This is a genomic window from Ruegeria sp. K5 (assembly GCF_056531805.1).
On record NZ_JBQFML010000002.1, the window covers coordinates 112,771 to 169,095 of the forward strand.

The window sequence follows — 56,325 nt, forward strand, 5'->3', positions numbered from 1 at the left end:
CTGCCGCAGCGCCCCGGCGCGTTGAAAGAGTTCCTGAACATCCTCGGCCCCGAGGATGACATCGCCCGATTCGAATACATGAAGAAATCGGCCCGCAACTTCGGCTCGGTCCTGATCGGCATCGAAACCCGCAAGCCCGAGAATTTCATGCGCCTGTTTGCGCATCTTGATGAGGCCGGGTTCACCTATACCGACATCACCGAGGATGAGACCCTGGCGCAGTTTGTGATCTAGGTCAGGTTCCGGGCCAGATCCGCCTGAAACACCGATTTGGATGCGTCATAGACGGACAGGATTTCGGACAGATCCACCTCGGCCGCATGACCGGCTGCGGCGCGCCGCTCACCATCCTGACAGAGTCTTGAGAACTGGTCGAACCCAAGGCTCAGCGCGCTGCCTTTCAGGAAATGCAGGTTCTGTTCCAGCTCAAGCCGCTGGGTATCGGCGTGCAGGCGGGCGATGACCTCTTGCACCTCATCCAGAAAGATCTGGATAACCTCGTCAAACTCATCCGCGCCGACCTCGTCCCGCAACTGTCTGACTCGGGGCCAGTGGATCATTGTCATCCTCCTGCATCGGATTGGGCTGACCCTTGGTAACTCGGTACGGGTAAATGTCGGGTTAAACTCCGAGGGGCCCGAGGGCCTTCACCTGATGTTAAACCCCCGGGCGATACGGTCACCCTGTCCCGGTCAGAGGAACAGCATGGGGTTGCAGAGTGCCAGCGGCAAATCTTGAGGAAACCAGATCGGATCTGGATTTCGGCGCGATCCGAAAGGTGCTGGTTGTGGATGACAGCCGCCTGCAACGTCGGATTCTGGTTGCCTCGCTCAAGAAATGGGGCTTCGAGGTGCTTGAGGCCGACACTGGCGAAGCCGCTATCGAGTTATGCGCCCGGTCCGTGCCCGATCTTGTGCTCAGCGATTGGGTCATGCCGGGGATGAGCGGGCTGGAGTTCTGCCGCGCCTTCCGCGCGCTTGAGGCCGAGCATTACAGCTATTTCATCCTGTTGACCTCAAAAAGCGAAAAGCAGGAGGTCGCGCGCGGCCTTGATGCCGGGGCCGATGATTTCCTGATCAAACCGCTTGAGGCCGATGAACTGCGCGCCCGTATATCGGCAGGGGCGCGAATTCTGGATATGCAGCGCGAATTGTCCGAAAAGAACCGGCTGATCGAATCCGCCTTGGACGAGTTGAAGCTGGCACATGACGCTATCGACAAGGACCTGATGCAGGCCCGCAAGATTCAGGAATCGCTGGTGCCTGAACTGACGCAGACATTCGGCAAATCCCGCGTCAGTCTGTTGTTGAAACCCTGCGGTCATATTGGTGGTGATCTGGTGGGCATGTTCTCACCCGGTCCAAACCGGCTGGGTTTCTACAGCATTGACGTGTCGGGCCATGGCATCACCTCGGCCATGATGACGGCGCGGCTGGGTGGCTATCTGTCCAGCAAGCATTTCGATCAGAACGTGGCGATGGAGCGTCGTTTCGATAAATTCTACGCCCTGTTGCCGCCGGATGAGGTGGCCGGGATGCTGAATATGCGGTTGATGGCGGATGCCGGTATCGAGGAGTACTTCACGATGGTTTACGCCATCGTCGATCTGCGCAACGGGAATATGAAGCTGGTACAGGCCGGGCACCCTCACCCGTTGGTTTTGCGCAAGGATGGCAGCACCGAGTTTCTGGGCGAAGGGGGGCTGCCAATCGGGTTGATCTCGGACGTGTCGTTTCAACAGATCGAAACCCAACTGCATCCGGGGGATCGGCTATTGCTGTATTCCGATGGGTTCACCGAATGCCATCTGGCAGAGGGCGGATTGCTGGAAGAGGAGGGTTTGCGCGACATGGCCCTCGACTGCGCCACCGGGCGCGGTGGGTCCGAATTTCTGGACGATATGTTCTGGCGCCTGACACAGCTCATGTCGCCCGAGGACGGTATGGGTGATGACGTGTCGGCGGTGTATTTCGAATATAACGGCCCCTAAAGGCGGCCAAGATGCAGGTTGGCAAAGTGGCGATCACCGTCATTGCCCAGCAGTTCCACCGCATCCGCGGTGTCCATCCAAAGCGCCTCGTGAATATCTTCGGTCGGCGGACCCATGCGGCGGACCGGGCGGGCACGATAGATCAGGCAGACCTTCTCGGCCCACAGGTCATATTCCGGCATATAGGTGAACCGGCGAAACGCCCCCACGCGTTCCGGTTTGGCGATGCGCCAACCTGTTTCCTCATAAACCTCGCGGTGCAGCGCGGTAACAGGCGATTCGCCTGGGTCGATCCCGCCGCCGGGCAGTTGCAGATCCGGGCCCGGTTCGGTCTGGCAGGTCAGCAGCAGGCTTCTGCCGCGCGGCAGCAAAGCGTAAACACCAACCCTTTGGGTGTATCTGCGCCCGGGTTCGGGGGTTTCGCCAAACCGTCTGATCATGTATGGCCCCTTACAACCCAATCTCTGCGACCTATATGGTGCCGGTATGCCAACCCTTGGCGTGTAAGGAAACCCCATGTCTCTTGGAACAAAAATCGCGTGGGACGATACCGTCCTGCCCTTTCAACTCGATGTATCGGATATGCGCGGGCGCGTGGCCCGTCTGGATGGCGTGCTGGACGGCATCCTGAAGCAGCATGACTACCCCGAACAGGTTGAGGCTTTGGTGGCCGAGATGGCCCTGCTGACCGCGTTGATCGGCCAGACCGTTTCGTTGCGCTGGAAACTGTCCTTGCAGGTGCAATCCAAGGGCGCGGTGCGGATGATCGCCACGGACTACTACGCGCCGAAGGTCGAGGGCGAACCGGCCCGCATCCGGGCCTATGCCAGTTTCGACCGGGATCGCCTGACAGATTCCGCCCCCTTCGATCAGGTGGGCGAGGGGTATTTTGCGATCATGATCGATCAGGGCGAAGGCACCCAGCCCTATCAGGGCATCACCCCGCTGGCCGGAGGCTCGATAAGTGCCTGCGCTGAGGCGTATTTTGCCCAGTCGGAACAGTTGCCGACGCGTTTCTCGCTCAGCTTCGGCAAATCGACCGAGCCGGGTGTGGGCGAACACTGGCGCGCGGGCGGTATCATGTTGCAGCACATGCCCAAAGCCTCGCCCTTTGCAGCCTCGGGCGAGGGTACCGGCGAGATCCTGACCGCAAATGATCTGGTTGATGGCGAAGAGGGCGAAAACTGGGGCCGTGTCATCATCCTGCTGGATACGGTCAAAGATCTTGAGATGATCGGCCCTTCGGTCGCGCCCACCGACCTTTTGGTCCGCCTGTTCCACGAGGAAGGCCCCCGCGTCTATGACGCGCAGGCGGTGCAGTTTGGCTGTACCTGCTCCGAGGAACGTGTGCGCCAAAGCCTGTCGATCTATTCGGCCAAGGACATCGAAAAGATGACCACGCCCGAAGGGCAGGTGACAGCCGATTGTCAGTTCTGCGGGGCCCATTATGTGCTGGATCCCGCAACGGTTGGGTTTGATGCAGAAGACGCCAGCGGTGCATGACCTTACCGCCCGCATCGCTGCGGCCTTGTGTCGTCCGGGTTACGGGTCCAGCGATTTTGACCTGAACCCGGAAACCGTGCTTCCGCCCGGGCGCAAATTGCGTCCGGCGGGGGTGTTGGTGCCGATCCTGCTGACGGGCGATGAGCCACATCTGATCCTGACGAAACGATCATCCGCCCTGAAACACCATCCCGGTCAGATCGCCTTTCCGGGGGGCAAGCAGGATGAAGGGGATGTGGACATCACCGCCGCAGCCTTGCGCGAGGCGCGCGAGGAAATCGGCCTGCCGCCCGATCTGCCCGAAGTGATCGGTTTTTTGCCGGAACATGAAACCGTAACCTCGTTTTCGATGACCCCGGTGGTTGCCATCGTCCGGCAGGGGTTTGACCCCGTGCCCGAACCCGGCGAAGTCGATGAGGTTTTCTCGGTTCCGCTTGCACATGTGCTGGACCCTGCGAATTATGTGATCGAGTCGCGCAGATGGCGGGGTCAGCGGCGCAGGTATTACGCCGTGCCCTATGGCCCCTATTACATCTGGGGCGCGACCGCCCGCATTTTGCGCGGGTTGGCGGCACGGGTGAGTGAATGAAGCAGATCAGCGCGGCCTGGGTTTCGGACCCAGCAACTCAGAGGGTTTGCACGGCCCTGACCGACGGCGGGGCGCAGGCCCTGTTTGTCGGGGGCTGCGTGCGCAATGCCCTGCTGGGCGCGCCGGTCTCGGATATCGACATTGCGACCGATGCGCTGCCGAACCGGGTGGTTGAGCTGGCACAGGCCGCAGGCCTCAAGGCGATTCCGACCGGGATTGACCATGGCACAGTCACCGTGGTCTGCGATCACATCCCGCATGAGATCACCACCTTTCGCCGCGACGTGGAAACCGACGGTCGCCGGGCCGTTGTCGCCTTTTCCGACAAGGTCGAGGAAGACGCAGCGCGGCGCGATTTCACCATGAACGCGATCTATGCCCGACCCGATGGCACCGTGTTAGACCCGCTTTTGGGCCTGCCGGATCTTGAGGCACGCCGGGTTCGCTTCATCGGAACCGCCCAAAACCGTATCCGCGAGGATTACCTGCGTTCACTGCGGTATTTCCGGTTTCACGCCTGGTATGGCGATGCCGAGGCCGGGTTCGATGCGGATGCTTTGGCGGCGATTGCGGACAATCTGGACGGCCTGTCCACCCTGTCCCGCGAACGCGTCGGGGCCGAGTTGCTGAAACTGCTGGCGGCGCCCGATCCGGCCCCGTCAGTTGCAGCGATGCGCAGCACCGGCGTTCTGGCGCGTCTGTTGCCCGGCGCGAATGACCGCGCGCTTGCGCCCTTGGTGGCGATTGAACAGGCCGCAGGGGCCGAACCCGATCCGGTGCGCCGCCTTGCCGCCATCGCCACGCCCGAAGACGCCGCCACCCTGCGCCTCAGCCGGTCTCAATTGCAACGGTTGACCCGAATGCGGGACGAAGCACAGGCACCGACCAGCGTGGCTGAACTGGGCTATCGCTATGGCGATGAGGGCGGCCTGCACGAAACCCTGTTGCGCTGCGCGTTTCTGGAACAACCATGGTCCGACGACCTGAGGACCCAGTTGCACAGCGGCGCAGCCGCGCGCTTTCCGATCAAGGCGGCCGATCTGATCCCCGATTTCACCGGCCCCGCGCTGGGCCAAAAACTGGCCGAGCTTGAGGCGCGCTGGATTGCCTCCGGCTTCACCCTGACCCGCGAGGATTTGCTGACCGGCTGACGGGAAGTCTCAAAAGGGGATGACAAACCAACGGGTTTGTGGTTACGTGCGCCTGTCACATGGATGGAGGAATGCGAATGTATTACGGGATCTGGTTCGGCTAAAGCCGGGACACTTGCCCCGTAAAGGGTGGTGTTCAGGCGCCATTCTTCTTCGCACGTCTTTTGTTTTGCTCAATCGGAGCACGCTTCCATGTTTCGCTATTTCGAAAACCTTGTTGACCCTTTTGTCGCCTATCATGAGACCGACACGCCGCCGACGCGGCTGTGGCCCTTCATGCTGGAATACTCGCGGCCATTCTTCCGCGTGTTCGTATGGGCAACGCTGCTGTCCATTGTTGTCGCTGGGGTCGAGGTCGGCCTGATCTACTACATGGGACGCGTTGTGGACCTGCTTGGCGGGTCTCCGGCCAATGTATGGAAGGAACACGGGACAGAACTGCTGTTGATGGCTGCGTTTATCCTTTTGTTGCGGCCAATTTTGCACATTCTGGACGTGCTTGTGATCAACAACGCGATCCTGCCTCAGTATGGCACGCTGTTTCGCTGGCGGGCCCACAAGCACGTTTTGCGCCAGTCGGTTAGCTGGTTTGAAAACGACTTTGCCGGACGCATCGCCAACCGGATCATGCAGACCCCGCCCGCCGCTGGCGAGGTGGTGTTTCAGGTTTTTGACGCGATTTCCTTCTCGCTGGCCTATCTGGTCGGGGCTGCAATCCTGCTGATGGCGGCAGACACGCGGCTGTTGTTGCCGCTTTTGATCTGGTTTGCGCTTTATGTCGTGTTGGTCAACTGGGCGGTTCGGCGCGTCGGTCCGGCGTCACAGGCCGCATCGGATGCGCGCTCAACCGTGACGGGCCGCGTGGTGGACAGCTATACAAACATCCACTCGGTCAAGATGTTTGCGCATGCCGATCAAGAGATGGACTACGCGAAAGAGGCAATCTCCGAAACGCGTCGCACCGTTCAGGTCGAGATGCGGATTTTCACCATCATGGACGCCATTCTGGTCGTGCTGAATGGGTTCTTGATCGTGGGCGTAGTCGGCTGGGCCATCGTTCTGTGGATGCAAGGCCAAGCCTCAGTTGGCGTAGTGGCGGCGGCAACCGCCCTGACCCTGCGCCTGAATGCAATGACCGGATGGATCATGTGGGCCCTGACCAGCCTGTTCCGCCAGCTTGGCGTTGTGGCCGAGGGGTTGGAGACAATTGCGCAACCGATCCAATTGCTGGATGCACCTGATGCCAAGCCATTGCAGTTGGGCACAGGTGAGATCGAAATCCGCGACCTGTCGCACCATTATGGCCGTGAAACCGGTGGTCTGGACCATATCAACCTGACCATTCAACCCGGCGAAAAGATCGGCTTGATCGGGCGGTCTGGTGCCGGGAAATCGACCCTAGTTAAGCTGCTTTTGCGGTTTTACGACGTTGAACGCGGTGCGATTTTGATCGACGGCCAGAACATCGCGGGTGTCACACAGGACAGCTTGCGCAGTCATATCGGGATGGTCCAGCAGGACAGCGCATTGCTGCATCGATCGGTGCGCGACAACATCCTCTATGGTCGTCCCGACGCGACCGAAGAACAGATGGTTGCCGCAGCAAAACAGGCCGAAGCGCATGAGTTCATTCTGGACCTGCAAGACCCGCAGGGCCGCACCGGCTATGACGCCCATGTGGGCGAGCGGGGCGTTAAGCTGTCCGGCGGTCAACGGCAACGGGTAACTCTGGCACGGGTGATTCTGAAGGACGCGCCAATCCTGTTGTTGGACGAGGCGACATCTGCCCTAGATTCCGAGGTCGAAGCGTCGATTCAGGAAACCCTCTACGGAATGATGCAAGGTAAAACCGTGATCGCCATTGCCCACAGGCTCAGCACCATCGCGCAGATGGACCGGATTCTGGTGATGGATGCCGGTCGCATCGTCGAAGAGGGCGCGCATTCCGACCTTTTGGCGCAGGGTGGCCTTTACGCGCAGTTCTGGGCGCGGCAATCTGGCGGCTTCATGAACCCGGAGGCCGCGGAATGAGGGTTGCTGACCTCATAAACCCGTTCAAGAACATCGAAACGCCCCCACCGCAGACGTTGGGGGCGTTCATTCGCTGGAGCCTGTCCGGCGCCTGGCCCATGCTGTTTGTCGCGGCCTTCTTCTCGGCCACTGCTGGCGCGATGGAGGCGGTCACGGCCTGGATTCTGGGCGAGGTGATCGATGTCGCAACCTCCAGCGGCCCCGAAAACTTTCTGACCGCCGAGAACATGTGGATGATCTTCGCAGCGGTGGTCTTTTTCATGCTGCTGCGTCCGATCCTGTTTGGCCTGTCGTCGGTGTCGAACAATTACATCGTCATGCCCAATATCCCACCTTTGGTTCTGGCCAAGCTGAACCGCTGGACGCTGGGCCAGTCGGTGACCTATTTCGACGATGATTTCGCCGGGCGGATCGCCCAGAAGCAGATGCAAACGTCCAACGCCATGGCCTCGGTCGTTTCGGAAACGATCAGCGCGATTGTGTTTGCGTTGGCTTCATTGGTCGGTTCTTTGCTTTTGTTAGGGTCTATTCATCCGCTGGTGATGCTGCCCTTTGCCGGCTGGTTGGCGGTCTATTTTCTGCTGGTTCGCTGGTACCTGCCGCGCATCCGCAAGCTGTCGGGGGCTCGGGCCGGGGCACGGGCGATGGTGTCGGGGCAGGTCGTTGACACGATCACCAACATTAAAACGGTCAAGCTGTTCGCGCATTCCGCGTTCGAGGATCAGGCCGCGCGTGACTCGATGGTGGAACTGCGCGAGCGGTCGCTGGATTTCGGCAAACTCAGTGCCAGTTTCCGTTTCATCCTGATGACATTGGCTGGCGTTTTGCCCGTGCTACTGCTGGGCGCGACCCTGTGGCTGTGGCAGTTCGGCATGGCAACCGCTGGCGATATCGTGGCCGCAGGTGCTGTTTCGATCCGGATCGCGCAGATGACCGGTTGGGTCAGTTTTACGCTGATGGGCCTTTACGCCAATGTCGGTGAGATCGAGAACGGGATGAAGACACTGGCCAAGCGCGACCGGGTCGAGGATGCTGCGCAGGCCACGGACTTGGTGGTGACCGAAGGTGGCATCGCCTTTGACGCGGTCAGCTTTGCCTATGGCCGCGATATCGGCGGTGTGGCCGACCTGAATCTGACCGTCAAACCGGGTGAGAAACTGGGCATCGTCGGCGCGTCCGGGGCAGGGAAATCGACGCTCGTGTCGCTTCTGCTCAGGCTCTATGACGGGGAAAACGGCGCTATTCGCATCGACGGGCAGGACGTGTCGCAGGTGACGCAGGACAGTCTGCGCCGTCAGATCGGCATGGTCACGCAGGAAACCGCGATGTTCAACCGTTCGGCCCGTGAGAATATCCTCTATGGTCGCCCGGATGCGTCCGAGGCGGACATGATCGAAGCCGCCGAAAAGGCCGAGGCGCATGAGTTCATTCTGAGCCTTGAAGATGCGCAGGGTCGCAAAGGATACGATGCGCATCTGGGCGAGCGTGGTGTGAAGCTATCCGGTGGTCAGCGGCAGCGGATCGCCTTAGCCCGCGCCATCCTGAAAGACGCGCCAATTCTGGTGCTGGACGAGGCGACATCGGCACTGGATTCCGAAGTTGAGGCTTCGATCCAAACCGCGTTGCATCGGGTCATGCAGGGCAAAACCGTTCTGGCGATCGCGCACCGCCTGTCAACTCTCAGCGAGATGGACCGGATCGTTGTTCTGGATCACGGGCGGATCGTTGAAACCGGCACGCATGAGGCGCTTTTGGATCAGGGCGGGCTGTATGCGCGGTTCTGGCATCGCCAGTCGGGCGGGTTCATTCAGGCTGAAGCTGCGGAATAGGGGCCTTTGCGGTTCTTGAACCAAACAGCATCGAAATGCGCGTTCGACCGAAGGGAGAGGCAGCGTATTGCGATCCAAAGTAAACGCAAAGTGCCCTAGGGGGTTTTGTTGCGGGCAAACCGCCGTTATCAGCCACGTCATGACGCAGACCTTCACCATAATCCGCCTGGGGCATCAGGGCGACGGTATCGCCGATGGCCCCGTCTATGCGCCGCGAACCTTACCCGGTGAGGTGGTGAGCGGTACTCTGCACGGTCAGGTTCTGACCGATATCCGGGTGGACAGCCCATCCGATCAGCGCGTGAAGGCCCCATGTCGGCATTACAAGGCCTGCGGTGGGTGCCAATTGCAGCATGCCTCAGACGCGTTCGTGGCCGACTGGAAGGTTGCGGTGGTGCGCAACGCGCTGGCCGCGCAGGGGCTCGATGCCCCGATGCGGCCCATTCACACGTCGCCCGATCGGTCCCGTCGTCGGGCGACGATTGCCGTACGGCGGACGAAAAAGGGCGCGCTGGCCGGATTTCACGGACGGGCGTCGGACACGATCACCGATATCCCGGATTGTCACCTGCTGGACCCCGCATTGATCGCCGCCATTCCGGTGGCCGAGGCTTTGGCCCTGTTGGGTGGCAGCCGCAAGGGTGTGCTGGCTGTGACGCTGACCCTGTCCGAGGGCGGGCTGGATGCGGCGGTCAAAGGCGGTAAACCGCTGGACGGCCCGCTGGAGCTGGCTCTGGCGCAAGAAACCGAGAAACACGGGCTGGCAAGGCTCAGCTGGGATGGCGAGGTGATCGCGATGCGGCAGGCCCCGTCGCAGCGGTTCGGACCGGCCGCAGTCACGCCCCCGCCCGGGGCGTTTTTGCAGGCGACAAAGGACGGAGAACAGGCTCTAACACAGGCTGTTTTGGAGGCAACTCAAGGGGCAAAGCGGGTCGTCGACCTGTTTGCAGGCAGCGGCACATTCTCACTGCCACTGGCGCAGATGGCCGAGGTTCATGCGGTCGAGGGCGAGGCCGAGATGACGCAAGCCTTGGATCAGGGCTGGCGCAGCACGACCGGTCTGAAACGCATCACGGTCGAGGCGCGCGACCTGTTTCGCCGCCCCTTGATGCCGGATGAACTAAAGCCGTTCGACGCCGTTGTTCTTGACCCACCCCGCGCCGGGGCCGAGGCACAGGTGGCAGAACTGGCGCAGGCACGCCCAGCGGTCATTGCCTATGTCTCATGCAATCCGGTCACCTTTGCGCGCGATGCCAAAGCGCTTGTCGATGCGGGCTATACCCTTGAATGGGTGCAGGTCGTTGACCAATTTCGGTGGTCGTCACATACGGAACTGGCCGCGCGGTTCGTGCTGAACCCCGCATCCTAAGGAGACAGGCAAGGCATGGGGTCCAAACAGCGTTTGCTGAACATTATCGAGGCACCGGCTTTTGGTCGGTTCATCACCGGCGTCATCATCTTCAATGCGATTCTGCTGGGGATGGAAACCTCGCCCGTGCTGATGGAAGCTGCAGGCCCGCTGATCGTGACGCTCGATAAGTTGTGCCTAGCGATCTTTGTCGCCGAAATTGCGATGAAACTGATCGCCACCGGGCGTAACTTCTTCAAAAGCGGCTGGAACCTTTTTGATTTTCTGATCGTGGGCGTTGCCCTTGTCCCCAGTGCGGGTGGCCTGTCCGTGTTGCGGGCGCTGCGAATCCTGAGGGTTCTGCGCGTGATCTCGGTTGCGCCGCGCCTGCGCCGGGTGGTCGAAGGGTTCATCTCGGCCCTGCCGGGCATGGCCAGCGTCTTCCTGCTAATGGCGATCCTGTTTTATATCGGTGCGGTGATCTCGACCAAGCTGTTCTCGTATTCCTTCCCGGACTGGTTCGGCGATCTGGGCCTGTCGGCCTATACGCTGTTCCAGATCATGACACTGGAAAGCTGGTCCATGGGCATCGTGCGTCCGGTGATGGAGGTTTATCCCTACGCCTGGCTGTTCTTTGTGCCCTTCATCATGGTCACCACTTTTGCTGTGGTGAACCTGCTGGTCGGTCTGATCGTGAATTCGATGCAGGATGCGCACCATGCCGAGGATGAGGTGAAAACCGATGCCTACCGGGATGAGGTGCTGGAACGGCTGGAAGCCATTGAACAACGGCTTATTCAGCAATCAAACATCAAAAAGTGATTTCAGTTTTTTGATTTTTTGGCATAATACGCAAAAAAAGAGCAGCAGGCAGTGAAACATGGATCGTCGAGCATTTGGATTGGGGGCGATGGCAACGCTGAGCCTTTCGGCTTGTGCCTCAGCCAGCCCCAGATTTCTGACCTATAACGGACCCGAGGTGACGTCTCTTGTGGTGAACAAGGGCGCGCGCAAGCTTTATCTTTTGCATAACGAGCAGGTCTTGCGTGACTATGACGTTGATCTGGGTTTTGCGCCCCGGGGCACCAAGACCAAGCGTGGCGATGGTCGCACGCCCGAAGGCACCTATCTGATCGACCGCCGCAACCCGCGTAGCCGGTATCACCTGTCTTTGGGGATTTCCTATCCCAACTCGGAAGACATCGCGCAGGCCAAGGCCGCAGGTGTCGATCCGGGCGGCGACATTTTCATTCACGGCCAGCCCAACCTGCGGTCAGAACTGCGGCGCGCGAAAAAGACGCCGGATTGGACAGCGGGCTGTATCGCGGTCAAGAATGACGAGATGGAAGAGATCTACGCGATGGTTGGCCGGGGTACGCTGATCACTCTGCGCCCCTGATCGGTCGCCAATCGCCGAATCCGAATTGCACGAAGTCGCGCTGATAGGTTTCTGCTGCCAGCACCTGCATTTTGGCATCGCAGATTTCGTCCAGGCGATAGGGTTCTTCCGGAGTACCATTTTTGGGCATCGGCGGGTTTGCGTGGCCCAATCCGCGCGCCAGATCAGGCAGGGCTGGGTTCAGGTCGTCTTCGCGCAGGATCAGGTCGGGCAGGGCGAATTTCGAAACCCCTGCCAGCGCTTCTGATTGGGTGCACCAAGCTGCATCCACTCGGATCGGCGTCTGCCCGGCAAGGTTATGGCGCAGGAAGGTCAGGAAGGCGGAAAACGCCTCATAATGCTGGTCCATTGAATAGTTGTGCGCGCGGATTTGACCGGGGATTGGCAGTTTGAAGCGGTTGCGCAACTGTTTGCGGATGTCCTCGTAACACTCTGGTCCGGTGTTCAGGATATGTCGACAAAAGGCCGTATGCGCGCGCGCCAGCGGGTGGCGCAGCACGGTGAATTTACGGTGTCCGGGCGTGGCGCGCATCCAGTCTTGCACCTCCTGCCGCGAGGGGCTTGTTATCAGGCCATCTGTGCCAACATTGTCCAGCGTGGCCATCCACTGATGAATGACCGGATCGATTCCGCCGTGCACCGGAATATAAAGCAGCCGAGATTTTGGCGCGATCACATACCCTTCAACCGCCGGTCCGCGTTTTGGTTCGAAATACGGGCTGCGGTGCATGGACAGCAGGTCAAGCCCGGACAGGTCGCTCTGCATCTGGTCCGGATTTGTGACCTTGGACAGCGCCGGGATCGGGTTTTGCGGTTTCAGCAGGTCGTCCAACTGGCTTAGGCGCGCCGGAATGCCCAGCCAGTCGGCCAGCCCGTTCAGAAGGTCCAACCGGGTCAGATCGTCATAATCGATGTAAAATGCGCTTTGGCCGGTGCGTTGCAGGTGGGTGTGGACCTGACGCAGGAAGCCTTGGCACTGATCCAGATAGTCCGAGAACTCTGGCCCATCAAACTCGACCTGTGCCTCAAGCCGCCGTTTGATGTTCTTCAATTGCCATTGCTTGGTTTTGCGCACGATCTTCAGCGACAGGTAACTGTCCAGAGGGTTACGCGTCAGAATGATCTTGGCGCAGCGCGGGTCGTTCAGGACCGGGTCCAGCACCCTTGGGTCGTGTTCCTGAAAATAGCGAAAACCGTTCAGATCGCCTGTATCTGCGCGCATGGCCTCGATAAGCCGCGTCGGATTTTCGTCGCGCTCTTCCAGCGAGATGCCCAGCACGTCCTGCGCTTTGACGCGGCCAATGAAATGGGGATTGAACGCCTCGCCATGGCAGGTGATTCCGTTCAGTGCGTTCAGGTTCGACTCCAGCAGGTTCGAACCGGTTCGCATCGCAGCCAATACGATGAAATAGTCAAACTTACGCGTCATCGGCGATCACTGCACCAGATAGGGTTTGCGATATGGCTTGGTCTGCGTGCCGAAAACGTCGTCGGCAGGGAAATCCCCCATCAATTGCGGGTGCATGCCCTGGTTCTTCAGGTTTTGCAGGAATTGACCAAAGCCGGACAGATCGACCATGGTCGGCGCTTCCGTCAGGTGACTGGCACCTTGGGTGCCGATCTCATCAATGATTGTCTGCAAAGGCTCCATCGGGGCCTCGATGAAATCCGCCAGGGTCCAGCTGCGGACGTTCGCCTTGGTCCAGACCGAGGTCAGAACCTCAAGCTGTTTGCTTTCGATCCGTTGCAGGCGCGCAGCCTCGCATCGGATATCCGCGAAGTTCATGTTCGAGCGGAACAGCGGAATGGCCCATGCCCCGGTAATGACCGAGACCTGGGCGTTCTTGTCGCGGGCCATGAACCAGTTGATGGCCTGCGTGTCATTTGGGCCGAACTGAAAACACTGACGCTCACCCCGCGTGTTCCAGATCAGGTTCGACAGAAAGGCGGTCGGGTTGTAGTCCCGAAGGGTGGCGCAATCGCTCAGCGCGCCGTTGGTGATTGTCTGGCCTTGGGCGAACTCGGCCCGATCGGGTCCGAACAACCGCCCGTGCACCCGTGCCCCGGTGACCGAGGTCAGCCAGGTTTCAAAATCCTCGAACAATTCGCCAAAGCCCTGAAACATGGAATAAGGCGATGAGGTCAGGCCGTTTTCACTGCCATGCCTGGGGAAGCGGCCCTGCATGTAAAGACCGTCGCGGCCATGGGTGCGCCGCTCGACCGCTTTGGAAAACACCCGGTCGATCTTGCCGGGGTTCGGCTCGGCCGGTTTCATCGCGCCGGTCTGATCGGTCAGAAAGGCCTGATACAACCGATCCGCCCGCCACCAGATTTTGCGCGCAACAAAGCAATCCGACCGGCGCAGCAACTGTAGGTGATCGTCGTAGAAGATATGCGGCCGGCCTTGATAGTCGAACTTGGACAAGGTTAGCGAGCGGCTTTCGATATGTGTCGAATACAGCCGCGCCAGCGTCTGGAAATAGCTTTCATCGGGTATCCAGACCTGCCGGAAATAGCGGTCATAGGTCTTGCGTTTCGGGTCCTGCAAGATCGCGGACAGGGTTTGGCGGGTCAGACACCACCATTGGCTGCCCATATGGGGAACCAGTCCCTCGGGGATACTGCGGCGCAGGCCCAAGCGGCGTTGCAGCTTGACATAGGCATCAAACAGTTTGCGCTGCTTACGCCATGAAAACGGAAAGCGCAGCGTGAACCGTTCATGATCCAGCCCGCCAATGGTCCAGCTGACATCGGCGGTGGTTGCGCTTTCGATGAAGTCGACACGGGGCCGGTCGGACAGGTAGTCAACCAGCTCCTGCACCGGGCGCAGCGGCAGGCAGGCCCCCGAGGACAGGAATACGTGCCGCACGTCCGGGAAGCGTTCCAGCATCAGTTCGGATGCGGCCTGCGATCCGGCAACGATGCCCCAACCGCCCCAATCGCATTTGTGACGCTCGGAAAACACGATCAGCGGATCATCCGCGCAAGAGGCGACGAATTTCGAGAACACATCGCCCGGCACCTTACGATCCACATGGATCACCACCGGGCATCCCGCTGCCGTCCAATGCCGGGCGACCTGTTCGGCGCGGTCCAATGCGGTATGCACCAGCATGACGATGCCCAAAGAACTCATGCCCAGTTTCCTTTTGACATGAGGCCCAGAATCTCAAGCTGTCGCCAGTTGATATAGGTTTCGGACCAGTCGCACCAGAAGACGGGCTTTTCGTCCAGACCATCGACATAGGCTTTGTATTCGCCCGACCCGCGATAATGCTGACCGCGCTGCAACTCCTCACGCGCCTTGTCGCCCAGCGTGTCGATCAGTTTGGCATGTAGCAACGCGCCACTGGCTTTTTCACCGCCCCATTCGTCATAGACCTGGTTCAAGCCGCGCGGCAGCAGCGAATGGGTCGAGCTGACATAGACATAGCGCCGGTCCCATTTCACCAGAGGGATCTTGTTCAGCGCAGGCGCCTTTGACGGGTTGTCGCGAAAGAACACGCGCGCGCGGGGGCCGCCTTGAATCCACAGGTTCTTATACTCGGGGTTCTTGGTGATCATGTAATTGCCGGCATCAAACCAGCGCGCGATTTCGAACGGGTCCTGCCCTTCGTGATAAGGCTCTGCGTCCACCGGCCCCTGCGGATACATATCGATCAGCATGGTCCCGAAACTGCGCACCGCGCATCCATCCAGCCAATCGGTCAGCGCCCGGATGGGCCGTGTGTCGCAGAAGGGATAGATGAAGAACTCATCGGGATCGACGGTCAGTACCCAGTGTTTATGGGCGTATTTGCGCAGCAAGTAATTCGACCAGTCCAGCCCGAACCCCGCGCGTTTATAGCTGGTCTTTGTTCGCCAGACCGAGACATCGGGTTGTGATTTCAGGAACTCGCAAGTGCCGTCATCGCTGTCATTGTCCACAAACAAAAAATGGTCGATACCCAGTTTGCGGTAGTAGTCCAGAAAAAAGGGCAGGCGTATCTTTTCGTTGCGCACCACGCTCATCAGCAGAATATCTTCGCGGCGAATGGCGGCGGTGTTGTTGCTGACGGGCCCAAGCTCGCGCCGTCGTCTGACGCCGCGCAGGATACGGCGTTTGCGCCGCAACCTCATCCGATACGAGTCCCACAGGCTCACGTGATTATCCAACCTTTGTTTTGCCGCGAGCGTCCTCCGCCCCCCTCAACGTGCAAAAAGGGTCGGGTTAATGCCGATTTATGCCACCTATGCATCTTGCAGGGCAATGGATTTAGAACCGGTTAGCGGTGAACATGGTTTTTATGCACATGTTTTCACCCATTACGTCCATCCTCCGGCATTCATTAACCCAAGTTGCTGCAATTGTTCCCACCCTGCATAGCGCGTCGATTGAGCGGTCCAAAGGGTCGGGCGATTGATAATCCCATCATAATATGGCCCGAATTGGTCAGGGTCATGAAAATGCTGGCGGCGCTGCTTCTCGATCCGCGACTTCTCGACGATCTCGGGCAGGAATTTTGTGTGGAGCAAGATACCGGAAGGTGCCGAGCCTCCGGGTCCGTCATAGGCTGCGTTCAAGTGCCGGGGCAGGGCCGAGTGGCAGGAATTCACATAGGCGTAGCGGCGGCACCAGCGTATCAGCGGGATCTTGTTCAGGGTCGGAGATCGCTGTCGCGTCGTGGCAAAGAACATGCGTTCACGCGCACCACCCTGAACCCACAGATTGCCCGCCGGGCTTTGACGCTGGGCCCGATATGGCCCGGCATCGAACCAATTCAGTACTGCCGTCGGATCACTTTCGGGGACATAGCTTTGATCCCCCAACGGGCCGTCGGGATACAGGTCCAGCATCAGCGCGCCAAACGCCCCGCGCCCCGTCTGGTCCAGCCATTTTGTCAGATCGTGCAGCGAGCGTGTGTCGTGATGGGCATAGATCAACAACTCATCCGCATCCACCATCAGACACCAATGGCGATGGCCATGGCGCATTTGCAGCAATGTCAGCCAGTCCAACCCATAGCGCGAAGCCCGATAACTTGCATGGGTTTGCCATAGCGAGACATCGGGCTGATCCAGCAGCAATTCAGCCGAGCCATCGTCGCTGCCATTGTCCACGATCAGAAAGTGATCGACCCCGAGGCTGCGATAATGGTGCAGAAACCAGGGCAGGCGCGTGATTTCGTTGCGCAGCGTGGTGAAGGCCAGAATGCTGCCGCGCGTGATCTTGTCGGTCTGATCGTTCACGCTGTTCAGTTGATGTCGGCTGCGCCAAGCACGCATCAGCAGACGGCGGCGTTTCCAGCGCAGACGGTACATCTGGGCCCATCCGATTTGGGGCAGGGTCTGTACCGATGCGCTGGTCAACCGGGCCTCATTGCTCGTAATGGCCGTTCTGATGCCAGCGCCATGCGTCGGCAATCATCGTCTCTAACGTTGATCTTTTGGGCTTCCACCCCAACTCGGCCTCGGCCCTGACAGACCCCGAGACCAGTTTGGTGCAATCGCCTTCGCGGCGCGCCCCGACCGTATAGGGCACCGCGCGGTTGGTGACGGCCTTGGAATGCTCGATCACTTCCAAAACCGAAAAGCCCGAGCCGGTGCCAAGGTTGAAGACCCGGCTGCCTTTGCCCTCTTCCAGCCAGTTCAAACCCAGCACATGCGCGTCAACCAGATCGCAGACATGGACATAGTCGCGGATACAGGTGCCGTCCGGCGTGTCGTAATCGGTACCGAAAACGGTCAGCCCGTCCCGTTTGCCGTCAATTGCGTCCAGCATCAGCGGAACCAGATGGGTTTCAGGGCGGTGAAACTCACCCACTTCGCCATCCGGGTCCGCGCCCGCGACGTTGAAATAGCGGAAGATTACGTGGCGCAGCCCATGCGCGGCCTCGAAATCGTGCAGAATATCCTCGATCGCCCGCTTGGACGCGCCATAAGCGTTCAGCGGGTGCTGCGAGGTTGTCTCGTCCAGAACGACATTGTCATGCTCACCATAGGTGGCACAGGTCGATGAGAACACGAAATCCAGACACCCTGCCGCAACCGCGGCCTCGATCAGCGTCAGGGAACCGGTCACGTTGTTGGACCAGTATTTTCCGGGCTCTTTCATCGCCTCACCCACCTGGCTGAGCGCGGCGAAATGCATCACCGCCACCGGCTGGTGTTTGGCAAACACCTCATCCAGCCGGGCGCGATCCAGAAGGTCGCCCTGTTCGAACGGGCCGAATTTGACCGCATCCTGCCAGCCGGTGATCAGATTGTCATAGGTGACGGGCACATACCCGGCCTGTGACAACGCCTTGCAGGCATGGGATCCGATATAGCCAGCGCCACCGGTTACAAGAACAGTTTTCATATGCGATCCGTAAGGTCAGAGTTGGAGGTTCCTACGCCATGGCAGGTGCAAAGGTCATGGGGAAAAGAGGTCACTCCAGACCCATAGCGGCCATCATCTCTTCGATCTTTGGTACGTCCTGCGGGTTGTTCAGCTCCCAGAACTGGCGGCCTTTGGCTTCGACCTCGACGCACAGAACCTTGCGCCCGTTTTCCATGAAGCGCAGCTGTTCCAGACCTTCAAGTTGTTCCAGCGGTCCGGTCGGCCAGCCGGGATAGGCGGCCAGCGCATCGGGGCGATAGGCATAGACGCCGACGTGATGAAAGACCGGGGTGGATGCGCCGCCTTCGAAGGTTTCGGCTGTGAACGGCACGACCTCTTTCGAGAAATACAGCGCGCTGTTGTCGCGCGCGAAAACGGCTGTAGTGCCGCCGACGCGCCCATGTTTGCGGTCGTTCAGCAAACTGTTCAGCGCATCGCCATCACAGCGCAGAACCGGGGTGGCCACACCCGCATCAGGCGCCGCGCGCAGGCCCGAGATCAGATCCTCGACAAACCAATGCGGCGTCAAAGGTGCATCGCCTTGCAGGTTTACGGCGATCTCATAGCCGCCGCCCAGTGCGGCATGTGCTTCGGCGCAGCGTTCGGTGCCGTTCTGGCATGCCTCGGATGTCATGACGACTTCGGCCCCGAAGGCCTCGGCGGCCTCGCGGATACGGTCGTCATCGGTGGCAACAACCACCTTGTCGACGCCCGAGACGGAACAGGCCGCACGCCAGGACCGTTCGATCAGTGTCATCGCCTTACCGGTCGCACCGGTCAACGGAACCAGAGGCTTGCCGGGATACCGGGTCGAGGCATAGCGGGCGGGAATGGCGATCAGAACAGACATCAGGCTTCCTTCAACTCAACACCCGGAGCGTAGGCGATAAAGAACGGATTTGCATAGCCGTCCTTGCCGTAGGTCAGCGGGGAATGGTCGTCAAAGCGAACCACCTGACCGCCCGCGCCCGCCAGCACCGCGTGACCGGCGGCGGTATCCCACTCCATCGTGCGCCCGACACGGGGGTAAAGGTCCGCCTCACCCGTTGCCACCAGACAGAATTTGAGCGACGAGCCGGCGCTTTTGCTGTCCTGCACCTGATACTTGTTGATGTAATCCTCGGTCGCCTGATCCCGGTGCGACTTGGAGGCGACGATCAAAAGCGCCGAATTGTCCGGTTCAGAGACTGATATGGCCGTCAAAGCGCCGGGCTGATCCTTGTCCAGCGCACCGGTTTCCTCGACCGATTGACCATCGGCCTGCGTGTAGAACATGCGCCCCTTGGCTGGCGCGTAAACAACGCCCCGCGTCGGAACCCCGTTTTCGACCAAAGCAATATTGACCGTGAAATCCCCACGCCGGTTGATGAATTCCTTGGTGCCATCCAGCGGATCGACGATCAGGAAAGTGTCACCTTTCTCGGAATGCGAGGCGGCCTGTTCCTCGGTTACCAGCAGAATATCGGGAAACGCTGCGCGCAGCCCGGCCGAGATCAGGGCATCTGCGGCCTCATCCGCTTCGGTCACGGGGCTGGCGTCAGATTTGACCTTTACGTCGAAATCATCCGAGTTGTAGATCTCCATGATCTTGTCGCCTGCTTCCAGGGCCAGACGTCGGATGACGGGGATAAGCGCGTCGTAGGTCACAAAAAAGCTCCGTTTACGTGGTTTGTTGATCCAAATCTCTGACGGACTTATGATGTGCCGGTTACCGAACGGCAAGGTATTCGTGCCAGATTGACGGCAGCAAAACGGGAAAGACCCTTCGAGTGTTTTATTTCAGTCGTAACCAAACGCTGCTGGGTGGTGCGTTCACCACAGCCGAACTGGTGTTCCACGCCGTGGTACGCAGCGTGCGCGCGCGGCATTCCAACGCGGTTATTGCGATCCTGATCAACATTTTGCAGGTCGTTCTGATGGCTTCGGTGTTTTACCTGATCATGTCCTTCATGGGTACACGCGTCGCCAAAATCCGGGGCGAATTTGTCCTGTATGTTTTGTCAGGTGTTTTCCTGTTCATGACGCATATTCAATCGGTTGGCAGCATTTCGAAACTTGGCGGCAAGAACAGTCCGATGATGCTGCACTCGCCCATGAACCCGATGGTCATGATCCTGGCCGCCGCGTTCGGCACGCTTTACAAGCAATTGATGTCAGTTCTGGTGATCCTGTTCGTCTACAGCCTGGCGGTCGCGCCGCTTGAGGTTCAGGATCCCGGCGGCGCGTTTGGGATGTTCATTCTGTCCTGGTTCACCGGCTGTTCGGTTGGTTTGGTGTTTATGGCCTTAACCCCATGGTTTCCGACGGCCGCCGGGATGCTCAGCAACATTTACCGCCGTCTGAACATGGTGTTTTCCGGTAAGATGTTCATTGCCAACGCATTGGGCGGAAGCGTTCTGTTGATGTTTGCGTGGAACCCTCTGTTTCACCTGATCGATCAGTGTCGGGGCTTCGTGTTTCGCAACTATTTCCCCCGCAACACCAGTTGGGAATACGCGTTGTGGGTTGGAATAGCGCTGCTGATGATCGGTTTGCTGGGCGAGTTTTTTTCCCGCAAGCACATGTCCCAAAGCTGGAACGCCCGCCGTTAGGTTGCCATGCGCATCGTCAGGTTGATCCGTCCGCCTTTGGGCAACAACCGCGATGATCCGGGCCGGATGCGATCAACGCCGTGATAGGTCAGCCGGGCCGGGCCGCCCATGATGACGACGTCGCCCGAACTCAGCCAGATCGATTCCGTCTTGCCGCCGCGTGTCGTATTGCCGATCCGGAACAGCGCGTCGTCGCCCAGTGACACGGACAGAACGGGCCAGGAAAAATCAGCCTCATCTTTGTCCTGATGCAGCCCCATCTTTGCGTCCTCGTCATAGTAATTGATCAGGCAACAATCGGGCGCGCGATCCGGGCTGACCAGATCGCGCCAGATGGTCAGAACCGCCTCGGGTATGGCAGGCCATTTGGCGCCTTTGGGGTGGCGATCCTGATAGCGATAGCCCGATCTGTCGGTGACCCAACCCAGATCCCCGGCCGAGGTCATGCGCACGGACATCTCTTTCCCCGACGGCGTCACGGGCCGGAACAGCGGCGCGGCTTTCAGAATCGGGCGCAGCGCTTCGATCACCCGGGTCTGCGCGGCGCTGTCCAGATACCCTTTCCTGATGTCGAACCCCCGCAAAAGCAGCCGCGCCATCCCAGATTCCCCATTCCTTACTTAATCCTTGCCCAAAAAGGCCGCAGATTCGCGAAAAGCTGCGATTCAGAGTGCTTGCAGGCCTCTGGTCCGGCCCTTATATACGCCGGGACGCGCGTTGGTGTAGTGCTGTCGCGCACATCAGATCGGGGACAGGATGCCATAACGGGTCCGGCCCTCGGGACATCGCCTTGAAGAGAAAGGGATTGCAAAAATGGGAAAAGTCATCGGGATTGACCTCGGTACCACAAACTCGTGCGTGGCCATCATGGACGGCTCGCAGCCGAAGGTCATCGAAAACGCCGAAGGGGCGCGGACCACGCCCTCGATCGTCGCCTTCACCGAAGAAGAGCGTCTGGTCGGTCAGCCTGCGAAACGTCAGGCGGTCACCAACCCCGACAACACGATCTTTGGCGTCAAGCGTCTGATCGGTCGTCGTGTGGATGATGCAGAAGTCGAAAAAGATAAGAAAATGGTGCCTTACGCCATCGTTGATGGCGGCAATGGCGACGCGTGGGTGGAAGCCCGCGGTGAAAAATACTCCCCAAGCCAGATCTCGGCCTTCACTCTGGGCAAGATGAAGGAAACGGCTGAAAGCTATCTGGGTGAGGAAGTCACGCAGGCGGTCATCACCGTTCCGGCCTATTTCAACGACGCCCAGCGTCAGGCCACCAAAGACGCCGGCAAAATCGCCGGTCTGGAAGTGCTGCGGATCATCAACGAACCGACAGCTGCTGCTCTGGCCTATGGTCTGGACAAAGAAGAAACCCAAACCATCGCGGTCTATGACCTTGGTGGTGGTACGTTCGACGTGACCATTCTGGAAATCGACGACGGCCTGTTCGAAGTGAAGTCGACCAATGGTGACACCTTCCTGGGTGGTGAAGACTTTGACATGCGCATCGTCAACTACCTGGCGGATGAGTTCAAAAAGGAACACGGTGTCGATCTGTCTGCCGACAAGATGGCCCTGCAGCGCCTGAAAGAAGCTGCCGAGAAAGCCAAGATCGAACTGTCCTCGACCTCGCAGACCGAAATCAACCAGCCGTTCATCTCGATGGGTTCGAACGGTCAGCCGCTGCACATGGTCATGAAACTGACCCGTGCCAAGCTGGAATCGCTGGTGGGCGATCTGATCAAGAAATCGATGAAGCCCTGCGCCGCCGCGCTGAAAGACGCCGGCTTGTCGGCGGGCGACGTCGATGAGGTTGTTCTGGTCGGTGGTATGACCCGGATGCCGAAAGTGATCGAAGAGGTCACCAAATTCTTCGGCAAAGAGCCGCACAAGGGGGTGAACCCGGACGAAGTGGTCGCCATGGGCGCCGCCATTCAGGCCGGTGTTCTGCAGGGCGACGTCAAGGATGTTGTTCTGCTGGACGTGACCCCGCTGTCGCTGGGGATTGAAACTCTGGGCGGCGTGTTCACCCGTCTGATCGACCGCAACACGACCATCCCGACGAAAAAGTCTCAGGTCTTCTCGACCGCCGAAGACAACCAGAACGCCGTGACCATCCGCGTGTTCCAGGGTGAGCGTGAAATGGCCTCGGACAACAAGATCCTGGGTCAGTTCAACCTTGAAGACATCCCGCCCGCACCGCGCGGTATGCCGCAGATCGAGGTGACGTTTGACATCGACGCCAACGGCATTGTCTCGGTTTCGGCCAAGGACAAAGGCACCGGCAAAGAGCAGAAGATCACCATCCAGGCATCTGGCGGCCTGTCCGACGAGGACATCGAAAAGATGGTCAAGGACGCCGAAGAGAACGCGGAAGCCGACAAGGAACGCCGCGAGCTGGTCGATGCCAAGAACCAGGCGGAAAGCCTCATCCACTCGACCGAAAAGTCGATGGAAGAGCATGCCGACAAGGTTGACCCGACCACCATCGAAGCCATCGAGTTGGCAATTGCCGCGCTGAAGGACGAGCTGGAGACCGAAAATGCCGACAAGATCAAGTCGGGCATTCAGAACGTGACCGAAGCCGCCATGAAGCTGGGCGAAGCCATCTACAAGGCGCAAGCCGAAGAGGGCGAAGAAGAACCGGCAGCAGCAGATGCCGCGCCGGGCGATGATGACATTGTCGACGCCGAGTTCGAAGATCTGGACGACGACAAGCGTAACTAACGAGCAACCGGGCCAATGCGGGCCGGTCCGGTTGCCGGGCCGGCCCGATTACGTTGAGGCAGAAGGAAACACTGATGTCAAAACGCGACTACTACGATGTGCTCGGCGTGACCAAGGGCGCATCGGCGGACGAGATCAAAAAGGGTTTTCGCAAGAAAGCCAAAGAGTTGCATCCCGACCGCAACAAGGACAACCCGGATGCCGAGGCGCAGTTCAAGGAAGCCAACGAGGCTTATGACGTGCTGCGCGACGCCGACAAGAAAGCGGCCTATGACCGGTTTGGTCATGCCGCATTCGAAAACGGTATGGGCGGCGGTGGCCGTCCCGGCGGCGGCTTTGGTCAGGGCGATTTTTCCAGCGCGTTCTCGGACGTTTTCGACGATCTGTTCGGCGATTTCATGGGTGGGCAGCGCGGCGGTGGCGGACGTCGCGCGGCGCGTGGTTCGGACCTGCGCTATAATCTGCGCGTATCGTTGGAAGAGGCTTACGCGGGGCTGCAGAAAACCATCAACGTGCCCGCCGCAGTGGCGTGTTCGTCCTGTGAAGGCACGGGTGCCGAAGGCGGCGCAGAGCCCACCACCTGTCCGACCTGTTCCGGCATGGGCAAGGTTCGCGCGCAGCAGGGGTTCTTTACCGTTGAACGCACCTGCCCGACCTGTTCGGGATTGGGCCAGATCATCAAGAACCCATGCAAATCCTGCAATGGCGCGGGCCGTGTCGAAAAAGAACGCGCCCTGTCGGTGAACATCCCTGCCGGTGTTGAAACCGGTACCCGTATCCGCTTGGCCGGTGAAGGCGAAGCCGGAATGCGCGGTGGCCCTCCGGGTGATCTCTATATTTTTGTAGAGGTTTCGGATCACAAGCTGTTCGAACGCGACAGCGTGAACCTTTACTGCCGCGTGCCGGTCAGCATGGCCAAGGCCGCGCTGGGTGGATCGATCGAAGTTCCAACCATCGACGGTGGCCGCGGTCGGGTGCAAATCCCGGCAGGCAGCCAGTCGGGTCGTCAGATGCGTCTGCGCGGCAAGGGCATGCCCGCCCTTCGCGGTGGCGGTGTTGGCGACATGTTCATCGAACTGGCCGTGGAAACTCCAGTCAACCTGACCACCCGTCAGAAAGAGCTCTTGCGTGAGTTTGATGATCTGGGGGAAGATAACCACCCGGAATCCAAAAGCTTTTTCTCGTCCGTCAAGTCTTTTTGGGACGGGATGAAGGGTTAAGGCGGACTGCCTCTATTGGGGCGGTCGTCCGCTATTGGGGGCTCTGCCCCCGCCGCCCGTACCGGGCGTCTCCCCCGAGATATTTGTGGCCAGATGAAGCAAGGGATCCTTTATTCATCTGGCCCAAAATACCTCGGAGCGCGAGGCAGAGCCTCGCATTTTCCCCCGCAATTCAAACGCCGCTTTGGTCTTAACCTCTTGCCCAAAGTGGCCTTATGACCTGTGGATTGGCGCTTGATTTCCAGCGCCTGCCCTGAGATTGTCCGCATCAACCGTTGGGGTGCCCTGATCAAAGGGCTGAGAGGCGTGAATGCGCTAACCCATCGAACCTGATCCGGGCAATACCGGCGTAGGGAACGGTCTAACGCATACAGACGTTTTCCATGCCCGCGTTGCCCCCAAAATGATGGAGCGACGAAGTGGCAGCAATTGCCCTGACCATAGCAGGATCCGACAGCGGCGGCGGCGCGGGGATTCAGGCCGATCTGAAGGCGATGTCGGCTTTGGGAGTTTACGGCTCCAGCGTCATCACTGCCGTTACGGCGCAGAACACGCAGGCGGTTACGGCTGTGCACGGTATCCCGCCGGACGTGATCGCCGCGCAGGTCGAGGCGGTGCTGACCGATCTGAACGTTGACGCGATCAAGATCGGCATGCTGGCAACGCCTGAAATCATCCAAACCGTAGCGCGGGCATTATCGGGGTTTGACGGCCCCGTTGTTCTAGACCCGGTGATGATTGCGAAATCCGGCGACGCCTTGCTGGCGGACGCGGCTGTGCAGACCCTCCGTGACGTCCTGTTGCCCCGCGCGAGTGTTTTGACACCGAACCTGCCCGAGGCGGCTTGCCTGCTGGATCAGAAAGCTGCGGTGTCGCGAAGCGAGATGATCGAACAGGGCAAGGCGCTGTGCGCAATGGGAGCGCGCACGGTTCTGATGAAGGGTGGCCATGGCACAGGTGACATCTGCCACGATGTGCTGATCGGTGAAACAGGTGTTGTGGCCGAGTTTCAGGCACCAAGGCAAAACACCAGAAACACGCATGGAACGGGTTGCACCCTGTCCTCGGCGATTGCGGCCGGTTTGGCAAAGGGTTTGGCGCTGCCCGAGGCGGTGGCCGAAGCGCATGACTATCTGCAAGGCGCGATTGCGCGGGCGGATGAGTTGAATGTCGGATCGGGGCACGGGCCGGTGCATCACTTTCACCGGGTTTGGCCCGCGTGACGCACTGGTCTGTCATAGGGGCCGGGGTTGCCGGATTGGCCGTTGCCAGCGAGCTGGTCTCGCGCGGCGAACGGGTGCAGGTCTTTGACCCCGCTGGCCCGCCCGGTCCGCATGGGTGTTCGTGGTGGGCGGGCGGCATGCTGGCCCCGTGGTGCGAATACGAAAACGCCGAGGAACCCGTTTTGCGGTTGGGTCAGATGGCCATTGCCTGGTGGGCGGAGCGAACGCAGGTGCATCGCAATGGCACTCTGGTCGTGGCGAATGCCAGGGATGTGCCGGACTTGCGCCGCTTCGCGCGTCGGACCGAAGCGTTTACCGAAGTAGATCGTGCGAAATTGTCTGAATTAGAGCCTGATTTGTATGGATTCGGACAGGGCTTGTTTTTTGAAGGGGAGGCTCACCTTGATCCACGACAGGCGCTGCATGACCTGTACCGCAATCTCAAGGAACAGGGTGTCGAATTCCGCAACGATCACGCGCCTGCGCAGTTGGATAACCTCATCGACTGCCGCGGGCTGACGGCGCGGGATGTGTTGCAGGACCTGCGCGGCGTGAAGGGCGAGATGCTGGTCGTGCGCTGCCCTGACGTGACCCTGACGCGTCCGGTTCGTCTGCTGCATCCGCGTATCCCGCTTTATATCGTGCCGCGTGGCGATGGCATCTACATGCTGGGTGCCACGATGATCGAAAGCGAAGACAGCAGCCGTATCACGGCCCGGTCGATGCTGGAGCTGCTCAGCGCCGCCTATGCGCTGAACCCTGCATTTGGCGAGGCCGAGGTGCTGGAAATTGGCGTCGATCTGCGCCCCGCCTTCCCGGACAACCTGCCGCGCATTCGGCGTCTGGGCGGGACGATCTATGCCAACGGGCTCTACCGTCACGGCTATTTGCTGGCCCCGGCGCTGGCGCAGGGCGTGGCCGATCTGGCGTTGGACAACAAACAGTCGGAGATGGTCGATGAAGATTGTGCTTAACGGTGAACCCAAGAACGTGACGGCCGTCACTTTGGCCGAGTTGTTGGAGGAGTGCGGTTTCTCGGGCCGCGTTGCGACGGCGGTGAATGAAGAATTTGTGCCCTCGGGCTTGCGCTTCGCCCATGCTTTGAACGAAGGCGACCGGGTCGAAATCCTGTCGCCGATGCAGGGGGGCTGAGGATGCGCAGTTTCTATGGCGTCGACCTGCCCAACCGGCTGATGCTGGGCACCGCGCAATATCCCAGCCCTGCGATTCTGGAACAGGCCTTCCGCGCAAGTGGCGCTGGCGTGGCCACGGTGTCTCTGCGGCGCGAATCCGGGGCGGGGCAGACATTCTGGCAGATGATCCGCGATCTGGGGGTGCGGGTGCTGCCCAACACCGCCGGGTGCCACACGGTGAAAGAGGCGGTGACAACCGCGCATATGGCGCGCGAGGTGTTCGAGACCCCTTGGATCAAGCTGGAACTGATCGGCCACACCGACAGCCTGCAACCGGACGTGTTCCAACTGGTCGAGGCCGCGCGAATTCTGACCGAGGACGGGTTCCAGGTTTTTCCCTATACCACCGATGATCTGATCGTGGGCGAACGGTTGTTAGGGGCCGGGTGCGAGGTTCTGATGCCCTGGGGTGCTCCTATCGGTTCGGGGCGCGGTTTGAACAACGAATACGCATTGCGTGCGATGCGGGCGGAATTTCCCGAAATTCCACTGGTAATCGATGCCGGGATTGGTCTGCCTAGCCATGCGGCCCATGCGATGGAACTGGGTTATAACGCCGTTCTTCTGAACACCGCTGTCGCGCGGGCCGGTGATCCGGTGCGCATGGCGCAGGCAATGGCGCACGCGGTTGAGGCCGGGCAACTGGCGCATCAGGCCGACCCGATCGAGGCGCGGGATATGGCCGAAGCCTCAACCCCTGTCATTGGAAAGGCGTTCCTGTCATGACGCTGGACCGTTTCTATCCGATCTTCGATCACTCGGACTGGTTGCGGCGGATGCTGCCTTTGGGTGTGAAGCTGGTGCAATTTCGTATCAAGGATCAATCGGACGCGGTTGTTCGGGCGCAGATCGTGACCTCTCGCGATCTCTGCCGCGAGTATGGCGCGGTGCTGGTTGTCAATGACTATTGGCAGGCCGCCATCGATGCAGGCTGTGACTGGATCCATCTGGGGCAAGAGGATCTGGACGACGCCGATCTGAAAGCGATCCGCAAGGCTGGGCTGAAGCTGGGCGTCTCGACCCATGATGATGATGAGCTTGAGCGTGTGCTGACAATGGACCCCGACTATGTGGCGCTGGGCCCGGTTTATCCGACGATTCTGAAAAAGATGAAATGGGAACAGCAGGGCCTGCCCAAAGTCACCGAGTGGAAGGCCCGCGTGGGCGACATCCCTCTGGTCGGGATCGGCGGCATGAGCGTTGAACGCGCGGAAGGGGTGCTTGAGGCTGGGGCGGACATCGTTTCGGTCGTGACAGACATCACCCTGAACCCCGACCCCGAGGCGCGCGTGCGCCAATGGATCGAGGTCACCAGATGAGCCGCTATGCCCGCCAGATGATCCTGCCCGAGGTCGGCGCCGAAGGGCAGGCCCGCCTGTCGCGCGCGCGGGTTCTGGTTGTGGGCGCGGGCGGGCTGGCGGCGCCGGTCCTGCCGTTGCTGGCTGGGGCGGGTGTCGGACATCTGACGATCATGGATGCGGATCATGTCGCCCTGTCGAACCTGCATCGACAGACGTTGTTTGCCGAGGCGGAATGCGGTCGGTCCAAAGCCGAAGCTGCGGCAGAGCGCTGTCGTGCGCTGAATTCCGGGATTGTGGTTGTTGCAGCAAAACAGGCTCTAACAAACGTCAATGCGATGGATTTCACCGGGCAGGCTGACGTGATCCTTGATTGTGCGGACAGCTATGCCGCCAGCTATACCTTGTCGGATGCCTGTCTGATCGCGAGCAAGCCGCTGATCAGCGGCTCGGTTCTGGGCCTGTCTGGCTATGTCGGCGGGTTTTGCGGCGGTGCGCCCTCACTGCGCGCGGTGTTTCCGGATGCGCCGGACAGCGGGGCAAGCTGCGCCACGGCGGGTGTTCTGGGGCCCGTCGTGGGAATGATCGGCGCGATGCAGGCGCAGATGGCGCTGGCGTTGATTTTGGGGATCGACCCCTCGCCGTTGGGTCAGATGGTGCAACTCGATGCCCGCACCCTGCGCAGCACCAGCTTCCGTTTTGATGCAGCGCCCGAGCCTCAGCTGGCCTTTCCCTTTCTGGCCGCCTCGCAACTGGACGCCGATGACATGATCGTCGAATTGCGGGACACGGGCGAAGCCCCGGACCCGATCCACCCGTTGGCGCAACGCCTGAGTGTCGAAGACCTGAAAACAGAGCCTAACAAAGAAAAAAGACTGGCTTTGTGCTGCGCCACCGGCCTGCGGGCCTGGCGCGCTGCAGAACAGATTGAACCGGATTGGCCGGGCGAGATTGTCCTCGTCGCGGCCTCAACCTCGTGAGTGAAAAGGAAACGCGAGACATGAAAAAGCTGATGACAGCCATCGCCCTTCTGGCCGCTGCGCCGGCCTGGGCCGAAGACAAGATGACCGTGCTGCTGGACTGGTTCATCAACCCCGACCATGGCCCGATCATCGTGGCTCAGGAAAACGGATATTTCGCCGACGAAGGATTGCAGGTCGAGATCATTCCGCCCGCCGACCCCTCGGCCCCGCCGCGTCTGGTGGCCGCCGGTCAGGCGGAACTTGCCGTGTCTTATCAGCCGCAACTGCATCTTCAGATCCACGAGGGTCTGCCGCTGAAACGTGTTGGGACGCTGGTTGCGACCCCGTTGAGTTGCCTTCTGGTGCTGAAAGACGGTCCGATCAAATCGCCTGCGGACCTGAAGGGCAAGAAAATCGGGTACTCGGTTGCGGGCGTGGAAGAGGCTGTTCTGGGCACCGTGCTGGGCAAATACGACGTCACGCTGGACGACGTTGAACTGATCAACGTCAACTTCTCGCTCTCGCCCTCGCTGATGTCCGGGCAGGTGGATGCCGTCATCGGCGCCTATCGCAATTTCGAACTGAACCAGATGGATATCGAAGACCGTCCGGGCACCTGTTTCTATATCGAGGAAGAGGGTGTGCCGTCCTATGACGAGCTGATCTATGTCGCAAACCCCGAAACGATGGACAAAGACATGATCGCCCGGTTCCTGGCAGCCACCGAAAAGGCGACGCAGTTCATCGTCAACAACCCGGAACAAAGCTGGGAGATCTTTGCCTCTACCTCGCCCGAGTTGCAGGATGAGCTGAACGCCCGTGCCTGGATCGACACGCTGCCGCGTTTTGCGCTGCGTCCTGCGGGCTTTGACGCCGGTCGTTATGCAAGGTTTGAGGCGTTTTTGAACGAAAGCGGCATGGTCGACAGCCTTACACCGGTCAGCGACATCACCATCGACGTGACCGCGCAATGAGGGGGTACGGCAACGCCTTCGCGCTGATGCGCGATGCGGCGCAGGGGCCGTGGCGGGACTATACCCGCCACGCCTTTGTCGAAGGGATGAAGGACGGGACGCTGCCGCGCGACGCGTTCCTGCATTACCTGCGTCAGGATTATGTGTTCCTGATCCATTTTAGTCGCGCCTGGGCGCTGGCGGTGGTCAAGTCGGAAACGCATGCGGAAATGCTGGCGGCAGCGGAAACCGTGAATGCTCTGGTCGGGGAAGAGATGCAGTTGCATATCGCGATATGTCAGGCGGCCGGGATTACTCAGAAGGCGTTGTTCGCGACGCCCGAACGGACCGAGAACCTTGCCTATACCCGCTTTGTGCTTGAGGCGGGGTATAGCGGGGATCTGCTGGATCTGCTTGCCGCTTTGGCGCCCTGCGTTATGGGATATGGCGAGATCGGCACCCGGTTGGCGTCCGAGGCCACATCCGAGACATATCGCGATTGGATCAACACCTATGCCAGCGACGAGTACCAAGCCGGGTGCAAGGCGATTGGTGAGTTGATGGATTCGGCTCTGACACGGCGGATTGGACCGGATTTCAGGGCCTCACCTCGTTGGGATCGCCTGTGCAAGACCTTCCGAACGGCCACCGAGCTGGAGGTCAATTTCTGGCAAATGGGTCTGACCCCGTGACCCCCGCACCCGATCTGACCGTCAATGGGCGGGCGAATATTGGCGACGCGCCTTTGTTCGCGCCGCTGACCCTGACCCTTGCGGCGGGGCAGTGGACCTGCCTGCTGGGCGGATCGGGCGTTGGTAAAACCACGGTCCTGCGCCTGATTGCCGGTTTGGAAACCGGAGCGGCGTTCACCGGCGAGATCACCGCAAGCGACGCGCAACCAGTCCCGGACCGCGTGGCCTATATGGCGCAGGACGATTTGCTGCTGCCTTGGGCCACAGTGGCGCAGAATGTCTCGTTGGGTGCACGGCTGCGGGGTGAGAAGCCCGACCTGGGGCGGCGCGACCGCCTTATCCAGCGAATGCGCCTGCAGGACCACATGGCCAAGAAACCTTGTGAATTGTCCGGCGGCCAGCGACAGCGCGTGGCTTTGGCCCGAACGTTGATGGAGGATCGGCCGATTGTGCTGCTGGATGAGCCGTTCTCGGCCCTCGATGCCCGCACGCGCGCGGATATGCAGGATCTGGCGGCAGAGGCGTTGCAGGGCCGGACCGTGCTGTTGGTCACCCATGATCCGGCCGAGGCCGCGCGGCTGGGTCAGTCCATCGTAGTGATGACGCAGCAGGGGCTGACTGCGTGTGAACCTCCGCGCGCGCGCGCACCGCGCCATGTGGACGATCTTGAGACATTGGAAACCCAAGGGGCCCTGTTGCGCCTGATGCGGGAGGCGGCATGAGATACCTTTCGGCCCTAGCGGCGGCTGTGTTCTCGGTGGCGGTTTGGCAGGGGATCGTCTGGATCACCGGCCTGCCGAAATTCATCCTGCCTAGCCCGGCGCTTGTGGCCGAGACATGGTGGCAGAATCGCTGGCTGATCGCCGAGCACACATGGATCACTGCGGTCGAAGTGGTGATCGGTCTGGGTGTTGGTACGGTGCTGGGCGTCGTCACGGCGCTGCAATTGGCCAATTCGCGGGCGGCGCGGGTGCTGGTGCAGCCGATGCTGGTCTTTACGCAAGCGCTGCCGGTCTTTGCGCTGGCCCCGCTGCTGACCCTGTGGCTGGGCTATGGGCTTTGGTCCAAGGTGGCGATGGCGGTGCTGATCATCTATTTCCCGATCACCTCGTCTTTCTTTGACGGTCTGATGCGGACGCCGCCCGGTTATCTGGACCTTGCGCGGACCATGCAGGCCAGCAAGCGGGCGGTGCTGTGGTATATCCGTATTCCGGCGGCGCTGCCGTCCTTGGCCTCGGGGATGCGTCTGGCGGCGGTCTATGCGCCCATCGGGGCGGTGATCGGTGAATGGGTGGGGTCGTCGCAAGGGTTGGGCTATCTGATGCTGCTGGCCAATGGCCGCGCGAAGACGGACCTGATGTTTGCGGCGATGCTGACTTTGGGGGTCTTTTCCATCCTGCTGCACATGGGGGTTCGCCGGGCCACGACGCGGCTGGCGGGTGAGGTGCGTTAACCAATCAGAAACCGATTCTGCGTCAAGGTTAGCCCATGACACAGGACGCCTTTGCCGAAGCCCCCATGCTGTTCGACACGGACGAAGCACCAGCACAGCCACTGCCGAGTGGCAGGTTGCCGTCATACATCAAGGACCACCGCAAACGACTGCGTGAGCGGTTCATGTCGGGCGGGTCGGCAGCGATGCCGGATTATGAGTTGCTGGAACTGGTCCTGTTCCGCTCGATCCCCCGGCAGGACGTGAAACCCCTGGCGCGGCGGCTGATGGATACGTTCGGGGATTTCAATCGCGTGCTGACCGCGCCCGAAGAACGGCTGCGCCAGATCAAAGGTGTTGGCGAGACAGTGATCACCGACCTGAAAATCCTCGAAGCCTGCGCCCACCGGATGGCCCGCGCGCGGGTGATGCAGCGGCATGTGATTTCCGGATGGGATGCCCTGCTGGACTACTGCCACACCACCATGGCCCATCGCGAGATCGAACAGTTCCGGGTGTTCTATCTGGACCGCAAGAACGTGCTGATCGCGGATGAGGAGCAGGCCAAGGGGACGGTGGATCATGTACCTGTCTATCCGCGCGAGGTCGCGAAACGGGCGTTGGAGCTGAATGCCTCGGCCCTGATACTGGTGCATAATCACCCGTCCGGCGACCCGACTCCGTCTCAGTCGGATATCGACATGACCAACCGGATTCACGATGCCTGCACGGCGCTGGGTCTGACGTTGCATGATCATCTGATCATCGGAAAATCGACCGAGCTGAGTTTTCGGTCCGAGGGGTATTTGTAGGGGGCGTTGCCCCCTTTTGATCCTGCGGGTCAATTCACCCCCACCGTATTTTTTACGAGAAGAAGATGCGGGAGTTACTCGATCCAGATTTCGACACGCCGGTTGACCTTGCGGCCCCATTCAGTGTCATCGCAGGCCATGGGCATGGCCTCGCCAAAGCCTTCGACCGAGATGTCGATACTGTCGGGGATTTCGGTTTCAACCGCAGCCAGGACAGCGTTGCGAACGGTTTGAGCGCGGCGCAGGGCAATGCGGGCATTGGTGGCGGCGGCCCCGTCCCCATCGCTGAAGCCAACAAAGGCCAGCTTGCGCGCGTTCAGGGTGCCGGTCTCCAGCGCCTGTGCCAGATACAGGATGTTCGACCGCGATTGCGCGTCGGGACGGGACGATCCGGGCTCGAACCGAACCGACAGGGACAGGCGGGCCATGGGGCGCAGGGCTTGGATCATGCGCTGGATTTCCTCCAGCCCGACCTCAGCCCCGCCCGAGACGATGGCGTTGGACAGGCGATCCCCTTGCAACCCGATCCGCGTGGTTTCAGGCGCCTGATCCACATACCCGGCTTGCCGGATCGCCATCTGGGCGTCAGCGCTTTGGCTATAGGCCAGAAACTGCCGCGCGATCCGGGGCAGGCGGCGTTCCGGCAGATAGAGGAACATGGGCAGGGTCAGCGGGTAATCTTCGGTCTTGATGGCGTGGCGCGTTGCGGCCAGCCCGTGGCCGCATCCGCCCGTCAGGGGCAGGGCACGGGCGGCATCAGCCGAGGCATGGCTGGTGATCCCAATGGCGAATGAGTCCTTTGCCACCGCCTGCACCAGATCGCTGTTGCGTGCGTGGCGTATTACGCCGGATGTCAGGTCTGTGCCCACGGGTGCCAAAATCTGGTCCTCAACCGCCTGCGCCAGACCAGACCCGGCATCGGGCATATGCAACGCGATCGGCGCGTCGGGCCCGCCCAGATCGGACCAGTTGGTGACCTCACCCGCCAGTACGCGGGCCAGATCAGCCGGAGAAATCTGCGCCGCGATATTGTCTTTGGCCACCACCGGCACGATGGCATCCAGTGCAATGACGCGGGACTGGCGCGCGTGGGTCAGATCGCCCAGCCCGGCCTGTTGGGCCGCATCAACTTCGCCCTCGCGGATTTCGCGCAGGGCCATGATGATGTCGGCGGTGTTTTGGGTCAGGTCGGCAAATCCCTGATCCGTATTGCCTACGCGGAAGAACAGACGGGCCAGCGGGGCCTGCCGGTCGGCCTGAAACAGTTCGTATGCAAAGGTGCGTTCATCCACGCGCTTTGGCGTGGCAGTCAGCCCCTCTTGCCGGGCAAAGCCGATGATCAGCGCGGGCAGAACTGTTTCGGCCATCACGGACGAGCCGGAAAACCGGACCTCGGCCACGAAATCGATCAGGTTCGGGCAAGCGGGGCCGTCGCAGGTGACGCCCGAGCCGTCGACCGTCAGCTCGCCGAACTGAGTGTCCACGCGGTAGAATTCGCCGTCGAAACCCAGCAGGTTGCCAGTGATTTCGACTTTGCCGTCATGCGAGGTGAGCGTGATGTCCTGTGCTGCCGCACCGGTTCCAAGGATTGCGGAAATCAGCGCGGCCACCGCCACACGGAAAAATGTCATAAGAGAGCCGAGCCTGCCTGCGGATTACTTTGCCGCAATTGTCAGGTCTGAGAGCAGATTATTCAACACCAGAAACTCACCGGTTTGCGTGCAGTCCGGCACGGCGAGGCTCAGGTCGCGGGACCGCAGGCGGTTGTCTGCCCGCAATTCGATGGATTGCACGTTCAGATCGCGACCGCAGTTGGTTTCTGTGACCTCGGCCTCGACCGTCAGATCGATGGTTCCGGATTGTTGCGATTGGCCCGCCGGGAAAGAGTAGATCTCGATATTATTGGCGTCGACAAGACCGGTGTGGCCCAGGCTTACGACGCTGCCCGCCCCTGCTGTTGTGCTGTCCGCCCAGACATGGCCGTCACCGCCATAGCTTGCACCAAATTCCAATGCGTGGATCTGCAGGGCCGTATCGCCTTGCCATTGCAGCGCGACGCGGTCGAATTGGTTGATGTCCGGCACATGGGTTGTGGCGACGGTACCGGATTGATCCGGGAACGAGATCAGGAAGATCGCGTATTCCGAAAGCGCCGGGATGGTCACGTTCAGCGCACCGTTTTCGTCGGTGATCTGAGTCACGGTCAGGCCGCTGTGATGAATATTCACCCGTGCGTTGCTTTGGCAGGGGGATTTGATGCTTAGCCGGGCCTGCGCACCGGGTACGGCAATGGCCCGCGCGGTCAGGTTGCAGTTTTGATGCGGTTCTCTGGCCTGCGGTTCAGCGCGCGTGGGTTCAACTGTGACGGTCTTTTGGCCGCTGTCGGCGTCATTGGGGGAGGCAGATGTCAGGACGATGCTGTCCAGCCCTGCCAGAACCGAATTCTGATTGGTCAAAGAGGCAGTATCCTGCGCCCCGTTCGGCTGCGCAGCACTTCCATTTTGCATCAGGTAACCAATCGCCAGGGCACAGGCTACTGTGCCGCACATGGTCACGTAATTCCGTACTACAAACAAGACACCCTCCCCAGTTGAAGGAGCGAGTCGGACATTCGCCCCGAATCGAGGCCAATTTGTGGCCGCGAGACGGACTCATTGTGATTGGTTAACGTTGACGTTAGGTCAGTCTGCCATGGCAATGTTTGAATTTCTTGCCAGACCCGCACGGGCAGGGATCATTGCGCTTTGGATTGCCCCAGGTCGCGGGATCGTTTTCGTCAAAGCCCGGCAACGCATCGCCCGAGGCGGCGGCTTCTGCCTTTGCCTCGGCCTGACCTGCGGCCTGATCGACCGCCTGCTGCGCCTGCGCCTGTTGCGCGGCCATCTGGGCCAGCATTTCCTTTTGCTCTTCCTCGGTCAGCGGGCGTACGCGAGACAGTTGCTGCGATACGGTTTCGCGTAAGGAGTCCAGCATGCCTTCGAACAGTTGGAAGCTTTCGGTCTTGTATTCGTTCAGCGGATCGCGCTGGGCATACCCGCGGAAACCCACGACTGAACGCAGATGCTCCAGCGTCAGCAGATGCTCGCGCCATTTGCTGTCGATGGTTTGCAGCAGGACCTGTTTTTCGATGTTGCGCATGTTCTCGGGGCCAAAGGCCACGGCCTTCTGCGCCATCATCTCATCGGCGGCCTTGATCAGACGCTCGCGGACCTGTTCGTCATCCACGCCTTCCTCGGCGGCCCAGTCCTGAACCGGCGCGTCAATGGTCAGCTTGTCCTTGATCGCCTCGTGCAGACCATCGGTATCCCACTGATCGGCATAGGATTTCGGCGGCATGTATTCGTCGATCAGATCGTCGATCACCTGCTCGCGCATGTCCGACACGATCTCGGACAGGTCGTCTGCGGACATGATCTCGCGCCGTTGGCTAAAGACCACTTTCCGCTGATCGTTCATCACATCGTCGAACTTCAACACGTTCTTGCGCATGTCAAAGTTACGGCCTTCGACCTTGGATTGCGCCCGTTCCAGCGACTTGTTCACCCAGGGGTGGACGATGGCCTCGCCTTCCTTCATGCCCAGCGTGGTCAGCACCTTGTCCAGCCGTTCCGAGCCGAAGATGCGCATCAGGTCGTCTTCGAGGCTCAGGTAGAACACGGTGCGGCCCGGGTCGCCCTGACGGCCCGAGCGGCCGCGCAGCTGGTTGTCGATACGGCGGCTTTCGTGCCGTTCCGAGGCCATGACGTAAAGGCCACCGGCCTCCAGCACCTTCTGTTTCTCTTCAGCATGACGCGCCTCTTCCGCCGCGCGCAGTTCGGCAGGATCGGCCTCGGGGTTCTCGGCCAGCGCCTGCAGAACCTTCATTTCCACGTTGCCGCCCAGCTGAATATCGGTGCCCCGACCGGCCATGTTGGTGGCGATGGTCACCGCGCCATAGCGGCCAGCATCGGCGACGATCTGGGCCTCTTGTTCATGCTGGCGGGCGTTCAGGACGTTGTGTTCGATGCCTTCTTTGGTCAGCATCTGGCTGAGCACTTCGGATTTCTCGATCGAGGTGGTGCCGATCAGCACCGGCTGACCCTTGGCGCTGGCCTCTTTCGCCTCTTTGATGATCGCGCCGTATTTCTCCATCGCGGTGCGATAGACCTGATCGTCCTCGTCCACACGGGCAATCGGCTTGTTGGTCGGCACTTCGACAACGCCCAGGCCGTAGATTTCGGCGAATTCTTCGGCCTCGGTCAGCGCTGTGCCGGTCATGCCGCCCAGCTTGTCATAAAGGCGGAAGTAGTTCTGGAAGGTCACGCTGGCCAGCGTCACGTTTTCGGGCTGGATCTGGACGTTTTCCTTGGCCTCGATGGCCTGATGCAGACCTTCGGACAGGCGGCGACCCGGCATCATTCGGCCGGTGAATTCGTCGATCAACACCACATTGCCGTCACGGACAATGTAATCCTTGTCGCGCTGGAACAGTTTATGCGCGCGCAGACCCTGGTTGACGTGATGCACGACGGTGGTGCTTTCCGGATCATACAGGGAATGGCCTTCAGGGATCAGCCCCGCGTCCAGCAATTGCTGTTCAAGGAACTCGTTTCCCTCATCCGTGAAGGTCACATTGCGGGATTTTTCGTCCAGCGAGAAATGATCGTCATTCAGCGACGGGATCAGCGCATCAATCGCGGTATACAAGTCCGAGCGGTCCTGCGACGGGCCCGAGATGATCAGAGGCGTCCGGGCTTCGTCAATCAGGATCGAGTCGACCTCGTCCACAATCGCAAAGTTATGGTGCTTCTGGTAGATCTCGGCCAGATCGGCCTTCATATTGTCACGCAGATAGTCAAAACCCAGCTCGTTATTGGTGGCATAGGTCACGTCACAGGCATAAGCGGCCTTTTTCTCGGCATCGGGTTGCCCCGACCAGATCACGCCGGTGGTCATACCCACAGCCGCAAACACTTTGCCCATCCACTCGGCATCTCGCTTGGCGAGGTATTCGTTGACCGTGACAACGTGCACGCCCTTACCGGTCAGCGCGTTCAGATAGGCGGGGAAGGTGGCGACCAGTGTCTTGCCCTCACCCGTTTTCATTTCCGAGATGTTGCCCTGATGCAGAAACGCACCGCCCATCAGCTGCACGTCAAAGGCGCGCAGACCCAGTGCGCGCTTGGCCCCTTCGCGCACATTGGCAAAGGCTTCGGGCAGCAGGTCATCCAGGCTTTCGCCATCCAGCGCGCGGTTGCGCAACTCGGCGGTCTTTTCGATCAGCCCTTCGTCGGACAGGTTCTCGAACTCGGGCTCCAGCGCGTTGATCTTTTCGATCAGGGGGCGGGTCGCCTTGATCTTGCGGTCGTTCGGTGTTCCGAACACCTTTTTGGCGAGCGTTCCGAGTCCCAGCATGTTCACTCCAGCGGATCTGTTCTTGTCTTGGTTGCGACAGGCTTGCCCACCTTGCGCGCAACCCATAGATACGGGGGGTGAAAGGCGGCCCTGTCCAAGGCTTCAAAGCGATGTAAGCGGCAGGTTCTGAAGTGTCAACGCTGCGCCCTGTCGCGGCAAAGAAATAGGATTGATCCATGCCCAAAGGCCTCACTTTTCTGCCATCTCTGGCGCTTGCTGCCGTGATGGCCCTGCCGCTGGCCGCCGAAACCAAGCCTGATGCAGGCACTGTGGTCGCCCGCGTGAACGGGGATGAGATCACATTGGGTCACGTCATTGCCATGGCCACGAACCTTCCGGCGCAGTATCAGCAGGCTGAAGATGACGTGCTGTTCGACTTCATCCTTGAACAGCTGATCCAGCAGCAATTGCTGAGCCAGGAACAGGGCGACCTGTCCAAACTGAACGAAATCGCGCTTGAGAATGAGCGTCGCTCGCTGAAAGCGGTGCAGGCGGTCGAGGCCCTGACCGATGCCGCCGTCACGGATGAGGCCATTCGGGCCGCTTATGACGCCCAGTTTGCCGATTTTGCGGGCGAGGATGAGTTCGACGCCAGCCATATCCTGGTAGATACCGAGGAAGAGGCCAAGGTCATCAAATCGCAACTGGACGATGGTGCCGATTTTGCCGAGCTTGCGCGTGAACGGTCCACAGGCCCCTCGGGCCCCAATGGCGGCGCGCTGGGCTGGTTCGGCAAGGGCCAGATGGTGCCCGCATTTGAAGAGGCCGTGATTGGCTTGGAAAAAGGTCAGGTGTCGGATCCGGTTCAAACCCAGTTCGGCTGGCACGTCATCATTCTGAACGACACCCGCAAATCCGAAGCGCCCGAGCTGGACACGATCCGCGATCAGCTGGCTCAGACCATCCAGCAAGAGGCGATTCAGGCCCGCATCGATGAACTGACCCAGCAGGCTCAGATCGAGCGTCCGGCGCTGGAAGGGGCAGGCCCCGAAACGCTGCGCCAGATCGAACTGCTGCAGGAGTAATCTGCCGTGGCCACGATCACCAAGGTTTCGCCGCTGGCCCCGGCCAGTTTCCCCGATCTGCCCGCGATTGACGGTGTGCGCTTTGCCACCGTCGCGGCGGGTGTACGGTATCAGGGTCGCACGGATGTCATGTTGGCCGTTCTGGATCCCGGAACATCTGTGGCAGGCGTATTCACCAAATCCGCCACCCGCGCCGCGCCGGTGCTGGATTGTCAGGACAAGATCGGCGGGCCAAGTGACGGCCCGGCGGCGATCCTTGTGAACTCGGGCAATGCCAACGCCTTCACCGGGCATTACGGCCAGACCTCGGTTTCCGAGGTGACGCAGGCCGTTGCGGATGCCACCGGCGTCCCGGTCAACCGCGTCTTTACCTCGTCCACCGGCGTGATCGGGGAACCCCTGCCGCATGAGCGTATCGTGACCCAGCTTGAGACGCTGAAGGCGGGCCTCAGCCGGCACGCCATCGAAGACGCCGCGAAGGCCATCATGACCACGGATACCTTCCCGAAAGGGGCGTCGGCGCAGGTCGAGATTGATGGCAAAACAGTCTCTATTGCGGGGATTGCGAAGGGTTCCGGCATGATTGCGCCGGATATGGCGACGATGCTGGTCTACGTCTTCACCGACGCACAGGTGGACCAATCGGCCCTGCAGGCGATGCTGGGCGCGCAGACGGATCGGACGTTCAACTGCATCACCGTTGACAGCGATACGTCGACCTCGGACAGCCTGCTGCTGTGTGCTACCGGGGCGTCGGGTGTCGATGCCACCACCAACGCGGCATTTGCCGAAGCGCTGGAACGCGTGATGCTGGATCTGGCGCAGCAAGTGGTGCGTGACGGTGAGGGGGCCACGAAATTCGTGGAAATTCGTGTGGCCGGGGCCGCCTCGGACGCAGACGCCAAGGTACACGGTCTGGCGATTGCCAACTCTCCGCTGGTGAAAACCGCCATCGCGGGCGAGGACCCGAACTGGGGCCGCATTGTCATGGCCATCGGCAAGTCCGGTGCAGCAGCGGATCGTGATCTGCTGAGCATTTCCTTCGGAGACATTCTGGTCGCCGAAAAGGGTTGGGTCAGTCCCGATTACCGCGAGGATGACGCCGCCGCCTATATGAAAGGTCGGGATCTGGTGATTGCCGTCGATCTGGGGCTGGGCGCGGGCAAATCCACCGTCTGGACCTGCGATCTGACCCACGGCTATATCGAGATCAACGCGGATTATCGCTCGTGAAACCGGAGCAATTCCAGCAAAAGTGGAGCCCGGTTTTGCGTCCGGGATTGCGACCATGAAAACTGTATTAGTGTCTGCCGTCGCCCTGATCGACATCGAGGGCCGGGTTCTGCTGGCCCAACGCCCCGAGGGCAAATCGATGGCCGGTCTGTGGGAGTTCCCAGGCGGCAAGATCGAACCCGGCGAAACCCCCGAGGCCGCACTGATCCGCGAATTGCACGAGGAACTGGGCATCGACACCTGGGCCTCCTGCCTCGCGCCGCTGACCTTCGCCAGCCACAGCTATGACGATTTCCACCTGCTGATGCCGCTGTTCGCCTGCCGCAAATGGGAGGGCATCCCGCAGTCGAAAGAAGGGCAGGCGCTGAAATGGGTGCGGGCGAATGACCTGCGGAACTACCCGATGCCTGCGGCGGATGTGCCGTTGATTCCGATCCTGCGGGATTGGTTGTAGTTGCGGGTTGGTGGCAGGTTGTGGTCATTTGTCAGATTTGCGGGACGAAGCCGACCTTCGCTTTACCCGCAACAGCTACCGCCCAATTGGATTGGTGGGCATGGAACAGTGGCGTAAGAGCAGTATACACAACAATCGCCTTCCATGGGTTTCAAAACTGCTTCGCACGACTTGCACTCATAGAACCACTGGCAGGCATCTGTCGGCATTTCTTCGGTTTCGCTGTGTCCACAGTTTGGGCACGTCAGTGTGCTTTCAAGCACCAGAGTTTGGTCCGTCATTGTCTCACATCTGCATAATCAGGAAATCGTTGATCCGGGCCTCGTAGAATACGACAACCCAAGCTAGACCGGTTATCGCGGTCGTTCCCCAAAGCCACCACTTCAACTTTGGTATTAATCCGCGCTGATGAGACACTCGCCAAGTTACCGCGACAAGTACGGTCGAAATCGCCAGCACATAGTAGCTTGCCGCCGCGATCTTCCCGAAGATTGCCATCCAACTGCCGCCCAATCCCAGCAGCATCATCGTCATGGGCAATACGCAGCAAGTTGCGACGCCAAGCGCGGACAGCGATCCCAGGTAACTGAGGCTAAGGTACTTCTGCATTTTTTCTGACGGCCCTTTTCGCGCGGAGTTGTCTAAGTGACATTCTTCCGTATAACTTCTGTAGTCGCTACAGGATCAAGCTGGGGAATCTCACGTGTTTGCGATTGGGGAAGCATCCCGTCAAAGCGGCGTCGGCATTGAAACGATCCGCTACTACGAGCGCGAAGGGATTGTGCCAAAGCCAGCACGGGCACCGAATAACCGGCGGATGTACTCTGCAGATGATATTGGAAGGCTTCGTTTCCTAAAGAAATGCCGCGATTTGGGCTTCTCGCTCGCAGACGCAAAGACGCTACTTAACCTGTCCGAAGGCGATGCCGAGGATTGTCAATCCGTCAAGCAGCTGGCCGAACTCCATATCTTCAACGTGCGTGCAAGGGTAGACGAGCTGAGGCGCTTGGAAGCGGCGTTAGTCGAGCTTACAGCCAACTGTGACAGCGGGAATGTCTCGTGTCCAATGCTCTCTAAGCTGCGCACTGAATAGTGGGCTTTGGGCTCATTGCTTCCATTCCCACAACACCAAAGCAGCACCGTCTTCCGGCGCAGGACACAGATGCCCGAGCATAACCCGGGCACCCTGTCTTCAATCCGAACACCTTACATATTCGGGAAGCAATCCTCGCATTCGCCGTCGCGGTAGACGTCTGCCGTGCAGCAATGCAGACCGCCGCCAAAGGCGTAGGCGTCGCGGAGTTCGACTTCGACCACTTCCATGCCCAGCTTGTCCATCTGTTCGGCCTGATAGACCTCGGACTTTTCGACACAGACGGTTTTTGGGTCCAGTACCAGCACGTTCATCGACAGCCAGGTCGAGGAATAGCACAGCGGCGGCGGCGTGTTGTGGGCGGGTTGGGCGGCGTCCACGATCTCCCAGCCGTTTTTCTCGAACATGCCGCGTTGGTCTTCGGGCAGGCGGCGCTGCGGGTTGTTCAGGATCAGGCCCGGGCGCAGCGGCGTAAACGTCGCGTCGATATGGATCGGATAGGGGTCACCGGGGAAGTTCACTGTGTGGACGCGGTGGTCGGGGAAGTGACGGCGCAGCCACTCGATCCCTTTGAGGTTGGTGGTAAACCCATGCTGGACCACCAGATCGCGGCCAAAACGCAGCACGTCGGCGGCATCGAACAGGGGCTCTTCTTCGGTGGTGACAAAGAACTTCTCGGCCGCCCATTGCAGGCGCTTTTCGACGCCGATTTTGTCGCTGAGGTAATCGGGATGGTAATCCGCATCGGTCAGGCGCGGCTTGGGTGCAGCCTCGTGGCGGAAGTTCGGGTCTTCGTCCCAGTATTGTTGCATCAGGGGGCGATAGTTCAGGTATTCGAACCAGCGGCAGCGGTAGGACATCGTCGCTTCGAGGATTTCGTGCCCAACGGTCAGCAGCACATCGCGCGGGGGCATACAGCCGAACTGGCTTTCGGTGTGAAAATCCGGAGTGGTAGCCGGTTGCGAATGATCAATCGACGTCGGGCGATCCACGCGAATACCGCGCTTGCGCAGTTGATCGGCGAAATTGTCCAGCAACTCGTTGGCCCGGTCGATGGTTTCCTGCGGGCGGCGGCCCCACTGGCCGCGCATGTCGCTGTCCTCGGGCACCTTGGCGTCCAGCGCGGGTTCCTCGGGCGGAATGTGGCAGTCATCCGCGCGGCCCACGATGACGTGGCGCAGGGTGTCCCATTCATTCCAGCTTTTGACTTCGGTTTTGTCGGGGGACCAGGCCATGGCTGTCTCCTGTTGTGGCGGAGATCAGGACGGGGCCCTCAATCTCCTGATTGAAAGTCCCGGCGTACAGGATATGGGGTTCGTCGCTGATTTACCTCTGGCGACGCCATCGCCAAAGAGCTTGACGGGCCACATAGCATTGCTTGCAGGCGTTGGGAAGAAGGGCGTTGCCAAGGTCACCCGGATTGGCGGCACGACCCCTGTTACAATTCGTAAGAATTGAGAAAACATCAGGAAAAAGTTGACGCTGATCGTGCAACCGTCCCTTATCGGGGCGCAGGTGTTCGGGCAACGACCCGGACCCGCCATTTCCGGCCCGGAGGAGGGGCCGGATGGGGAGGAGAGGAAGATTGGCTCAGACGCAGTCGGGCGCTGAGGGGATGCAGTCCCTTCCGGCGCTGTTACACCGCAATGTCACGCAGTTCGGGGATGCCCCGGCGTACCGCGAAAAGGAATTCGGGATCTGGCAATGCTGGACCTGGGCCGAGGCCGCGCGGGAAATCCGCGCCATCGCGCTGGGCTTTCTGGAGCTGGGTGTTGAAAAGGGCGACCATATCGCCGTCATAGGCCGCAACCGCCCGGCGCATTACTGGTCGATGGTCGCCGCACAGATGGTCGGCGCGGTGCCTGTGCCGCTGTATCAGGACTCGGTCGCCGAAGAGATGGCCTATGTGCTGGAACATTGCGGCGCGAAATACGTTGTCTGCGGCGATCAGGAGCAGGTCGACAAGGTCATCGAAATTCAGGAAAACGTGCATCAGGTCAAACACATCCTCTATACCGACAAGCGAGGGATGCGGAAATACGACCATTCCCAGATGAATGCGCTTGAGGACATCATGGCCGAGGGCAGCGCCGGTCACGCGCGGTTTGATGCGGAACTGGACAAGCGTATCTCCGCGATCACCTATGACGACACCTGCGTGATGCTTTATACCTCCGGCACCACCGGCAAGCCCAAGGGCGTGGTGTTGTCGAACCGGAACGTGATCGAAAGCGCCAAGAACTCGGCCGAATTCGATCACCTGACCCGGAACGAAGACATCCTGTCTTATCTGCCGATGGCCTGGGTGGGCGATTTCATCTTTTCCGTTGGTCAGGCCTATTGGTGCGGTTTCTGCGTGAACTGCCCCGAAAGCGCCGACACGATGATGACCGACCTGCGCGAGATCGGGCCAACCTATTTCTTTGCCCCGCCGCGCGTTTTTGAGACTCAGCTGACCAATGTGATGATCCGGATGGAGGATGCGGGCAAGCTGAAGCAGCGCATGTTCCATCACTTCATGGCACATGCCAAGAAGGTTGGTGGCTTGCTGCTGGACGGCAAACCGGTGGGTTTTGGCGACCGGTTGAAATACGCGCTGGGCAATCTGCTGGTTTATGGACCGCTCAAGGACACGCTGGGCTATGGTCGTTTCCGCGTGGGCTATACCGCGGGCGAGGCGATCGGGCCGGAGATTTTCGACTTTTACCGCTCGCTTGGGATCAATCTAAAGCAGCTTTATGGCCAGACCGAAGCGACGGTGTTCATTACCGTGCAGCCGGATGGTGAAGTACGTGCGGATACGGTGGGCGTGCCTGCGCCGGATGTTGAGTTGAAAATCGACGACAGCGGCGAGATTCACTACCGCTCGCCCGGGGTTTTTGTTGAGTATTACAACAACCCGGATTCAACCGCCTCGACCAAGGATGCCGAAGGCTGGGTTGCGACCGGGGATGCGGGGTTCATCGAGGAAGGCAGCGGCCATCTTCGGATCATCGACCGCGCCAAGGACGTTGGCAAAATGGCTGACGGGTCGATGTTTGCGCCGAAATATGTCGAGAACAAGCTGAAATTCTATCCCGACATTCTTGAGGTCGTGCTGTTTGGCAACGGCAAGGATCGCTGCGTGGCGTTCATCAATATCGACCTGACGGCGGTGGGCAACTGGGCAGAGCGCAACAATGTGGCCTATGCGTCCTATCAGGAACTGGCGGGTCATCCCCGTGTGTTAGAGACGATCAAGGCCCATGTGGAAGCGGTGAACAAATCCGTTGCCGCCGATGAGATGCTGTCGGGCTGTCAGGTGCATCGCTTTGTGGTGCTGCACAAGGAACTGGACGCGGATGATGGTGAGATGACCCGGACGCGCAAGGTGCGGCGTCGGTTCGTGGAAGAGAAATTCCAGGACATCATCGATGCGCTTTATGACGGATCCCAGTCGGTCTCGACCACCACCGAGGTGACGTATGAGGACGGTCGCAAGGGCTCGATCAGCGCCACGCTGGAGATTGTCGACGCGCCGGTTGTGCCGGTCGCACAGCATAAGGTGGCGGCGGAATGAGGGCCGTTCGAGCGCCGCTCGACCTGCGGTCATCGCCCCGCCCGCCGTCCCGTTTTTTGTGTCAGGGAGTGACTGATGCTGGATAGTTCCGAAGGATATGTCACCGAAGACGGCCGCAAGATCGGCGGTGTGGTGATGGAGATGAAGAACATCACCCTGCGGTTCGGCGGTGTGGTGGCGATCAAGGATATCTCGTTCGACATTCGCGAGGGTGAAATCCGGGCCATCATCGGGCCGAACGGGGCGGGTAAATCCTCGATGCTGAACGTGATTTCGGGCTTTTATGTCCCGCAGGAAGGCGAGGTCTGGTTTCACGGCGCGAAACGCCCGCCGATGCGCCCCTATGAGGTGGCGCGGCAGGGGATCGCGCGGACGTTCCAGAACATCGCTCTGTTCGAAGGCATGAGCGTGCTGGACAACGTCATGACCGGGCGGCTGAACTATATGAAAACCAACATCCTTCAACAGGCACTGTGGAAGGGCAAGGCCGAGGCGGAAGAGACCGAAAACCGCGAGGCGGTCGAGAAGATCATCGATTTTCTGGAAATCCAGCACATCCGCAAGACACCCGTCGCGCGCCTGCCTTACGGTTTGAAAAAGCGCGTCGAACTGGCGCGCGCGCTGGCCGCCGAGCCCAAGCTGCTGCTGCTGGACGAACCGATGGCGGGGATGAATGTCGAAGAGAAAGAGGACATGAGCCGCTTTATCCTCGACGTGAATGACGAGTTCGGCACCACCATCGCCCTGATTGAGCATGATATGGGCGTGGTGATGGACCTGAGCGACCGGGTGGTCGTGATGGATTACGGCAAGAAGATTGGCGACGGCACACCCGATGAGGTGCGCAACAATCAGGAAGTCATCGACGCTTATCTGGGGGTCAGCCATGACTGATATCCGGGCAGATATTTGGGGAGGCGAGCATGCCTGAACAACTCGTTTTTGCGATGGAGGTCATCCTCAACGGTCTGATGGCCGGGGTGCTTTACGCTCTGGTCGCGCTGGGCTTTGTGCTGATCTACAAGGCGTCGGGGATTTTCAATTATGCCCAAGGGGTTATGGCCCTGTTTGCGGCGATGACACTGGTCGGGATCATGAACGGGCAGGTGCCGTTTGCGCATCTGATCAACGCGATTTTCGGCACCCATATCCACTATTTCGGCTGGAACGTGCCCGCGCTGCTGGCGATCCTGCTGACCATGGCGGTGATGGTCCTGCTGGCCTGGGCGGTGCAACGGTTCGTCATGCGCCATCTGGTCGGGCAGGAACCGATCATCCTGTTCATGGCCACAATCGGTCTGGCCTATTTCCTAGAAGGTGTGGCCGACCTGATGTGGGGGTCCGAGATCAAGACGCTGGATGTGGGGCTGCCGCAGGGCATCAACCTGTGGATTGACGAAACCACTTTTAACATCTTCGACTACGGCTTTTTCATCGACAATCTGGATATTGTGGCAACGGTCATTGCTGCGCTGCTGGTGGCCGCGCTGGTTGCGTTCAGCCAATACACCAAGCAAGGCCGGGCGATGCGCGCGGTGGCCGATGACCATCAGGCGGCGCTGTCGGTGGGGATTTCGCTGAACTTCATCTGGGTCATGGTCTGGTCGGTGGCCGGGTTCGTGGCGCTGGTCGCGGGGATCATGTGGGGCACCAAATCGGGCGTGCAGTTCTCGCTGTCGCTGATCGCGCTCAAGGCGTTGCCGGTGCTGATGCTGGGCGGGTTCACCTCGATCCCCGGGGCCATCGTTGGCGGGCTGATCATCGGCGTGGGTGAGAAGCTGTTCGAGTTTGCGCTGGGCCCCGCATTGGGCGGCGCGACCGAGAACTGGTTTGCCTATGTGCTGGCGCTGATCTTCCTTGTCTTCCGGCCGCAGGGCCTGTTCGGCGAGAAGATCATTGAGAGGGTGTAGGCCGTGCAAAAGCTGATCGCCATCATCAACGTGATCGCATGGGCTGGCTTCTGGGCTTTTGGCTATATCGCCATCACCGCCGAAGGCCTGACGGACGCTCAGTTGGTGGTCGCAGCGATCCTGGCCTTTGTCGGGCTGGTTACCGGCATCATGGCCTACATGAAACTGGTGCGTTCGTCCGAGGCGAGCGGATACGCCAAGGGATCAAAACAACTGGACGCCGCGACCCGGAACCGGGCGCAGGAAGAATGGGGAAAGTAAGATATGTTCTATCGTGAGGCCGGAGATTTCAAAACCTCCTATGTCGCTGACAGCCAGACTTTCCCGATCAAGTTTGACCGGTATCGGTACTACGTCGTGCTGGCGGTGGCGTTCGGGATCATTCCGTTCATCATCAACGATTACTGGGCCAACGCCCTGCTGCTGCCGTTCCTGATCTATGCCATCGCGGCCATCGGGCTGAACATTCTGGTGGGCTATTGCGGGCAGGTGTCATTGGGTACCGGCGGGTTCATGGCTGTGGGGGCTTATGCCTGCTACAAGCTGATGACCGCCTTTCCCGATGTCAGCATGTTCATCCATGTGCTGCTTGCGGGCGGGATCACCGCCATCGTCGGTGTGCTGTTCGGCCTGCCAAGCTTGCGGATCAAAGGGTTCTATCTGGCGGTGGCCACACTGGCGGCGCAGTTCTTTCTGGTGTGGCTGTTCAACCGGGTGCCGTGGTTCTACAACTACTCGGCCTCGGGCCAGATCAACGCGCCCGAGCGGGACGTGTTCGGGATCATCATCACCGGACCCAATGCTCCGGCCTGGGCCACCTATCTGTTCTGCCTGATCTTCCTGACTGTGTCCGCCATCATCGCCCGCAACCTGACGCGCGGCACCACGGGGCGCACCTGGATGGCGATCCGCGACATGGACATCGCGGCCGAGATCATCGGGGTGAACCCGCTCAAGGCCAAGATCAGCGCCTTTGCCGTCAGCTCTTTCTTTGTCGGCATTGCGGGTGCGCTGTTCTTTGCGGTCTATCTGGGCGCGGTCGAAGTGGGCGAAGTGTTCGGTATCCAGAAGTCGTTCCTGGTGCTGTTCATGGTGATTATCGGCGGGTTAGGATCGATTTTCGGGTCTTTCGCAGGCGCGGCCTTCCTTGTACTGCTGCCGGTGGTGTTGAAGGTGGTCGGCGTCGATGTGCTGGGCTGGCCCACGGATATTGTGGCGCACCTGAACCTCGTGATCGTGGGTGCGCTGATCATCATGTTCCTGATCCTTGAACCGCACGGGCTGGCACAGCTGTGGCGCGTGGCGAAAGAGAAACTCAGACTCTGGCCGTTCCCGCACTAAGGGGCTGGCCCAATCAAAAAGACGGGCGGAAAGCCCGAAACCAACATCGGACCAACCAAGGGAGGAGACACCCGATGAACAAGAAACTGGCAACCCTGGCGCTGGGCGCTGTGATGGCCGCAGGTCCGGTCATGGCCGACCTTGTGTTCCCGTCGCTCAGCTATCGGACCGGACCTTATGCGGCAGGCGGTATTCCGTTTGCGGATGGCTATGCCGACTATTTCACCCTGCTGAACGAGCGCGATGGTGGCATCGGAGGTGTCCCAGCCCGCGTGATCGAATGCGAAACCGGCTATAACACCGAAAAAGGCGTGGAATGCTATGAATCGACCAAGGGCGAAGGCGCGCTGGTCTATCAGCCGCTGTCGACCGGGATTACCTATCAGCTGATCCCCAAAGTGACCGCAGATGGAATTCCGCTGCACACGATGGGCTATGGCCGCACCTCGGCCGCGAACGGCAAGGTGTTCAGCCATGTGTTCAACTATCCGGCCAACTATTGGAACGGTGCGTCGGGCGCGATCAACTATCTGCTGGACGAGAATGGCGGTGACCTGAACGGCAAGAAAATTGCGCTGGTCTATCACAACTCGGCTTACGGCAAGGAACCGATCCGCACGCTGGAAACACTGGCCGAAAAGCATGGCTATGACCTGACCCTGCTGCCCGTTGACCATCCGGGGCAAGAGCAAAAGTCGCAGTGGCTGCAGATCCGCCGTGAAAAGCCCGATTATGTGATCATGTGGGGCTGGGGCGTGATGAACCAGGTTGCCGTACAAGAGGCCGCCAATATCCGCTTCCCGATGGAAAACTTCATCGGCGTCTGGTGGTCTGGCGCTGAATTCGACGTGGAACCTGCGGGTGATAAAGCCACTGGCTACAAGGCGCTGACCTTCACCGGTCTCGGCATGGACTATCCGGTCTATGACGACCTGCAGAAATATGTCGTCGATGCGGGCAAAGCGGCAGGCGCAGGTGATCAGCTTGGTACGGTTCAGTACAACCGTGGTCTCTATGCTGCGATGCTGGCTGCCGAGGCGGTGAAGACTGCGCAGGACATGCACGGAACTGCTGAAATCGACGCGTCGATGATGCGCGATGGCATGGAGGCACTGGAAATCACCAGCGCCAAGATGGAAGGCTTGGGCATGTCGGGCTTCGGGCCTGAATTCTCGGTCAGCTGTGACAACCATGGTGGCCCCGGCCTGGTCGGCGTCGTGCAGTGGGATGCCGCCGCAGGAACCTGGAATTCGGTTCAGGACTTCAAGCCTACCGATGTCGAGGTGATCAACGCGCTGATCGAGGAAGACTCGGCCGCTTATGCCGCCGAAAACAACATCGAAGGGCGTTGCGAATAAGCGACCCCCTGTCCCGGTCCTGATCCGGGGCGCTGAAAATCCGGAGCGGCGGTTGCACTGCCGCTCCTCACGAACAGCTCCTACGGGGGCAGGCACGAGGACACGCGCTGATGCTTGATGCGGCACACACCACCGAAGTGCAGGCAGAAACCCTGCTTGAGGTCAACAATATCGAGGTGATCTACAACCATGTGATCCTTGTGCTGAAAGGCGTCAGCCTGACCGTGCCCAAGGGCGGTATCACGGCTTTGCTGGGTGGCAATGGTGCGGGTAAGACAACGACGCTCAAGGCCGTATCGAACCTGCTGCATTCGGAACGGGGCGAGGTCACCAAGGGCTCGATCAAATATCGCGGCCAAAGCGTGCATGAAAGCGACCCTGCCGATCTGGTGGAAAAGGGCGTCATCCAGGTGATGGAAGGCCGCCACTGTTTCGAACACCTGACGGTCGAGGAAAACCTGTTGACCGGGGCCTATACCCGTAAAGACGGCAATGCCGCGATCCAACAGGATCTGGAACTGGTCTATAGTTATTTCCCCCGTCTGAAAGAACGCCGCAAATCCCAAGCCGGTTATACCTCGGGCGGGGAACAGCAGATGGTGGCGATGGGCCGGGCGCTGATGTCACGACCCGAGACGATCCTGCTGGACGAACCCTCGATGGGTCTGGCGCCGCAACTGGTCGAAGAGATTTTCGGCATCGTGAAGGATTTGAACGAAAAAGAGGGCGTGTCTTTCCTGCTGGCCGAACAGAACACCAACGTGGCGCTGCGCTTTGCCCATTACGGCTACATTCTGGAATCGGGCCGCGTGGTGATGGACGGCCCCGCCGCCGAGCTGCGCGAGAACCCGGATGTGAAAGAATTCTACCTTGGCATGTCCGAGGAAGGCCGCAAGAGCTTTCGCGACGTCCGCTCGTACCGTCGCCGCAAGCGGTGGTTGTGATCTGATGGAGGATATGGCGATGACCTATTTCGACACACTCGAAACGCGCTCAGCCGACGAACGCGCCTCGGATCAGGCCGCCGCTTTGCGCGCGCAGCTGGAACGGGCGAAATCTTCTCCGGGCTTTACGGCGCATCTGGCAGGAAAAGACACTAATAAGGTAGAATCTGCGGATGATCTGCCCATGTTGCCAGTGCTGCGCAAATCGGACCTGACCCGCGCGCAAGCCAGTCGTCCGCCTTTTGGCGGCTTCACGGTGAAACCGGCGCGGCACTTTCATCACGTGTTCCAATCCCCCGGCCCGATTTACGAGCCGGGCAGCACCGATCACGATTGGTGGCGCATGGGGCGGTTCCTGAACGCAGTGGGTGTTGGGGCTGGCGATATCGTTCAGAACTGTTTCGGCTATCACCTGACACCTGCGGGCATGATCTTTGAAAACGGCGCACGTGCGGTTGGCGCCGCGGTTCTGCCCGCCGGAACCGGCCAGACCGAATTGCAGGTCACAGCGGCGCGCGATGTCGGATGCACCGCTTATGCGGGCACGCCGGACTATCTGAAGGTCATTCTGGACAAGGCGGACGCGATGGGCGTTGCGCTGAACTTCTCGAAGGCGGCAGTGGGGGGCGGTGCGCTGTTCCCGTCGCTACGTCAGGAATATGCGGATCGCGGGATTTCCTGCCTGCAATGCTATGCCACGGCTGATCTGGGCAATGTCGCCTATGAAAGCGCTGCGATGGAAGGAATGATCATTGACGAGCATGTCATCGTCGAGATCGTGACCCCCGGAACCGGCATTCCTGTGGCCATTGGTGAAGTGGGTGAGGTTGTCGTGACCTCGCTGAACCCCGACTATCCCCTGATCCGGTTCGCGACCGGAGACCTGTCGGCGCTGATGCCCGGCGTCTCGCCCTGCGGTCGGACCAATATGCGGATCAAGGGCTGGATGGGCCGTGCCGATCAGACCACCAAGATCAAGGGCATGTTCGTGCGGCCCGAACAGGTGGCGGCTCTGGTCGAAAAACACGACGAGATCGTCAAAGCTCGCGTGATCGCCGCGCGTCAGGGCGAGATGGACACCATGACCGTCCAGATCGAAAGCCCGGGCGGGGATGACACGGCCTATGCCAAATCGGTCGCCGAGGTGCTGAAACTGAAAGGCGCCATCGAGGTTGTCGCCCCCGGATCGCTGCCGAAAGACGGTTTGGTGATCGAGGATCAGCGGGTTTATGAATGACACCCGCGTAAGGCGAGGTTTTCTTCGCCTTACGTTTGACGAACTCATTTGGTGTTCAGAACGCTGGTTACCAATTCCGGATGGCCATTGTTCCTAAGCAATATCCCGGAATGTAGGCTGTAGGCGCCGAAAGTTCTCAAAGGGTGAATGCTCCACTGAAATTCCCTCTTTGGAATGCGACCGTTGATCAAAACTCCCTCTCCGTCGTACTTATATGATGCCCACATAATTTTTCGCGAATAGGCAATAGGATTGGACACATGGAAGCCGCTGGCCTTCATCCAACTGATCAGTTTGTTTGGGCTCGACAGGTGCTGGGCGACGGCGATCAAGCAATAGTCCAATTCTTCCAGAAATCTGATCTTTTGCCAGTTTAGGGTCGAATTTTCCAAAGTCTCATCCTCTGCTACCAAGCATGCTTTCGCGAATTCGGTGTCGACGATTGTTTCTGCCCGCACTGGAAAGCCCGCCAGCGCTAATATCGACATGGTCAGAAAAACTCGGCAGGGCATTGCATATCCAATCTTGGCGTAATGCCTCAGCCGAACAGAAGCGTTGTCCGGCAGCAAGTCTGGAATCCCTTATCACGTACAAGTCACGAATGGGGGATTGAGCAAACTCGGGAGCGGTAGTTAGCTGTATTGGTGCTGGCAATCCCGACGATTTTAGTCGAAAAGGACACTCAGAGCATTCTGAAGACGCCGGATGACCCAGATCGACTATTCTGAAAACGGATCGCGGAACCGCGGCGTACGCGGCACCCGGCTTTTGGCCGGGCTGGCCTATGTGGTTGCAGCGGCCTGCCTGTTGCCGATGGTGGCCGTTGTTCTGGCGGCGCTGACCGGCGGGACCGACACGATTGCGCATCTGGCAGAGACGGTGCTGCCCCGGTACACGGTGACCACGCTCATCCTGGTTGTTTTGGTCGCTGCGGGTACGTTCAGCATTGGCACCGGGGCCGCGTGGCTGGTCACGATGACCCGGTTTCCCGGCGTACGCTTGCTTGAGATTGCGCTGGTTCTGCCGCTGGCCTTTCCGGCATATGTGCTGGCCTATGCCTATACCTTTATTCTGGATCATCCGGGGATCGTGCAATCCACCCTGCGCGATGTAACGGGGTGGGGCCCGCGCGATTACTGGTTCCCCGAGATCCGCTCGACCGAGGGTGCGGCGGCGATGCTGATCCTTGTGCTGTATCCGTATGTCTACCTGCTGGCCCGCGCGGCCTTTTTGCAGCAAAGCGCAACCGCCTTTCTGGCGGCGCGTGCGTTGGGCAACAACCCATGGCTCGCGTTTCGGCGCGTGTCTCTGCCGATGGCGCGCCCGGCGATTGCGGGCGGCGTGCTGTTGGCGGTGATGGAGACCATCGCGGATTTTGGCACCGTGTCCTATTTCGGGGTCCAGACCTTTGCGACGGGTATCTATACCAGTTGGTTTTCGCTGGCCGATCGCGCGGGTGCCGCGCAACTGGCCTTATGCCTTTTGACCTTTGCTTTGGTCATGGCAGTGGCTGAACGCACGCAGCGGGGCAAGGCAAAATACTATCAGGCGGGCAAGCAGCACGCAGCGCAGCCCGCCGCACATCTGACCGGCTGGCGCGCTGTCGGTGCCTTTGTTCTATGCGCTGTCCCGGTGCTGTTCGGGTTTCTGCTGCCGGTGATCATTCTTGTTGAGATGGGAATGGAATCCGAGCAGAACCTGCTGTCGGAGCGTTATCTCGGGTTCATCCGCAACTCACTGATCCTTGCGGGGACCGCAGCGGTTGTCACCGTGTCTGCCGCCATCAGCGTCGGGTTTTTTCAGCGCCTTCGCCCCGGTCGCGCCTCGTCAGGTGCGGCTTATATCTCGCGTCTTGGTTACGCGGTTCCGGGTGGGGTGATCGCGGTTGGGCTGATCGTCCCCTTTGCTGCCTTCGACAACGCGCTCGATGCGTGGATGCGCCAGACGTTTGATATCTCAACCGGCCTGCTGGTCACCGGCTCGATCTGGTTGTTGGTTGCGGCCTACATGGTGCGGTTTCTGGCAGCAGCGCTGAGCGCGTATGAAGGCGGGCAGAGCACGGTTCACGCCAATATGGACGCCGCCGCGCGATCCCTGGGGCAAACGCCCTTGGGCACTCTGCGGCGGGTGCATCTGCCCATTCTGACGCCATCGCTGCTGACTGCATTGCTGATCGTCTTTGTCGATGTGATGAAGGAACTGCCCGCCACACTGATCATGCGGCCTTTCAACTTTGATACGCTGGCGGTGCAGGCGTACCGGCTGGCCTCGGACGAGCGGCTTGAGGGCGCGGCGGTGCCCTCATTGGTCATTCTGGCCGTCGGATTGCTGCCCGTGATCCTGATTTGCCGACAGGTCGGACGCCGGTAACACCTTTTGACGAATTGAAGCATAGCAGCGCAACAGGCTTGATTCGGGCGCGATTTCCGGCAAGGCTTGGGGTATGAACATGCAGCCTCCCAGCCGGTTTTCTGCAAACTCGGCCCAGATGCCCGTCGCGTTCGACCGGCGCGAGATGTCCCATATCCTGTCCGTATACGGCCGGATGGTCGCCGCCGGAGAATGGCGCGATTACGGAATTTCCAACCTGTGTGACATGGCGATTTTCTCGATTTTCCGGCGCACGGCGGAACATCCGATCTATCGCATCGAAAAGCACCCACGCCTGCGGCAGAAACAAGGGATGTATTCGGTTGTCGGTATGGACGGACGTATCCTGAAACGCGGCCATGATCTGCGCACGGTACTGAGGGTGCTGGAGCGTAAGCTGATCCGCTCGGTTTCGCCGGATTAGAGCCTTTTGTGGGCTGTCACAGGCCCGTCGCCTTGGGCCAGAATGCGGGCGATTGCCTGATCCATAGGCTCATAGGCCACTGCCATGTGATACGCGTTCGCATGCAACAGCATGTTCGGCCCTGAAACCCATGCCACATGACCCTTCCAGAACAGCAGGTCGCCGCGTTGGGGCGGTGTGCCATCAGGTAGCGCAGTGCCAACTGCCTGCTCCTGATCGCCACTGTCACCCGGACACGCGATACCGCAAGCCAGCAACCCGGCCTGAACCAGCCCGGAACAGTCGATCCCGAACCGGCTGTTGCCGCCCCACAGATAGGGCGTGCCCAGAAACAGCTCGGCCACGGCCACCGGGTCGGTTTGAATGTCCGAGATCGGCGCAGTGTGGACCGTTGGAATGTATCCCAACTCGGTTTCCAGAAACCTGTCCGTCTGCGACAGAGCATGCACGGTGCTGCCAAAGCTCAGCGAGGCCAGATCGCGGGTTTTCATATCCGCCTGTTCATAGGCATGGGTTGCGAGAGCAGTGATCCGGTGGGTCTGCGGCACCTCCGGCCCCAATTGGGCAGACCGGACCCAGCCGGGATAGCCATCTTTGTCGGCGGTGATCCGGCTCCACCCGTCTTGTTCTTCGGCGACCTGCACGGTGTCTCCGAACAGCAATTGCCGGTCACGCGCGCCGTCTG

56 protein-coding genes and 1 riboswitch (2 of these 57 cut by a window edge) are annotated in these 56,325 nt (G+C 60.0%); of the genes, 38 read left to right on the top strand and 18 right to left on the bottom strand.

All coding sequences use genetic code 11. The features are described 5' to 3' along the window. Positions 1-234, top strand: the 3' end of a protein-coding gene (gene ilvA / locus ACR0MO_RS09960) for a threonine ammonia-lyase IlvA (RefSeq protein WP_170520933.1). Its footprint begins 993 nt before the window's first position; only the last 234 of its 1,227 coding nucleotides appear in the window; its start codon lies off the left edge, out of view; its stop codon occupies positions 232-234. Here the strand turns inward: ilvA and ACR0MO_RS09965 are convergent. Further along, positions 231-560 carry an Hpt domain-containing protein gene (locus ACR0MO_RS09965; RefSeq protein WP_170453378.1) on the bottom strand — a complete coding sequence of 110 codons (330 nt, stop codon included), beginning with the start codon at positions 558-560 and terminating at the stop codon, positions 231-233. The two genes, ilvA and ACR0MO_RS09965, sit on opposite strands and share 4 nt — an antisense overlap. 158 nt (positions 561-718) lie before the next feature. Between ACR0MO_RS09965 and ACR0MO_RS09970 the strand changes: the two genes are divergently transcribed. Then, entirely contained in the window at positions 719-1,990 is a 1,272-nt protein-coding gene (locus tag ACR0MO_RS09970; RefSeq protein WP_480891012.1) for a PP2C family protein-serine/threonine phosphatase, read from the top strand. On the opposite strand, the gene ACR0MO_RS09975 is transcribed toward ACR0MO_RS09970, so the two are convergent. Continuing rightward, positions 1,987-2,430, bottom strand: coding sequence for an NUDIX hydrolase (locus ACR0MO_RS09975; RefSeq protein WP_170453380.1), 444 nt, complete (start codon positions 2,428-2,430; stop codon positions 1,987-1,989). The genes ACR0MO_RS09970 and ACR0MO_RS09975 overlap by 4 nt on opposite strands. Positions 2,431-2,506: 76 nt before the next feature. Here ACR0MO_RS09975 and hslO point away from each other — a divergent pair, with 76 nt between their 5' ends. The 8 genes from hslO (at position 2,507) to ACR0MO_RS10015 (ending at position 11,840) form a co-directional block, all read left to right on the top strand. After that, the gene (gene hslO, locus ACR0MO_RS09980) at positions 2,507-3,493 is read left to right on the top strand and encodes an Hsp33 family molecular chaperone HslO (RefSeq protein WP_480891014.1); all 987 of its coding nucleotides are present in this window, start codon (positions 2,507-2,509) and stop codon (positions 3,491-3,493) included. Beyond that, complete coding sequence (locus ACR0MO_RS09985) at positions 3,468-4,082, top strand: CoA pyrophosphatase (RefSeq protein WP_480891016.1); 615 nt, start codon at positions 3,468-3,470, stop codon at positions 4,080-4,082. The genes hslO and ACR0MO_RS09985 overlap by 26 nt, the downstream gene beginning before the upstream one ends. Further along, positions 4,079-5,233: a CCA tRNA nucleotidyltransferase gene (locus ACR0MO_RS09990; protein WP_480891018.1), complete on the top strand. Its 1,155-nt coding sequence runs from the start codon at positions 4,079-4,081 to the stop codon at positions 5,231-5,233. The genes ACR0MO_RS09985 and ACR0MO_RS09990 overlap by 4 nt, the downstream gene beginning before the upstream one ends. Before the next feature lie 192 nt (positions 5,234-5,425). Continuing rightward, the gene (locus ACR0MO_RS09995; protein WP_480891021.1) at positions 5,426-7,264 is read left to right on the top strand and encodes an ABC transporter ATP-binding protein; all 1,839 of its coding nucleotides are present in this window, start codon (positions 5,426-5,428) and stop codon (positions 7,262-7,264) included. Further along, entirely contained in the window at positions 7,261-9,093 is a 1,833-nt protein-coding gene (locus tag ACR0MO_RS10000; protein WP_170520946.1) for an ABC transporter ATP-binding protein, read from the top strand. Before ACR0MO_RS09995 ends, ACR0MO_RS10000 begins: the two co-directional genes overlap by 4 nt. 139 nt (positions 9,094-9,232) lie before the next feature. Then, positions 9,233-10,462 (top strand): class I SAM-dependent RNA methyltransferase, encoded by a 1,230-nt coding sequence (locus ACR0MO_RS10005; RefSeq protein WP_170453386.1) that lies wholly within the window; start codon positions 9,233-9,235, stop codon positions 10,460-10,462. 15 nt (positions 10,463-10,477) lie between these two features. After that, positions 10,478-11,263 carry an ion transporter gene (locus tag ACR0MO_RS10010; RefSeq protein ID WP_170453387.1) on the top strand — a complete coding sequence of 262 codons (786 nt, stop codon included), beginning with the start codon at positions 10,478-10,480 and terminating at the stop codon, positions 11,261-11,263. Between the two features lie 58 nt (positions 11,264-11,321). Continuing rightward, complete coding sequence (locus ACR0MO_RS10015) at positions 11,322-11,840, top strand: L,D-transpeptidase family protein (protein ID WP_170453388.1); 519 nt, start codon at positions 11,322-11,324, stop codon at positions 11,838-11,840. Here ACR0MO_RS10015 and ACR0MO_RS10020 read toward each other — a convergent pair. From ACR0MO_RS10020 to cysQ, 7 genes are all read right to left on the bottom strand, one after another. Beyond that, on the bottom strand, positions 11,824-13,269 hold the full coding sequence (locus ACR0MO_RS10020; RefSeq protein WP_480891024.1) for a nodulation protein NodH: 1,446 nt from the start codon (positions 13,267-13,269) through the stop codon (positions 11,824-11,826). The genes ACR0MO_RS10015 and ACR0MO_RS10020 overlap by 17 nt on opposite strands. A 6-nt stretch (positions 13,270-13,275) precedes the next feature. After that, positions 13,276-14,976 (bottom strand): DUF5927 domain-containing protein, encoded by a 1,701-nt coding sequence (locus ACR0MO_RS10025; protein ID WP_170453390.1) that lies wholly within the window; start codon positions 14,974-14,976, stop codon positions 13,276-13,278. Next, positions 14,973-15,959, bottom strand: coding sequence for a glycosyltransferase family 2 protein (locus ACR0MO_RS10030; protein ID WP_170453690.1), 987 nt, complete (start codon positions 15,957-15,959; stop codon positions 14,973-14,975). The genes ACR0MO_RS10025 and ACR0MO_RS10030 overlap by 4 nt, the downstream gene beginning before the upstream one ends. A gap of 186 nt (positions 15,960-16,145) precedes the next feature. Next, positions 16,146-17,189 carry a glycosyltransferase family 2 protein gene (locus tag ACR0MO_RS10035; protein ID WP_480891027.1) on the bottom strand — a complete coding sequence of 348 codons (1,044 nt, stop codon included), beginning with the start codon at positions 17,187-17,189 and terminating at the stop codon, positions 16,146-16,148. A 7-nt stretch (positions 17,190-17,196) separates the two neighbouring features. Continuing rightward, positions 17,197-18,180, bottom strand: coding sequence for a UDP-glucose 4-epimerase GalE (gene galE / locus ACR0MO_RS10040; RefSeq protein ID WP_170453391.1), 984 nt, complete (start codon positions 18,178-18,180; stop codon positions 17,197-17,199). Between the two features lie 70 nt (positions 18,181-18,250). Beyond that, positions 18,251-19,051: a 3-deoxy-manno-octulosonate cytidylyltransferase gene (locus tag ACR0MO_RS10045; protein WP_480891029.1), complete on the bottom strand. Its 801-nt coding sequence runs from the start codon at positions 19,049-19,051 to the stop codon at positions 18,251-18,253. Then, positions 19,051-19,848 (bottom strand): 3'(2'),5'-bisphosphate nucleotidase CysQ, encoded by a 798-nt coding sequence (gene cysQ / locus ACR0MO_RS10050; protein WP_480891031.1) that lies wholly within the window; start codon positions 19,846-19,848, stop codon positions 19,051-19,053. The genes ACR0MO_RS10045 and cysQ overlap by 1 nt, the downstream gene beginning before the upstream one ends. Before the next feature lie 122 nt (positions 19,849-19,970). Between cysQ and ACR0MO_RS10055 the strand changes: the two genes are divergently transcribed. Then, a complete protein-coding gene (locus ACR0MO_RS10055; RefSeq protein WP_480891033.1) occupies positions 19,971-20,792 on the top strand; it encodes an ABC transporter permease in 822 nt (273 codons plus the stop codon). Here the strand turns inward: ACR0MO_RS10055 and ACR0MO_RS10060 are convergent. Next, positions 20,789-21,391, bottom strand: coding sequence for an alpha-ketoglutarate-dependent dioxygenase AlkB (locus ACR0MO_RS10060; RefSeq protein WP_170453395.1), 603 nt, complete (start codon positions 21,389-21,391; stop codon positions 20,789-20,791). The two genes, ACR0MO_RS10055 and ACR0MO_RS10060, sit on opposite strands and share 4 nt — an antisense overlap. Positions 21,392-21,605: 214 nt before the next feature. Here ACR0MO_RS10060 and dnaK point away from each other — a divergent pair, with 214 nt between their 5' ends. From dnaK to radC, 13 genes are all read left to right on the top strand, one after another. Then, on the top strand, positions 21,606-23,513 hold the full coding sequence (dnaK, locus tag ACR0MO_RS10065; RefSeq protein ID WP_480891036.1) for a molecular chaperone DnaK: 1,908 nt from the start codon (positions 21,606-21,608) through the stop codon (positions 23,511-23,513). Between the two features lie 74 nt (positions 23,514-23,587). Further along, on the top strand, positions 23,588-24,733 hold the full coding sequence (gene dnaJ / locus ACR0MO_RS10070) for a molecular chaperone DnaJ (protein WP_170623469.1): 1,146 nt from the start codon (positions 23,588-23,590) through the stop codon (positions 24,731-24,733). A gap of 266 nt (positions 24,734-24,999) precedes the next feature. Next, a riboswitch (TPP riboswitch) is annotated at positions 25,000-25,106 on the top strand. A 46-nt stretch (positions 25,107-25,152) separates the two neighbouring features. Beyond that, on the top strand, positions 25,153-25,956 hold the full coding sequence (gene thiD / locus ACR0MO_RS10075) for a bifunctional hydroxymethylpyrimidine kinase/phosphomethylpyrimidine kinase (protein WP_170453398.1): 804 nt from the start codon (positions 25,153-25,155) through the stop codon (positions 25,954-25,956). Then, positions 25,953-26,930 (top strand): FAD-dependent oxidoreductase, encoded by a 978-nt coding sequence (locus tag ACR0MO_RS10080; protein ID WP_170453399.1) that lies wholly within the window; start codon positions 25,953-25,955, stop codon positions 26,928-26,930. The genes thiD and ACR0MO_RS10080 overlap by 4 nt, the downstream gene beginning before the upstream one ends. Next, positions 26,914-27,108 carry a sulfur carrier protein ThiS gene (gene thiS, locus ACR0MO_RS10085; protein ID WP_480891040.1) on the top strand — a complete coding sequence of 65 codons (195 nt, stop codon included), beginning with the start codon at positions 26,914-26,916 and terminating at the stop codon, positions 27,106-27,108. Before ACR0MO_RS10080 ends, thiS begins: the two co-directional genes overlap by 17 nt. A gap of 2 nt (positions 27,109-27,110) precedes the next feature. Further along, positions 27,111-27,875: a thiazole synthase gene (locus ACR0MO_RS10090; RefSeq protein ID WP_170453401.1), complete on the top strand. Its 765-nt coding sequence runs from the start codon at positions 27,111-27,113 to the stop codon at positions 27,873-27,875. Further along, a complete protein-coding gene (locus tag ACR0MO_RS10095) occupies positions 27,872-28,468 on the top strand; it encodes a thiamine phosphate synthase (protein ID WP_170453402.1) in 597 nt (198 codons plus the stop codon). The genes ACR0MO_RS10090 and ACR0MO_RS10095 overlap by 4 nt, the downstream gene beginning before the upstream one ends. Further along, the gene (locus ACR0MO_RS10100; protein ID WP_480891043.1) at positions 28,465-29,427 is read left to right on the top strand and encodes a HesA/MoeB/ThiF family protein; all 963 of its coding nucleotides are present in this window, start codon (positions 28,465-28,467) and stop codon (positions 29,425-29,427) included. The genes ACR0MO_RS10095 and ACR0MO_RS10100 overlap by 4 nt, the downstream gene beginning before the upstream one ends. 20 nt (positions 29,428-29,447) lie before the next feature. Continuing rightward, the gene (locus ACR0MO_RS10105) at positions 29,448-30,383 is read left to right on the top strand and encodes an ABC transporter substrate-binding protein (protein ID WP_480891046.1); all 936 of its coding nucleotides are present in this window, start codon (positions 29,448-29,450) and stop codon (positions 30,381-30,383) included. After that, on the top strand, positions 30,380-31,054 hold the full coding sequence (tenA, locus tag ACR0MO_RS10110; protein ID WP_480626495.1) for a thiaminase II: 675 nt from the start codon (positions 30,380-30,382) through the stop codon (positions 31,052-31,054). Before ACR0MO_RS10105 ends, tenA begins: the two co-directional genes overlap by 4 nt. Continuing rightward, positions 31,051-31,776 carry an ABC transporter ATP-binding protein gene (locus ACR0MO_RS10115; RefSeq protein WP_480626496.1) on the top strand — a complete coding sequence of 242 codons (726 nt, stop codon included), beginning with the start codon at positions 31,051-31,053 and terminating at the stop codon, positions 31,774-31,776. The genes tenA and ACR0MO_RS10115 overlap by 4 nt, the downstream gene beginning before the upstream one ends. Beyond that, positions 31,773-32,507: an ABC transporter permease gene (locus tag ACR0MO_RS10120; RefSeq protein ID WP_170453407.1), complete on the top strand. Its 735-nt coding sequence runs from the start codon at positions 31,773-31,775 to the stop codon at positions 32,505-32,507. Before ACR0MO_RS10115 ends, ACR0MO_RS10120 begins: the two co-directional genes overlap by 4 nt. 35 nt (positions 32,508-32,542) lie before the next feature. Then, entirely contained in the window at positions 32,543-33,298 is a 756-nt protein-coding gene (gene radC, locus ACR0MO_RS10125; protein ID WP_170453408.1) for a RadC family protein, read from the top strand. A gap of 74 nt (positions 33,299-33,372) precedes the next feature. On the opposite strand, the gene ACR0MO_RS10130 is transcribed toward radC, so the two are convergent. The 3 genes from ACR0MO_RS10130 to secA form a co-directional block, all read right to left on the bottom strand. Continuing rightward, complete coding sequence (locus ACR0MO_RS10130) at positions 33,373-34,929, bottom strand: phosphate ABC transporter substrate-binding/OmpA family protein (RefSeq protein WP_480891049.1); 1,557 nt, start codon at positions 34,927-34,929, stop codon at positions 33,373-33,375. Between the two features lie 24 nt (positions 34,930-34,953). Next, positions 34,954-35,874, bottom strand: a complete 921-nt coding sequence (locus ACR0MO_RS10135; RefSeq protein ID WP_480626498.1) for a hypothetical protein — start codon at positions 35,872-35,874, stop codon at positions 34,954-34,956. A gap of 100 nt (positions 35,875-35,974) precedes the next feature. Then, positions 35,975-38,692, bottom strand: a complete 2,718-nt coding sequence (gene secA, locus ACR0MO_RS10140; protein WP_480891051.1) for a preprotein translocase subunit SecA — start codon at positions 38,690-38,692, stop codon at positions 35,975-35,977. Between the two features lie 176 nt (positions 38,693-38,868). On the opposite strand from secA, the gene ACR0MO_RS10145 reads away from it, so the two are divergent. From ACR0MO_RS10145 to mutT, 3 genes are read left to right on the top strand one after another with little or no spacing between them, the layout of a single operon-like run. Continuing rightward, complete coding sequence (locus tag ACR0MO_RS10145) at positions 38,869-39,717, top strand: peptidylprolyl isomerase (RefSeq protein WP_170453412.1); 849 nt, start codon at positions 38,869-38,871, stop codon at positions 39,715-39,717. A 6-nt stretch (positions 39,718-39,723) separates the two neighbouring features. Next, positions 39,724-40,950: a bifunctional glutamate N-acetyltransferase/amino-acid acetyltransferase ArgJ gene (gene argJ, locus ACR0MO_RS10150; RefSeq protein ID WP_480891053.1), complete on the top strand. Its 1,227-nt coding sequence runs from the start codon at positions 39,724-39,726 to the stop codon at positions 40,948-40,950. A 55-nt stretch (positions 40,951-41,005) separates the two neighbouring features. Continuing rightward, positions 41,006-41,404: an 8-oxo-dGTP diphosphatase MutT gene (gene mutT / locus ACR0MO_RS10155; protein ID WP_170334201.1), complete on the top strand. Its 399-nt coding sequence runs from the start codon at positions 41,006-41,008 to the stop codon at positions 41,402-41,404. Between the two features lie 62 nt (positions 41,405-41,466). Here mutT and ACR0MO_RS10160 read toward each other — a convergent pair whose 3' ends face one another. After that, positions 41,467-41,685, bottom strand: coding sequence for a GDCCVxC domain-containing (seleno)protein (locus ACR0MO_RS10160; protein ID WP_480626501.1), 219 nt, complete (start codon positions 41,683-41,685; stop codon positions 41,467-41,469). A 4-nt stretch (positions 41,686-41,689) separates the two neighbouring features. Continuing rightward, positions 41,690-42,013 (bottom strand): hypothetical protein, encoded by a 324-nt coding sequence (locus ACR0MO_RS10165; RefSeq protein ID WP_170520999.1) that lies wholly within the window; start codon positions 42,011-42,013, stop codon positions 41,690-41,692. A 94-nt stretch (positions 42,014-42,107) separates the two neighbouring features. Between ACR0MO_RS10165 and ACR0MO_RS10170 the strand changes: the two genes are divergently transcribed. After that, complete coding sequence (locus ACR0MO_RS10170) at positions 42,108-42,497, top strand: MerR family transcriptional regulator (RefSeq protein WP_170623440.1); 390 nt, start codon at positions 42,108-42,110, stop codon at positions 42,495-42,497. Between the two features lie 113 nt (positions 42,498-42,610). Here the strand turns inward: ACR0MO_RS10170 and ACR0MO_RS10175 are convergent, their stop codons facing one another. Continuing rightward, a complete protein-coding gene (locus ACR0MO_RS10175) occupies positions 42,611-43,732 on the bottom strand; it encodes a serine/threonine protein kinase (protein WP_480891058.1) in 1,122 nt (373 codons plus the stop codon). Between the two features lie 380 nt (positions 43,733-44,112). On the opposite strand from ACR0MO_RS10175, the gene ACR0MO_RS10180 reads away from it, so the two are divergent. The 8 genes from ACR0MO_RS10180 to ACR0MO_RS10215 all read left to right on the top strand — a co-directional run bounded on the left by ACR0MO_RS10180 (position 44,113) and on the right by ACR0MO_RS10215 (position 52,846). After that, on the top strand, positions 44,113-46,056 hold the full coding sequence (locus ACR0MO_RS10180; protein WP_480583905.1) for an AMP-binding protein: 1,944 nt from the start codon (positions 44,113-44,115) through the stop codon (positions 46,054-46,056). Positions 46,057-46,131: 75 nt separating this feature from the next. Next, a complete protein-coding gene (locus tag ACR0MO_RS10185) occupies positions 46,132-46,950 on the top strand; it encodes an ABC transporter ATP-binding protein (RefSeq protein ID WP_170453417.1) in 819 nt (272 codons plus the stop codon). A 29-nt stretch (positions 46,951-46,979) separates the two neighbouring features. Next, on the top strand, positions 46,980-47,966 hold the full coding sequence (locus tag ACR0MO_RS10190; RefSeq protein WP_170521005.1) for a branched-chain amino acid ABC transporter permease: 987 nt from the start codon (positions 46,980-46,982) through the stop codon (positions 47,964-47,966). Positions 47,967-47,969: 3 nt separating this feature from the next. Continuing rightward, on the top strand, positions 47,970-48,227 hold the full coding sequence (locus tag ACR0MO_RS10195; RefSeq protein ID WP_170521007.1) for a hypothetical protein: 258 nt from the start codon (positions 47,970-47,972) through the stop codon (positions 48,225-48,227). Between the two features lie 3 nt (positions 48,228-48,230). After that, positions 48,231-49,307 (top strand): branched-chain amino acid ABC transporter permease, encoded by a 1,077-nt coding sequence (locus ACR0MO_RS10200; RefSeq protein ID WP_170453420.1) that lies wholly within the window; start codon positions 48,231-48,233, stop codon positions 49,305-49,307. Between the two features lie 74 nt (positions 49,308-49,381). Next, positions 49,382-50,665 (top strand): ABC transporter substrate-binding protein, encoded by a 1,284-nt coding sequence (locus tag ACR0MO_RS10205; RefSeq protein ID WP_170453421.1) that lies wholly within the window; start codon positions 49,382-49,384, stop codon positions 50,663-50,665. Between the two features lie 110 nt (positions 50,666-50,775). After that, a complete protein-coding gene (locus ACR0MO_RS10210; protein ID WP_170453422.1) occupies positions 50,776-51,609 on the top strand; it encodes an ABC transporter ATP-binding protein in 834 nt (277 codons plus the stop codon). A 19-nt stretch (positions 51,610-51,628) separates the two neighbouring features. Continuing rightward, a complete protein-coding gene (locus ACR0MO_RS10215; protein WP_170453423.1) occupies positions 51,629-52,846 on the top strand; it encodes an acyl-CoA synthetase family protein in 1,218 nt (405 codons plus the stop codon). A gap of 44 nt (positions 52,847-52,890) precedes the next feature. Here ACR0MO_RS10215 and ACR0MO_RS10220 read toward each other — a convergent pair whose 3' ends face one another. After that, positions 52,891-53,415: a hypothetical protein gene (locus ACR0MO_RS10220; protein ID WP_480583418.1), complete on the bottom strand. Its 525-nt coding sequence runs from the start codon at positions 53,413-53,415 to the stop codon at positions 52,891-52,893. Between the two features lie 136 nt (positions 53,416-53,551). On the opposite strand from ACR0MO_RS10220, the gene ACR0MO_RS10225 reads away from it, so the two are divergent. Together ACR0MO_RS10225 and ACR0MO_RS10230 are read left to right on the top strand one after the other, a co-directional pair. After that, positions 53,552-55,216, top strand: coding sequence for an ABC transporter permease (locus ACR0MO_RS10225; protein WP_480583421.1), 1,665 nt, complete (start codon positions 53,552-53,554; stop codon positions 55,214-55,216). Positions 55,217-55,289: 73 nt separating this feature from the next. Continuing rightward, complete coding sequence (locus ACR0MO_RS10230; protein WP_170521016.1) at positions 55,290-55,640, top strand: DUF2794 domain-containing protein; 351 nt, start codon at positions 55,290-55,292, stop codon at positions 55,638-55,640. Here ACR0MO_RS10230 and ACR0MO_RS10235 read toward each other — a convergent pair. Continuing rightward, positions 55,637-56,325 carry the 3' portion of a C40 family peptidase gene (locus ACR0MO_RS10235; RefSeq protein WP_170453426.1) on the bottom strand. Its footprint extends 49 nt past the window's final position, so the window shows 689 of its 738 coding nt (coding positions 50-738); its start codon lies beyond the right edge, outside the window; it ends in the stop codon at positions 55,637-55,639. The genes ACR0MO_RS10230 and ACR0MO_RS10235 overlap by 4 nt on opposite strands.

Excerpts from the sequence above, each read along its gene's own strand:
- ACR0MO_RS09965 (WP_170453378.1), bottom strand. The coding sequence starts at position 560 with ATGATCCACTGGCCCCGAGTCAGACAGTTGCGGGACGAGGTCGGCGCG.
- ACR0MO_RS09975 (WP_170453380.1), bottom strand. The coding sequence starts at position 2,430 with ATGATCAGACGGTTTGGCGAAACCCCCGAACCCGGGCGCAGATACACC.
- hslO (WP_480891014.1), top strand. The coding sequence starts at position 2,507 with ATGTCTCTTGGAACAAAAATCGCGTGGGACGATACCGTCCTGCCCTTT.
- ACR0MO_RS09985 (WP_480891016.1), top strand. The coding sequence starts at position 3,468 with ATGCAGAAGACGCCAGCGGTGCATGACCTTACCGCCCGCATCGCTGCG.
- ACR0MO_RS09990 (WP_480891018.1), top strand. The coding sequence starts at position 4,079 with ATGAAGCAGATCAGCGCGGCCTGGGTTTCGGACCCAGCAACTCAGAGG.
- ACR0MO_RS09995 (WP_480891021.1), top strand. The coding sequence starts at position 5,426 with ATGTTTCGCTATTTCGAAAACCTTGTTGACCCTTTTGTCGCCTATCAT.
- ACR0MO_RS10000 (WP_170520946.1), top strand. The coding sequence starts at position 7,261 with ATGAGGGTTGCTGACCTCATAAACCCGTTCAAGAACATCGAAACGCCC.
- ACR0MO_RS10005 (WP_170453386.1), top strand. The coding sequence starts at position 9,233 with ATGACGCAGACCTTCACCATAATCCGCCTGGGGCATCAGGGCGACGGT.
- ACR0MO_RS10010 (WP_170453387.1), top strand. The coding sequence starts at position 10,478 with ATGGGGTCCAAACAGCGTTTGCTGAACATTATCGAGGCACCGGCTTTT.
- ACR0MO_RS10015 (WP_170453388.1), top strand. The coding sequence starts at position 11,322 with ATGGATCGTCGAGCATTTGGATTGGGGGCGATGGCAACGCTGAGCCTT.
- ACR0MO_RS10020 (WP_480891024.1), bottom strand. The coding sequence starts at position 13,269 with ATGACGCGTAAGTTTGACTATTTCATCGTATTGGCTGCGATGCGAACC.
- ACR0MO_RS10025 (WP_170453390.1), bottom strand. The coding sequence starts at position 14,976 with ATGAGTTCTTTGGGCATCGTCATGCTGGTGCATACCGCATTGGACCGC.
- ACR0MO_RS10030 (WP_170453690.1), bottom strand. The coding sequence starts at position 15,959 with ATGAGGTTGCGGCGCAAACGCCGTATCCTGCGCGGCGTCAGACGACGG.
- galE (WP_170453391.1), bottom strand. The coding sequence starts at position 18,180 with ATGAAAACTGTTCTTGTAACCGGTGGCGCTGGCTATATCGGATCCCAT.
- ACR0MO_RS10045 (WP_480891029.1), bottom strand. The coding sequence starts at position 19,051 with ATGTCTGTTCTGATCGCCATTCCCGCCCGCTATGCCTCGACCCGGTAT.
- ACR0MO_RS10060 (WP_170453395.1), bottom strand. The coding sequence starts at position 21,391 with ATGGCGCGGCTGCTTTTGCGGGGGTTCGACATCAGGAAAGGGTATCTG.
- dnaK (WP_480891036.1), top strand. The coding sequence starts at position 21,606 with ATGGGAAAAGTCATCGGGATTGACCTCGGTACCACAAACTCGTGCGTG.
- dnaJ (WP_170623469.1), top strand. The coding sequence starts at position 23,588 with ATGTCAAAACGCGACTACTACGATGTGCTCGGCGTGACCAAGGGCGCA.
- thiS (WP_480891040.1), top strand. The coding sequence starts at position 26,914 with ATGAAGATTGTGCTTAACGGTGAACCCAAGAACGTGACGGCCGTCACT.
- ACR0MO_RS10090 (WP_170453401.1), top strand. The coding sequence starts at position 27,111 with ATGCGCAGTTTCTATGGCGTCGACCTGCCCAACCGGCTGATGCTGGGC.
- ACR0MO_RS10095 (WP_170453402.1), top strand. The coding sequence starts at position 27,872 with ATGACGCTGGACCGTTTCTATCCGATCTTCGATCACTCGGACTGGTTG.
- ACR0MO_RS10100 (WP_480891043.1), top strand. The coding sequence starts at position 28,465 with ATGAGCCGCTATGCCCGCCAGATGATCCTGCCCGAGGTCGGCGCCGAA.
- ACR0MO_RS10105 (WP_480891046.1), top strand. The coding sequence starts at position 29,448 with ATGAAAAAGCTGATGACAGCCATCGCCCTTCTGGCCGCTGCGCCGGCC.
- tenA (WP_480626495.1), top strand. The coding sequence starts at position 30,380 with ATGAGGGGGTACGGCAACGCCTTCGCGCTGATGCGCGATGCGGCGCAG.
- ACR0MO_RS10120 (WP_170453407.1), top strand. The coding sequence starts at position 31,773 with ATGAGATACCTTTCGGCCCTAGCGGCGGCTGTGTTCTCGGTGGCGGTT.
- radC (WP_170453408.1), top strand. The coding sequence starts at position 32,543 with ATGACACAGGACGCCTTTGCCGAAGCCCCCATGCTGTTCGACACGGAC.
- ACR0MO_RS10130 (WP_480891049.1), bottom strand. The coding sequence starts at position 34,929 with ATGACATTTTTCCGTGTGGCGGTGGCCGCGCTGATTTCCGCAATCCTT.
- secA (WP_480891051.1), bottom strand. The coding sequence starts at position 38,692 with ATGCTGGGACTCGGAACGCTCGCCAAAAAGGTGTTCGGAACACCGAAC.
- ACR0MO_RS10145 (WP_170453412.1), top strand. The coding sequence starts at position 38,869 with ATGCCCAAAGGCCTCACTTTTCTGCCATCTCTGGCGCTTGCTGCCGTG.
- mutT (WP_170334201.1), top strand. The coding sequence starts at position 41,006 with ATGAAAACTGTATTAGTGTCTGCCGTCGCCCTGATCGACATCGAGGGC.
- ACR0MO_RS10160 (WP_480626501.1), bottom strand. The coding sequence starts at position 41,685 with ATGACGGACCAAACTCTGGTGCTTGAAAGCACACTGACGTGCCCAAAC.
- ACR0MO_RS10165 (WP_170520999.1), bottom strand. The coding sequence starts at position 42,013 with ATGCAGAAGTACCTTAGCCTCAGTTACCTGGGATCGCTGTCCGCGCTT.
- ACR0MO_RS10175 (WP_480891058.1), bottom strand. The coding sequence starts at position 43,732 with ATGGCCTGGTCCCCCGACAAAACCGAAGTCAAAAGCTGGAATGAATGG.
- ACR0MO_RS10180 (WP_480583905.1), top strand. The coding sequence starts at position 44,113 with ATGCAGTCCCTTCCGGCGCTGTTACACCGCAATGTCACGCAGTTCGGG.
- ACR0MO_RS10185 (WP_170453417.1), top strand. The coding sequence starts at position 46,132 with ATGCTGGATAGTTCCGAAGGATATGTCACCGAAGACGGCCGCAAGATC.
- ACR0MO_RS10190 (WP_170521005.1), top strand. The coding sequence starts at position 46,980 with ATGCCTGAACAACTCGTTTTTGCGATGGAGGTCATCCTCAACGGTCTG.
- ACR0MO_RS10200 (WP_170453420.1), top strand. The coding sequence starts at position 48,231 with ATGTTCTATCGTGAGGCCGGAGATTTCAAAACCTCCTATGTCGCTGAC.
- ACR0MO_RS10205 (WP_170453421.1), top strand. The coding sequence starts at position 49,382 with ATGAACAAGAAACTGGCAACCCTGGCGCTGGGCGCTGTGATGGCCGCA.
- ACR0MO_RS10210 (WP_170453422.1), top strand. The coding sequence starts at position 50,776 with ATGCTTGATGCGGCACACACCACCGAAGTGCAGGCAGAAACCCTGCTT.
- ACR0MO_RS10215 (WP_170453423.1), top strand. The coding sequence starts at position 51,629 with ATGACCTATTTCGACACACTCGAAACGCGCTCAGCCGACGAACGCGCC.
- ACR0MO_RS10225 (WP_480583421.1), top strand. The coding sequence starts at position 53,552 with ATGACCCAGATCGACTATTCTGAAAACGGATCGCGGAACCGCGGCGTA.
- ACR0MO_RS10230 (WP_170521016.1), top strand. The coding sequence starts at position 55,290 with ATGAACATGCAGCCTCCCAGCCGGTTTTCTGCAAACTCGGCCCAGATG.